We start from the raw sequence: 54,808 nt of genomic DNA, 5'->3' as shown, positions 1-54,808 counted from the left end.
GGTGTCCACCACCATCACGGAGGTCGTCGCCTACGACCGGCGCACCGAGCAGACGGTGACGATTCCGAACGCGGAGTGCGCGTTCTCGTACCGCCACAGTCGCTTCAAGGCCGAACCCGACCGCTTCGTTGTGCTGCGTGTCCGATTCGAGCTGGAAGAGGCCGCCGGGCTTTCCGCGCCCCTCAAGTACCCCGAAACGGCCAGGGCCATGGGCGTCGAGCAGGGCGACCGCGTACCGCTGGAGGCCGCTCGCGAGACCGTGCTGCGGCTGCGGGCCGGCAAGGGCATGGTGCTGGACCCGGAGGACCACGACACCTGGTCGGCGGGGTCCTTCTTCACCAACCCGATCCTCGAACCGGCCGCGTTCCAGGACTTCCTCGACCGGGTCCAGGAACACCTCGGCCCGGACGTGACGCCCCCCGCCTTCCCCGCCGAGGACGGCCGCACCAAGACCTCGGCGGCCTGGCTGATCGACCGGGCCGGATTCACCAAGGGCTACGGCAGCGGCCCCGCCCGGATCTCCACCAAGCACACCCTCGCCCTCACCAACCGGGGCGCGGCCACCACCGAGGACCTGCTCGCCCTGGCCCGCGAGGTCGTCGCCGGAGTGCACCGGGCCTTCGGCGTCACCCTGGTCAACGAGCCGGTGACGGTCGGCGTCAGCCTCTAGGACGTACGCGGTCAGCCTCTGGGAACGTACGTACGCGGTCAGTACGCGACGCCCACGCCCTGCCGCACGGCCGCCGGGTCGTCGATCAGCGCGAGCATCGCGTGCGCCACGTCCGCCCGGGAGATGGACCGGCCGCTGCGCGGCGTACCGCCCACGACCTTCCGGTAGACGCCCGTGCACGGCCCGTCCGTCAGCCTCGGCGGGCGCACCGAGGTCCAGTCCGTGGCGCTGCGGGCCAACGCCGCCTCCATCCGGGCGAGATCGGCGTACAGCTCCGCCAGGACCGCCCCGATCGCCCGGCGCATCAGCCGGTCCACCAGCGGATCGTCCGCCGGCTCCGGCCCGACCGGCGCCGCGCTCACCACCAGCAGCCGTCGGACGCCCTCCGCCTCCATCGCCGACACGATCCGGCCGGTCAGCCGCTCGGCGACGCCGTTCGCCTTCCGGCCGCGCGAGCCCAGCCCCGAGAGCACCGCGCCCCGTCCCGCCACCGCCGCCCGCACCGCCGCCGGATCGTCCAGCCGTACGACGGCATGGAGCGCCGCGCGATCCAGCGACGCGGGCAGCCGGTCCGGGTCGCGGACCACGGCCGTCACCTCGTGACCCGCCGGGAGTGCCTGCCCCACGGCCTCCCGACCGACACCGCCGGTCGCTCCGAACACGGTGATCCTCATAGTGCGCCCCCTGGTGGGTGAGTGTTCACTAACCTCTAGGGTGGGTGGCTTCCCACCCGGGCGTCAAGATCTCCGGGTCCCGGCCGGTTGGAGCACGCATGGACCAGAAGCCCGCCCGCGTCCGGATCGTCGACGCGGCACACGAGCTGATGCTCTCCATCGGCCTCGCCCGGACCACCACCAAGGAGATCGCCAAGGCCGCCGGCTGCTCGGAGGCTGCGCTCTACAAGTACTTCTCCGGCAAGGAGGAGCTGTTCGTCACCGTCCTCGCCGAGCGGCTGCCCCGGCTCGGGAATCTGCTCGGCGAACTGAGGGCCGGCGAGGGCAGCGTCGAGGGCAACCTCGCCGAGATCGCCCGGGTGGCTGCCCTGTTCTACGAGCAGACCTTCCCCATGGCCGCGTCCCTCTACGCCGAACCCCAGCTCAAACGCCGCCACGAGCAGGGCGTGGGCGGGCTGGAGGCCGGGCCCCACCTGCCGATCCAGCGACTCGACGCCTATCTGCGCGCCGAACAGGGGGCGGGCCGCATCCGGGCCGACGCGGACACCTACGCCGCCGCCTCCCTGCTGATGGGCGCCTGCGCCCAGCGGGCCTTCGCCTATGCCGCGCTCCCCGGCGGCGAGCCCCCGCAGCCCCTGGACGACTTCGCCGCCTCCGTCGCCCGCACCCTGCTGGGCGGAATCAGCTAGCCAGCCAGTCGTCGATCCCGGACAACAGCTTCTCCCGTACGTCCACGGGGGCCGCCGAGCCGCGCACCGACTGCCGGGCCAGCTCGGCCAGCTCCTCGTCGGTGAAGTCGTGGTGGCGGCGCACCAGCTCGTACTGGGCGGCCAGCCGCGAACCGAACAGCAGCGGGTCGTCCGCCCCCAGCGCCATCGGCACACCCGCGTCGAACAGAGTGCGCAGGGGGACGTCGGCGGGCTTCTCGTAGACGCCGAGCGCCACATTGGACGACGGGCAGACCTCGCAGGTGACCCCGCGCTCGGCGAGCTTGCGCAGCAGCCGGGGGTCCTCGGCGGCCCGGACGCCGTGGCCGATGCGCGAGGCGTCCAGGTCGTCGAGGCAGTCGCGCACGCTGGAGGGCCCCGACAGCTCGCCGCCGTGCGGAGCCGCCAGCAGACCGCCCTCGCGGGCGATGGCGAAGGCCCGGTCGAAGTCGCGCGCCATCCCGCGCCGCTCGTCGTTGGAGAGCCCGAAGCCGACGACGCCCCGGTCCGCGTACCGCACGGCGAGCCGGGCCAGGGTGCGGGCGTCCAGCGGGTGCTTCATCCGGTTGGCGGCGATCACCACCCGCATGCCCAGGCCGGTGTCCCGGGCGGCGCTGTCCACGGCGTCGAGGATGATCTCGATGGCCGGGATCAGCCCGCCGAGCAGCGGGGCGTACGAGGTGGGGTCGACCTGGATCTCCAGCCAGCCCGAGCCGTCCGCGACATCCTCCTGGGCGCTCTCGCGCACCAGGCGGTGGATGTCCTCCGGGGACCGCAGGCACGACCGGGCGATGTCGTAGAGGCGCTGGAAACGGAACCAGCCGCGCTCGTCGGTCGCCCGCAGCTTCGGCGGTTCACCACCGGTCAGGGCGTCCGGGAGGTGGACCCCGTACTTGTCGGCGAGTTCGAGCAGGGTGGTGGGCCGCATCGACCCGGTGAAATGCAGGTGCAGGTGGGCCTTGGGCAACAGACGTACATCACGCTCCATTGGAAGATCCTGCCGCACGGGCGGGCCGGAGCGGTAGCCGCTTTCCCCTACGGAGGGCGGCTCGAACAAAAAAGTGCCCCCGGCCGGTGGTGGATCCGGCGGCCGGGGGCACTTCCCGTGAGCGGCTGTGCGCGACCGGTCAGGCCTTGGCCTCGCCCAGCAGCTTCTGGATCCGCGAGACGCCCTCGATGAGGTCGTCGTCGCCCAGGGCGTAGGAAAGGCGCAGGTAGCCCGGGGTACCGAAGGCCTCGCCGGGCACGACGGCGACCTCGGCCTCGTCCAGGATCAGGGCGGCCAGCTCGACCGAGGTGGCCGGGCGCTTGCCGCGGATCTCCTTGCCGAGCAGGTCCTTCACCGTCGGGTAGGCGTAGAACGCGCCCTCGGGCTCCGGGCAGAACACGCCGTCGATCTCGTTGAGCATCCGCACGATGAGCTTGCGGCGGCGGTCGAAGGCGGTACGCATCTCGGCGACCGCGTCCAGCGGGCCGGAGACCGCGGCGAGCGCGGCCACCTGGGCGACGTTGGAGACGTTGGAGGTGGCGTGCGACTGGAGGTTGGTCGCGGCCTTCACGACGTCCTTCGGGCCGATGATCCAGCCCACCCGCCAGCCGGTCATCGCGTACGTCTTGGCGACGCCGTTGACGACGATGCACTTGTCGCGCAGCTCGGGGACGATCGCCGGCAGCGAGGTGAACGTGGCGTCGCCGTAGACGAGGTGCTCGTAGATCTCGTCGGTGAGCACCCACAGACCGTGCTCGACGGCCCAGCGGCCGATGGCTTCGGCGTCGGCCTTGCTGTAGACGGCGCCGGTCGGGTTGGACGGCGAGACGAAGAGAACGACCTTGGTCTTCTCGGTGCGCGCGGCCTCCAGCTGCTCGACGGAGACCCGGTAGCCGGTGGTCTCGTCGGCGACGACCTCGACCGGGACACCGCCCGCGAGCCGGATCGACTCGGGGTAGGTGGTCCAGTACGGGGCGGGGACGATGACCTCGTCTCCCGGGTCGAGGATCGCGGCGAAGGCCTCGTAGATGGCCTGCTTACCGCCGTTGGTGACCAGGATCTGGCTGGCGTCGACCTCGTAGCCGGAGTCGCGCAGCGTCTTCTCTGCGATGGCGGCCTTGAGCTCGGGGAGCCCGCCGGCCGGGGTGTAGCGGTGGTACTTCGGGTTGCGGCAGGCCTCGACCGCGGCGTCGACGATGTAGTCGGGCGTCGGGAAGTCGGGCTCGCCGGCCCCGAAGCCGATCACCGGACGCCCGGCGGCCTTGAGGGCCTTGGCCTTGGCGTCGACGGCGAGGGTCGCGGACTCGGAGATCGCACCGATGCGGGCGGAAACCCGGCGCTCGGACGGTGAAGTTGCAGCGCTCATGGCCCCATGCTCCCAGACCGTAAAAGCCGTCGGCACAGGGGTTTCAGGGACCGGACAGGACCCGGACAGCATCCGGACAGGACCGGTCGGTAGTTGTCTGTTCGACGCAGCGGCCCTGAACACGTACACTCACCTGTCGTTGGCCTTCACCAGCCGCACCGTTCCTGCACCCGGTCACCGGGAAAGATGCGGTAGGTTGGTGGAAACCACAAAGGGTCGTAGCTCAATTGGTAGAGCACTGGTCTCCAAAACCAGCGGTTGGGGGTTCAAGTCCCTCCGGCCCTGCTACACACTCCTTCGCCAGGATGTGTGCGCATGTACGTACTTCATTGCACAGCCGTGCGGCTCCACCGGGCGCGGCACGGCCACGACCCGGAATCAGGTGAGTAGCGTGACGGACGCCGTGGGCTCCATCGACATGCCTGATGCCGATGATGAAGCTCCTGAGTCGAAGAAGAAGACTCGGAAGGGCGGAAAGCGCGGCAAGAAGGGCCCTCTGGGCCGTCTCGCGCTGTTCTACCGCCAGATCGTCGCCGAACTTCGTAAGGTTGTCTGGCCGACGCGTAGCCAGCTGACGACGTACACCTCCGTGGTGATCGTGTTCGTCGTCGTCATGATCGGTCTTGTTACCGTTCTCGACATGGGCTTCGCCCGGGTCATCAAGTACGTCTTCGGCTGATCTCGCGGAAGGCGTCCGACCCGGCGCCCCTTTCGCACGTTCCACCCTTTGTATCCAGGAAGAAGCAGCCATCGTGTCTGACCCGAACCTGAACGACGCCGTCGAGCCCGAGGCCGGCGCCTCAGAGTCCGCCAAGGACGAGCTCGACATCGTTGAGGCTGCTGACTCCGTGGACCCGGACCAGGCCGAGGCCGCCGACCTCGCCGCGGGCGAGCCCGCCGAGCAGGCCGCCGTGAACGCCGAGGCGGAGGAGTCCGACGAGGACGTCGCCGCCGAGGCCGACGACGAGAGCGCCGACGAGGAAGAGGCCGAGCCGGCCGCCCCCGTCGACCCCGTCACCGCCCTGCGCGACGAGCTCCGCGGTCTCCCCGGCGAGTGGTACGTCATCCACACGTACGCCGGTTACGAGAAGCGCGTGAAGGCCAACCTGGAGCAGCGCGCCGTCTCGCTGAACGTGGAGGAGTTCATCTATCAGGCCGAGGTGCCTGAGGAGGAAATCGTCCAGATCAAGAACGGCGAGCGCAAGAACGTCCGGCAGAACAAGCTCCCCGGCTACGTGCTGGTGCGCATGGACCTGACGAACGAGTCCTGGGGCGTCGTGCGGAACACGCCGGGCGTCACCGGCTTCGTGGGCAACGCCTACGACCCGTACCCGCTGACCCTGGACGAGATCGTCAAGATGCTCGCCCCGGAGGCCGAGGAGAAGGCCGCCCGCGAGGCCGCCGAGGCCGAGGGCAAGCCGGCTCCGGCCCGCAAGGTCGAGGTCCAGGTGCTGGACTTCGAGGTCGGCGACTCGGTCACCGTCACCGACGGCCCGTTCGCCACGCTGCAGGCCACGATCAACGAGATCAACGCCGACTCGAAGAAGGTCAAGGGCCTCGTCGAGATCTTCGGCCGAGAGACCCCGGTCGAGCTCAGCTTCGACCAGATCCAGAAGAACTAGCGCTTCCCGCCGGTTTCTGGACACATGCCTACCCAGCAGGTCAGAGGGGCTTCGCGGCCGCTCTGACCTGCTTGGTTTTTGGTCGCACAGCTATACCCGTTATCGTTGTGCGGTATGCCTCCATCCGGATGACCGGAATCGGCGGCGAAACACTCTCACTAGGACCCGGAGAGAGCAATGCCTCCCAAGAAGAAGAAGGTCACGGGGCTTATCAAGCTCCAGATCAACGCCGGTGCGGCGAACCCGGCCCCGCCGGTCGGCCCCGCGCTCGGTCAGCACGGCGTCAACATCATGGAGTTCTGCAAGGCCTACAACGCCGCGACCGAGTCGCAGCGTGGCATGGTCGTGCCGGTGGAGATCACGGTCTACGAGGACCGCTCCTTCACCTTCATCACGAAGACTCCGCCGGCCGCCAAGCTGATCCTCAAGGCCGCGGGTGTGGACAAGGGCTCCGGCGAGCCGCACAAGACCAAGGTCGCCAAGCTGACGGCCGCCCAGGTCCGCGAGATCGCCACGACGAAGCTCCCCGACCTGAACGCCAATGACCTCGACGCCGCGTCGAAGATCATTGCCGGCACCGCCCGCTCCATGGGCATCACGGTCGAAGGCTGATTCAGCCCCGTAACCCCCAGTGGTAGGACCAAGCGCTGGTCCGCACCACGACTCCACACTCTGAAACCACAGGAGTAGAAGTGAAGCGCAGCAAGAACCTCCGCGCTGCGGACGCCAAGGTCGACCGGGAGCGCAACTACGCCCCGCTCGAGGCCGTCCGTCTCGCCAAGGAAACCTCCTCCACGAAGTTCGACGGCACCGTCGAGGTCGCCTTCGCGCTGGGTGTCGACCCGCGCAAGGCCGACCAGATGGTCCGCGGCACCGTGAACCTCCCGCACGGCACCGGCAAGACCGCCCGGGTCCTGGTCTTCGCGACCGGTGACCGTGCTGCGGCCGCGGAAGCCGCCGGAGCCGACATCGTCGGCGCCGACGAGCTCATCGACGAGGTGGCGAAGGGCCGTCTGGACTTCGACGCCGTCGTCGCGACCCCGGACCTCATGGGCAAGGTCGGCCGCCTGGGCCGCGTGCTCGGTCCGCGTGGTCTGATGCCGAACCCGAAGACCGGCACCGTCACCCCCGACGTCGTGAAGGCTGTCAACGACATCAAGGGCGGCAAGATCGAGTTCCGCGTCGACAAGCACTCGAACCTGCACTTCATCATCGGCAAGGTCTCCTTCGACGAGACCAAGCTGGTGGAGAACTACGCAGCGGCGCTGGAGGAGATCCTCCGTCTGAAGCCGTCCGCCGCCAAGGGCCGCTACATCAAGAAGGCCACCCTGGCCACCACGATGGGCCCCGGCATCCCGCTGGACGCCAACCGCACCCGCAACCTCCTCGTCGAGGAGGACCCGGCCGCCGTCTGAGCCACCGTGCTCACCCGGTAGCCGCGTCGCACGCGTGCACTGTGTGAACGGGCCCCGCAACCTTTCGAGGTGCGGGGCCCGTCCTCGTATCCGTAAGACCCCATGCCTGTCAGTGCCCTATGACACTGTTGTGCGGGGGACGAAGGACGATACGAGGGGTGGACGGGTACATGAGGACGAGCACGGCACGACGCGTGGGTACGGCTCTGGCCGCCGCGGCGGCACTGACGTCGATAGCGGCCTGCAGTGGCTCCGACAGCTCGGGCGGATCCGGTTCGGACAAGGCGGGCGCCGTCTCCAAGGCGAGCCCCGTGGCCGCGCTGAAGCAGGTGCAGCAGAAGACCGGCGGCGCCCAGTCGGCGAAGGTCGAGGGCACCACCGAGATGGGCGACACCATGTCCATGAAGCAGTCCGGGGCCATCGGCTGGTCCGACGGCCTCTCGGGCGCGCTGACCATCACGTACACCGGCGGCACCATGGGCGACGCCCTGAAGCAGGCCGGCGGCGACGGATCGGTGGAGGCTCGCTACTTCAAGGACGAGTACTACGCCAACATGGGCGACGCCATGGCGGCCAACCTCGGCGGGAAGCACTGGATCCGGTATTCCTACGAGGACCTCGCCGAGCTGGGCGGCGCCTCCGGCGACGTCATGAAGGACCAGATCCAGAACAGCACGCCCGAGCAGGGTGTGAAGGCGCTCCTGGCCTCCGGGGACGTCAAGAAGGTCGGCCAGGAGGACGTCCGCGGGGTCTCCGCGACGCACTACTCCGGCACGGTCGACGTGGCCGACCTGACCGCGAAGAACAGCGAGCTGGACGCGAAGCAGCTGGCCGCGTTCAAGGAGCAGCTCGCGCTGGCCGGGGTGACCACCCAGACCGTCGACATCTGGGTCGACAAGAACGACCTGCTCGTGAAGAAGACCGAGCGCGGCGAGATGAAGACCGGCACGTTCAACTCGACGCTGTTCTACAGCGACTACGGCACCGAGGTCCCCGCCGAGAAGCCGGCGGCCTCGGACACCGTGGACTTCAAGGAGATGCTGAAACAGGGCGGTACCCCGGGCGGCACCTCCTGACACCTCCCGCAAGGGACGAACAGGGACGGATTTGCTCGTCCCCCTTCCGGTCGCGTACTCTCACCAGGAAGCCAAAGACCGCTGGTCGTCACTGTGCCTCGTCAGAGGGACGGTGACCGAAGGTTCCGCTAGATCGGACGACCTGCGCAGGTGACTGTGGAACGCTCCCGGACTCTGTTCGGTCGAGCTGCGCCCTGGCACTTGTGCTGGGGCGTTTCGTCTTTCCCGGCCCCTTCTGAGCGGTCCTCATCACCCGGAAGGAGGCCGACGCTCATGGCAAGGCCCGACAAGGCTGCCGCGGTAGCCGAGCTGACGGACCAGTTCCGCAGCTCGAACGCCGCCGTGCTGACCGAGTACCGGGGTCTCACCGTGGCACAGCTCAAGGAGCTGCGCCGTTCGCTCGGTGAGAACGCCCAGTACGCCGTGGTGAAGAACACGCTGACCAAGATTGCGGCCAACGAGGCCGGGATCGACACGCTGGACGACCTGTTCTCGGGTCCGACGGCGGTTGCCTTCGTCACCGGTGACCCGGTGGAGTCGGCGAAGGGTCTTCGTGACTTCGCCAAGGACAACCCCAACCTCATCATCAAGGGCGGTGTCCTTGACGGTAAGGCGCTGTCCGCCGATGAGATCAAGAAGCTCGCGGACCTCGAGTCCCGCGAGGTTCTGCTCTCCAAGCTGGCCGGTGCTTTCAAGGGCAAGCAGACGCAGGCGGCGCAGGTCTTCCAGGCCCTGCCCTCCAAGTTCGTCCGCACCGCGGAAGCTCTTCGCGCCAAGAAGGAAGAGCAGGGCGGTGCCGGTACTCCGGCTCCCGCCGAGGCCGCCGAGTAATCACGCTCAGCGGTCCAGCGGGCTCCGTGTACGCCCGCCGACATATACATCCGGCACCTGCCGAATAGTGGAAGGACGCCTGTCATGGCGAAGCTGTCCCAGGACGACCTGCTCGCGCAGTTCGAAGAGATGACCCTCATCGAGCTCTCCGAGTTCGTGAAGGCCTTCGAGGAGAAGTTCGACGTCACCGCCGCTGCGGCCGTCGCCGTCGCCGGTCCCGCCCAGGGCGGCGCCCCGGCCGAGGCCGAGGCCGAGCAGGACGAGTTCGACGTCATCCTCACCGGCGCCGGCGAGAAGAAGATCCAGGTCATCAAGGTCGTGCGTGAGCTGACCTCGCTGGGTCTGAAGGAGGCCAAGGACCTCGTCGACGGCACCCCGAAGCCGGTCCTCGAGAAGGTCGCCAAGGAGGCCGCCGAGAAGGCTGCCGAGTCCCTCAAGGCCGCCGGCGCTTCCGTCGAGGTCAAGTAACACCTCGGGAGTCCTCCGGACTCCCTGGGCACGTCACGTGCCCGCACCAAGGGCGATCACCCATTCGGGTGGTCGCCCTTCGGCGTGCCCGGGGCGGGTGCCTTGCTCTTCCGCCGACGACGAGTAGGGTGATCTTCGCCGTGCGCCTCTCGCGGGGCCCTCAGGGGCGTCCTGCGGGTATCCCGGGGGTGGCCGGTGAAGGCTCCTGGAGGTCCGATCGGACCGGCGGGCCTTGACGAACCGGACGCGGCGCGCAATTCTCAGGACGCGTCCTCACTTCGATCCGTATCCGAGGCATGGATCGAGAGTGAAGAGGGCAGTAAAGAAGAGCGCACCCCGCGCGAGGGCTAGGGCTAGACATAGGTGTTGAGAACAGCTGTTGAGAGCAACGTGGGTCTCTGAGAACCCCGACTGGACATCAGTGTGCCGCTTGGCTACACTGACCCTTTGCGCTGCCTGTTAGCTGCCTCCTGCCCGTCACCAGAGGCATGCCCACGCTGAAGCACCGATGACCGACCCCCTCCGACCTGGTCGTTTGCGACCGATTCGGAACGGCCTGTCTTTGTGTCCAGAGTGGGACCGGTACGCGCGTAGTGAGTCCGAGCCCTCGGAAGGACCCCCTCTTGGCCGCCTCGCGCAACGCCTCGACCGCGAATACGAACAACGGTGCCAGCACCGCCCCGCTGCGCATCTCCTTTGCAAAAATCAAGGAGCCCCTCGAGGTTCCGAACCTCCTCGCGCTGCAGACCGAGAGCTTTGACTGGCTCCTGGGCAACGCCGCCTGGAAGGCTCGCGTCGAGGCTGCTCTGGACAGTGGACAAGACGTCCCCACCAAGTCCGGCCTGGAGGAGATCTTCGAGGAGATCTCACCGATCGAGGACTTCTCCGGGTCGATGTCGCTTACGTTCCGCGACCACCGCTTCGAGCCCCCGAAGAACTCGATCGACGAGTGCAAGGAGCGCGACTTCACGTTCGCCGCGCCGCTCTTCGTCACGGCCGAGTTCACCAACAACGAGACCGGCGAGATCAAGTCCCAGACGGTCTTCATGGGCGACTTCCCGCTCATGACCAACAAGGGCACCTTCGTCATCAACGGCACCGAGCGTGTCGTCGTGTCGCAGCTGGTCCGCTCGCCGGGTGTCTACTTCGACTCCTCCATCGACAAGACGTCCGACAAGGACATCTTCTCCGCCAAGATCATCCCGTCCCGGGGTGCCTGGCTGGAGATGGAGATCGACAAGCGCGACATGGTCGGTGTCCGCATCGACCGCAAGCGCAAGCAGTCCGTCACCGTCCTCCTGAAGGCTCTCGGCTGGAGCACCGAGCAGATCCTGGAGGAGTTCGGCGAGTACGAGTCGATGCGCGCCACCCTGGAGAAGGACCACACCCAGGGCCAGGACGACGCACTGCTCGACATCTACCGCAAGCTGCGTCCGGGCGAGCCGCCGACCCGCGAGGCCGCTCAGACGCTGCTCGAGAACCTCTACTTCAACCCGAAGCGCTACGACCTCGCGAAGGTCGGCCGCTACAAGGTGAACAAGAAGCTCGGCGCCGATGAGCCGCTGGACGCCGGGGTGCTCACCACCGACGACGTCATCGCGACCATCAAGTACCTGGTCAAGCTGCACGCCGGCGAGACCGAGACGACCGGCGAGTCGGGCCGGGAGATCGTCGTCGAGACCGACGACATCGACCACTTCGGCAACCGTCGTCTGCGCAACGTCGGCGAGCTCATCCAGAACCAGGTCCGTACGGGCCTGGCGCGGATGGAGCGCGTCGTGCGTGAGCGCATGACCACCCAGGACGTCGAGGCGATCACGCCGCAGACCCTGATCAACATCCGGCCGGTCGTCGCCTCCATCAAGGAGTTCTTCGGCACCAGCCAGCTGTCGCAGTTCATGGACCAGAACAACCCGCTGTCGGGTCTCACCCACAAGCGCCGTCTGTCGGCTCTTGGCCCGGGTGGTCTCTCCCGTGAGCGGGCCGGCTTCGAGGTCCGAGACGTGCACCCGTCCCACTACGGACGCATGTGCCCGATCGAGACCCCCGAAGGCCCGAACATCGGTCTGATCGGTTCGCTCGCCTCGTACGGCCGCGTCAACGCGTTCGGCTTCATCGAGACGCCGTACCGCAAGGTCGTCGACGGCCAGGTCACCGACGACGTCGACTACATCACGGCCGACGAGGAGGACCGCTTCGTCATCGCCCAGGCGAACGCGACGCTCTCCGACGAGCTGCGCTTCACCGAGCCCCGCGTCCTGGTCCGCCGTCGTGGCGGAGAGGTCGACTACGTGCCCGGCACGGACGTCGACTACATGGACGTCTCGCCGCGCCAGATGGTGTCCGTCGCCACCGCGATGATCCCCTTCCTGGAGCACGACGACGCCAACCGTGCCCTCATGGGCGCGAACATGATGCGTCAGGCGGTGCCGCTGATTAAGTCGGAGGCCCCGCTGGTCGGCACCGGCATGGAGTACCGCTGCGCCACCGACGCCGGTGACGTCCTCAAGGCCGAGAAGGACGGTGTGGTCCAGGAGGTCTCCGCGGACTACATCACCGTCACGAACGACGACGGCACGTACACCACGTACCGCATCGCCAAGTTCATGCGCTCCAACCAGGGCACCTCGGTCAACCAGAAGGTCGTCGTCGCCGAGGGCGACCGGATCATCGCCGACCAGGTGCTCGCCGACGGACCGGCCACCGAGAACGGTGAGATGGCCCTCGGCAAGAACCTGCTCGTGGCGTTCATGCCGTGGGAGGGTCACAACTACGAGGACGCGATCATCCTGTCGCAGCGCCTCGTGCAGGACGACGTCCTCTCCTCGATCCACATCGAGGAGCACGAGGTCGACGCCCGTGACACCAAGCTCGGCCCGGAGGAGATCACCCGGGACATCCCGAACGTCTCCGAAGAGGTCCTCGCCGACCTCGACGAGCGCGGCATCATCCGGATCGGTGCCGAGGTCGTCGCCGGCGACATCCTCGTCGGCAAGGTCACGCCCAAGGGCGAGACCGAGCTGACCCCCGAGGAGCGCCTGCTCCGCGCGATCTTCGGTGAGAAGGCGCGCGAGGTGCGCGACACCTCGCTGAAGGTGCCGCACGGTGAGATCGGCAAGGTCATCGGCGTCCGCGTCTTCGACCGCGAAGAGGGCGACGAGCTGCCGCCGGGCGTGAACCAGCTGGTCCGCGTCTACGTCGCGCAGAAGCGCAAGATCACCGATGGTGACAAGCTCGCCGGCCGTCACGGCAACAAGGGCGTCATCTCCAAGATCCTGCCGATCGAGGACATGCCGTTCCTGGAGGACGGCACCCCGGTCGACATCATCCTCAACCCGCTGGGTGTCCCGTCCCGAATGAACCCGGGACAGGTCCTGGAGATCCACCTCGGCTGGCTCGCCAGCCGCGGCTGGGACGTCTCCGGCCTCGGTGACGAGTGGGCCCAGCGCCTGCAGGCCATCGGCGCCGACCAGGTCGCCCCCGGCACCAACGTCGCCACGCCCGTCTTCGACGGTGCGCGCGAGGACGAGATCACCGGCCTCTTCCAGGCCACGATCCCCAACCGCGACGGCGACCGGCTGGTCCAGCCCTCCGGCAAGGCCCAGCTCTACGACGGCCGCTCCGGCGAGCCGTTCCCGGACCCGGTCTCGGTCGGGTTCATGTACATCCTCAAGCTGCACCACCTGGTCGACGACAAGCTCCACGCGCGTTCGACCGGCCCGTACTCCATGATCACCCAGCAGCCGCTGGGTGGTAAGGCGCAGTTCGGTGGTCAGCGCTTCGGTGAGATGGAGGTGTGGGCCCTTGAGGCATACGGCGCCGCATACGCCCTCCAGGAGCTCCTGACGATCAAGTCCGACGACGTGACCGGCCGCGTGAAGGTCTACGAGGCCATCGTCAAGGGCGAGAACATCCCCGAGCCCGGCATTCCCGAGTCCTTCAAGGTGCTCATCAAGGAAATGCAGTCGCTCTGCCTCAACGTGGAGGTGCTGTCCTCGGACGGCATGTCCATCGAGATGCGCGACACGGACGAGGACGTCTTCCGCGCGGCGGAGGAACTCGGTATCGACCTGTCCCGGCGCGAGCCGAGCAGCGTCGAAGAGGTCTGACGGGCCGGCCGGCCGCCTCATCCCGAGGCGGCCGGCCCTCCCCGGACCCGTTCAGACCATTGATTGAGACGAGACCCCGAAAGAGGGATTGACGACAAGTGCTCGACGTCAACTTCTTCGACGAGCTGCGGATCGGCCTTGCCACCGCGGACGACATCCGGACCTGGTCGCACGGCGAAGTCAAGAAGCCGGAGACCATCAACTACCGCACGCTCAAGCCCGAAAAGGACGGACTCTTCTGCGAGAAGATCTTCGGTCCGACCCGGGACTGGGAGTGCTACTGCGGCAAGTACAAGCGTGTCCGCTTCAAGGGCATCATCTGTGAGCGCTGCGGCGTCGAGGTCACTCGCGCCAAGGTGCGTCGTGAGCGGATGGGCCACATCGAGCTTGCCGCTCCCGTCACCCACATCTGGTACTTCAAGGGCGTTCCCTCGCGCCTCGGATACCTGCTGGACCTCGCGCCGAAGGACCTGGAAAAGGTCATCTACTTCGCCGCGTACATGATCACGTTCGTGGACGAGGAGCGTCGTACCCGCGACCTGCCGTCCCTGGAGGCCCACGTCTCCGTCGAGCGCCAGCAGACCGAGAACCGCCGCGACTCCGACCTGGAGGCCCGCGCCAAGAAGCTCGAGACCGACCTGGCCGAGCTGGAGGCCGAGGGCGCCAAGGCCGACGTGCGCCGCAAGGTGCGCGAAGGCGCCGAGCGTGAGATGAAGCAGCTGCGCGACCGTGCGCAGCGCGAGATCGACCGCCTCGACGAGGTGTGGAGCCGCTTCAAGAACCTCAAGGTCCAGGACCTGGAGGGCGACGAGCTGCTCTACCGCGAGCTGCGTGACCGCTTCGGCACGTACTTCGACGGCTGCATGGGCGCTGCCGCGCTGCAGAAGCGCCTGGAGTCCTTCGACCTCGACGAGGAGGCCGAGCGCCTCCGCGAGATCATCCGTACCGGCAAGGGCCAGAAGAAGACCCGTGCGCTCAAGCGCCTCAAGGTCGTCTCCGCGTTCCTGCAGACCAGCAACAAGCCCAAGGGCATGGTGCTCGACTGCGTGCCGGTCATCCCGCCGGACCTGCGTCCGATGGTGCAGCTGGACGGTGGCCGCTTCGCGACCTCCGACCTGAACGACCTGTACCGCCGTGTGATCAACCGCAACAACCGCCTCAAGCGTCTTCTCGACCTCGGCGCCCCCGAGATCATCGTGAACAACGAGAAGCGGATGCTGCAGGAGGCCGTCGACGCGCTGTTCGACAACGGCCGCCGCGGTCGCCCGGTCACCGGTCCCGGTAACCGCCCCCTGAAGTCCCTGAGCGACATGCTCAAGGGCAAGCAGGGTCGTTTCCGTCAGAACCTCCTCGGCAAGCGCGTGGACTACTCCGCGCGTTCCGTGATCGTCGTCGGTCCGCAGCTCAAGCTGCACCAGTGCGGTCTGCCGAAGGCGATGGCGCTGGAGCTCTTCAAGCCGTTCGTGATGAAGCGCCTGGTGGACCTGAACCACGCGCAGAACATCAAGTCGGCCAAGCGCATGGTCGAGCGTGGCCGCACCGTCGTGTACGACGTCCTCGAAGAGGTCATCGCCGAGCACCCGGTGCTGCTGAACCGTGCGCCCACCCTGCACCGCCTCGGCATCCAGGCCTTCGAGCCGCAGCTGGTCGAGGGCAAGGCCATCCAGATCCACCCGCTCGTCTGCACCGCGTTCAACGCGGACTTCGACGGTGACCAGATGGCCGTGCACCTGCCGCTCTCCGCGGAGGCGCAGGCCGAGGCCCGCATCCTGATGCTGTCCTCGAACAACATCCTGAAGCCGGCCGACGGTCGTCCCGTCACCATGCCGACCCAGGACATGGTGCTGGGCCTCTTCTTCCTCACCACGGACGAAGAGGGCCGCGACGTCAAGGGCACGGACCGCGCGTTCGGCTCCACGGCCGAGGCCACCATGGCCTTCGACGCCCGCGAGCTGTCGCTCCAGGCGAAGGTCGACATCCGCTTCCCGGTCGGCACCATGCCGCCGCGTGGCTGGGTGCCGCCGGTCGCCGAGGAGGGCGAGCCGGAGTACCAGCCCGGCGACACCTTCCGGCTGCGGACCAGCCTGGGCCGTGCGCTCTTCAACGAGCTGCTGCCCGAGGACTACCCGTTCGTCGACTACTCGGTGGGCAAGAAGCAGCTCTCCGAGATCGTCAACGACCTGGCCGAGCGCTACCCCAAGGTCATCGTGGCGGCGACGCTCGACAACCTGAAGGCGGCGGGCTTCCACTGGGCGACCCGTTCGGGCGTCACCGTGGCCATCTCCGACGTCGTCGTGCCCGAGGCCAAGAAGGCCATCGTCAAGGGCTACGAGGACCAGGACGAGAAGGTCCAGAAGCAGTACGAGCGCGGTCTGATCACCAAGGACGAGCGCACGCAGGAGCTCATCGCGATCTGGACCAAGGCGACCAACGAGGTTGCCGAGGCGATGAACGCGAACTTCCCGAAGACGAACCCCATCTTCATGATGGTCGACTCGGGTGCCCGAGGAAACATGATGCAGATGCGTCAGATCGCGGGTATGCGTGGTCTGGTGTCGAACGCCAAGAACGAGACGATTCCCCGTCCCATCAAGGCGTCCTTCCGCGAGGGCCTCACCGTTCTGGAGTACTTCATCTCCACGCACGGTGCCCGTAAGGGTCTGGCGGACACCGCCCTGCGTACCGCCGACTCGGGTTACCTGACCCGTCGTCTGGTGGACGTCTCGCAGGACGTGATCATCCGCGAGGAGGACTGCGGCACCGACCGCGGCCTCAAGCTGAAGATCGCGGTCAAGGGCGCCGACGGCGTGCTCCGCAAGACGGAGGACGTCGAGACCTCGGTCTACGCCCGCATGCTCGCCGAGGACGTCGTGGTGGACGGCAAGGTCATCGCGCCTGCCAACGTCGACCTCGGTGACGTCCTGATCGACGCCCTGGTGGGCGCCGGCGTCGAGGAGGTCAAGACCCGCTCGGTCCTGACCTGTGAGTCCGCGGTCGGCACCTGTGCCTTCTGCTACGGACGCTCGCTCGCCACCGGCAAGCTGGTCGACATCGGTGAGGCGGTCGGCATCATCGCCGCCCAGTCCATCGGTGAGCCCGGTACCCAGCTGACGATGCGTACCTTCCACACCGGTGGTGTGGCCGGTGACGACATCACCCAGGGTCTGCCCCGAGTCGTCGAGCTCTTCGAGGCCCGTACGCCCAAGGGTGTCGCCCCGATCTCCGAGGCCAAGGGCCGCGTGCGGATCGAGGAGACCGAGAAGACCAAGAAGCTCGTCGTCACCCCGGACGACGGCAGCGACGAGACGGCGTTCCCGATCTCGAAGCGTGCCCGTCTGCTCGTGGGCGAGGGCGACCCGGTCGAGGTGGGCCAGAAGCTCACCGTCGGTGCGACCAACCCGCACGACGTGCTGCGCATCCTCGGCCAGCGTGCGGTCCAGGTCCACCTGGTCGGCGAAGTCCAGAAGGTCTACAACTCGCAGGGCGTGTCGATCCACGACAAGCACATCGAGATCATCATCCGGCAGATGCTCCGCCGTGTGACGATCATCGAGTCCGGCGACGCGGAGCTGCTTCCGGGCGAGCTGGTCGAGCGGTCGAAGTTCGAGACCGAGAACCGTCGTGTGGTCACCGAGGGCGGTCACCCCGCCTCCGGCCGTCCGCAGCTGATGGGTATCACCAAGGCCTCGCTCGCCACCGAGTCGTGGCTGTCGGCGGCGTCCTTCCAGGAGACGACCAGGGTCCTGACCGACGCGGCGATCAACGCCAAGTCGGACTCCCTGATCGGCCTCAAGGAGAACGTCATCATCGGTAAGCTCATCCCGGCCGGTACGGGCCTGTCCCGCTACCGCAACATCCGGGTCGAGCCGACCGAGGAGGCCAAGGCCGCGATGTACTCGGCCGTCGGCTACGACGACATCGACTACTCGCCGTTCGGCACCGGCTCCGGCCAGGCCGTTCCGCTGGAGGACTACGACTACGGTCCGTACAACCAGTAAGCGAGCGGCTGTCGCTTGAACGACCGGAGGGCGGTCACCCCGTACGCAACGGGGTGGCCGCCCTCCGGCGTGTGGGCCGCCAGGGGCCTCTGGGCGCCCTCTACCGGCCGAGCAGGGCGTGGTGCACCCGGAGCAGGGCGCGGGTGCCCACGGCCAGAAGAGGGGGAACGTCGGGCAGCGGGACCCTGCGGGCGAGGGCCAGGACGTCGACGACGATCGCGTAGTCGTCGACGACGGACCGCGGCAGTCCGGGAGCGGTCATGGCCGGGGCGTAGGCGGAAGCGGCGTCACCGTATTCGATGACGGCCAGACTGACGTCGGTGTCGAGCGCGCTCGGTGCCTGGGATACGGGGTCACGGCGGTCGGCTGTCATGTGGACCTCCTTGGGCCGGTCCGGGGACCGGTCGGGCTGGTCGGCTGACCGCATTGTCCGGCATGATGGGATACGGCGGCAGGGCGCAAGTACGCTGTCTCCGCGCCGCTTGACTGCCGGGATCCGGCAAGTGCGTCTCCCGTCGGCCGTACGCCCCCGGGGCCCGTCCCGGGTGGTCGGCGGGCGGGGCCCGTCCGCGTGGACAGCATTTGTTTTGACCCAGCTCCGTGAGGTAGGTACGCTCAAGCCTTGTGCCTGGGGTGTGCCTGGGCTCGTGTGCGTGTCATCAACCGCATCGCGAGTCCGTCTGTAGCCACCGCAATCTGCGCCCCTTCTGTCCTTAGGGCGGAAGTCCGCAGTATTCGACACACCCGACCGCGTGGGTCGGCGATGTTCCAGGTTAGTTTCACGAACGGCACACAGAAACCGGAGAAGTAGTGCCTACGATCCAGCAGCTGGTCCGGAAGGGCCGGCAGGACAAGGTCGAGAAGAACAAGACGCCCGCGCTCGAGGGTTCGCCCCAGCGTCGTGGTGTCTGCACGCGTGTGTTCACGACCACCCCGAAGAAGCCGAACTCGGCGCTCCGTAAGGTCGCGCGTGTGCGTCTGACCTCCGGCATCGAGGTCACGGCCTACATCCCGGGTGAGGGACACAACCTGCAGGAGCACTCCATCGTGCTCGTGCGTGGTGGCCGTGTGAAGGACCTGCCGGGTGTTCGTTACAAGATCATCCGCGGCTCCCTTGACACCCAGGGTGTCAAGAACCGCAAGCAGGCCCGCAGCCGCTACGGCGCCAAGAAGGAGAAGTAAGAATGCCTCGTAAGGGCCCCGCCCCGAAGCGCCCGGTCATCATCGACCCGGTCTACAGCTCTCCTCTTGTCACCTCGCTGATCAACAAGATCCTCCTCGACGGCAAGCGTTCCACCGCCGAGCGGATCGTGTACGGCGCCATGGAAGGCCTCCGCGAGAAGACCGGCAACGACCCGGTCATCACGCTGAAGCGCGCGCTTGAGAACGTCAAGCCCTCGCTCGAGGTCAAGTCCCGCCGTGTCGGTGGCGCCACCTACCAGGTGCCGATCGAGGTCAAGCCCGGTCGCGCCTCCACCCTCGCTCTGCGCTGGCTCGTCGGTTACTCCCGCGCCCGCCGCGAGAAGACCATGACCGAGCGCCTCATGAACGAACTGCTCGACGCCTCCAACGGCCTCGGCGCTTCGGTCAAGAAGCGTGAGGACACCCACAAGATGGCCGAGTCCAACAAGGCCTTCGCGCACTACCGCTGGTAGTCGCTACCCCCATCGAGACCGAGAGAAGATTGAGCCTTATGGCCACCACTTCGCTTGACCTGGCCAAGGTCCGCAACATTGGGATCATGGCCCACATCGACGCGGGGAAGACGACCACCACTGAGCGGATCCTCTTCTACACCGGTGTGAGCTACAAGATCGGTGAAGTCCACGACGGCGCTGCCACGATGGACTGGATGGAGCAGGAGCAGGAGCGCGGCATCACGATCACGTCCGCCGCGACGACCTGTCACTGGCCGCTCAACGATGTTGACCACACCATCAACATCATCGACACCCCGGGTCACGTCGACTTCACCGTCGAGGTGGAGCGTTCGCTCCGCGTCCTCGACGGCGCTGTCACCGTGTTCGACGGCGTCGCCGGCGTCGAGCCGCAGTCCGAGACCGTCTGGCGTCAGGCGGACCGCTACGGCGTGCCGCGTATCTGCTTCGTCAACAAGCTCGACCGCACCGGCGCCGACTTCTTCCGTTGCGTCCAGATGATCGTCGACCGCCTCGGCGCGACCCCGATCGTCATGCAGCTCCCCATCGGCGCCGAAGCGGACTTCACGGGCGTCGTCGACCTCGTGTCGATGAAGGCCTTCGTGTACCCCGAAGAGGCCGCCAAGGGCGAGATGTACAACGTCATCGAGATCCCGGACAACCTCAAGGAGTCGGCCGCCGAGTGGCGCGGCAAGCTCCTGGAGGCCGTGGCCGAGAACGACGACGCCATGATGGAGCTGTACCTGGAGGGCAACGAGCCCACCCAGGAGCAGCTGCACGAGGCCATCCGTCGCATCACGCTGGCGTCGAAGGGCAGTGCCGACTCCGTCACCGTCACCCCGGTGTTCTGTGGCACCGCGTTCAAGAACAAGGGCGTCCAGCCCCTGCTCGACGCGGTCGTGCGCTACCTGCCTTCCCCCCTGGACGTCGAGGCCATCGAGGGCCACGACGTGAAGGACCCGGAGAAGGTCATCGCCCGCAAGCCCTCGGACGACGAGCCGTTCTCCGGCCTGGCGTTCAAGATCGCGAGCGACCCGCACCTGGGCAAGCTCACCTTCGTCCGGATCTACTCCGGTCGCCTGGAGGCCGGCACCGCGGTGCTGAACTCCGTCAAGGGCAAGAAGGAGCGCATCGGCAAGATCTACCGCATGCACGCGAACAAGCGTGAGGAGATCGCATCGGTGGGCGCCGGCGACATCATCGCCGTCATGGGTCTCAAGCAGACCACCACCGGTGAGACGCTGTGCGACGACAAGAACCCGGTCATCCTGGAGTCCATGGACTTCCCGGCGCCGGTCATTCAGGTCGCCATCGAGCCGAAGTCCAAGGGTGACCAGGAGAAGCTGGGTGTCGCCATCCAGCGCCTCTCGGAGGAGGACCCCTCCTTCCAGGTGCACTCCGACGAGGAGACCGGCCAGACCATCATCGGTGGTATGGGCGAGCTTCACCTCGAGGTGCTCGTCGACCGCATGAAGCGCGAGTTCCGCGTCGAGGCGAACGTCGGCAAGCCCCAGGTCGCCTACCGCGAGACGATCCGCAAGACCGTCGAGCGCATCGACTACACGCACAAGAAGCAGACTGGTGGTACCGGCCAGTTCGCGAAGGTGCAGATCGCCCTCGAGCCCATCGAGGGTGGCGACGCCTCCTACGAGTTCGTCAACAAGGTCACCGGTGGCCGCATCCCCCGTGAGTACATTCCCTCGGTGGACGCGGGTGCTCAGGAAGCCATGCAGTTCGGCATCCTGGCCGGTTACGAGATGGTCGGCGTCCGCGTCACCCTTCTCGACGGTGGTTACCACGAGGTCGACTCCTCGGAGCTCGCCTTCAAGATCGCCGGTTCGCAGGCGTTCAAGGAGGGTGCCCGCAAGGCGTCCCCCGTGCTCCTCGAGCCGATGATGGCCGTCGAGGTCACCACGCCCGAGGACTACATGGGCGATGTCATCGGCGACCTCAACTCCCGCCGTGGCCAGATCCAGGCCATGGAGGAGCGCAGCGGCGCTCGCGTCGTGAAGGGCCTCGTGCCCCTCTCGGAGATGTTCGGCTACGTCGGAGACCTCCGCAGCAAGACCTCGGGTCGCGCAAGCTACTCGATGCAGTTCGACTCCTACGCCGAGGTTCCGCGGAACGTCGCCGAGGAGATCATCGCGAAGGCCAAGGGCGAGTAACTCTCCCGAGCTCACGCTTTAGGCTTGTCACCGGAGCCGGGCGGGCATTTCGCACAGCGCGCGAGCACTGTGCGGAATGCCCCCGGCCCCGGCACCCCAGCAAAGATCACCTGGCGCCGATGAAGCAAGGCGTACAGAACCACTCAGGAGGACCCCAGTGGCGAAGGCAAAGTTCGAGCGGACTAAGCCCCACGTCAACATCGGCACCATCGGTCACATCGACCACGGTAAGACGACCCTCACGGCCGCCATTACCAAGGTGCTGCACGACGCGTACCCGGACCTGAACGAGGCCTCGGCCTTCGACCAGATCGACAAGGCTCCCGAAGAGCGCCAGCGCGGTATCACCATCTCCATCGCGCACGTCGAGTACCAGACGGAGTCGCGTCACTACGCGCACGTCGACTGCCCCGGTCACGCGGACTACATCAAGAACATGATCACGGGTGCCGCGCAGATGGACGGCGCCATCCTCGTGGTCGCCGCCACCGACGGCCCGATGCCGCAGACCAAGGAGCACGTCCTCCTGGCCCGCCAGGTCGGCGTCCCCTACATCGTCGTCGCCCTGAACAAGGCCGACATGGTGGACGACGAGGAGATCCTGGAGCTCGTCGAGCTCGAGGTCCGTGAGCTCCTCTCCGAGTACGAGTTCCCGGGCGACGACGTTCCGGTCGTCAAGGTCTCGGCGCTCAAGGCGCTCGAGGGCGACAAGGAGTGGGGTGAGTCCGTCCTCAACCTGATGAAGGCTGTCGACGAGGCCATCCCGCAGCCCGAGCGTGACGTCGAGAAGCCGTTCCTCATGCCCATCGAGGACGTCTTCACGATCACCGGTCGCGGTACGGTCGTCACCGGCCGCATCGAGCGTGGTGTCCTGAAGGTCAACGAGACCGTCGACATCGTCGGTATCAAGACCGAGAAGACCACCACCACGGTCACCGGCATCGAGATGTTCCGCAAGCTGCTCGACGAGGGCCAGGCCGGTGAGAACGTCGGTCTGCTCCTCCGTGGCATCAAGCGCGAGGACGTCGAGCGCGGCCAGGTCATCATCAAGCCCGGCTCGGTCACCCCGCACACCGAGTTCCAGGCGCAGTCCTACATCCTGTCGAAGGACGAGGGTGGCCGTCACACCCCGTTCTTCAACAACTACCGCCCGCAGTTCTACTTCCGTACCACGGACGTGACGGGCGTTGTGACCCTTCCCGAGGGCACCGAGATGGTCATGCCGGGTGACAACACCCTCATGGACGTCGCGCTGATCCAGCCGGTCGCCATGGAAGAGGGCCTGAAGTTCGCCATCCGTGAGGGTGGCCGGACCGTGGGCGCCGGCCAGGTCACCAAGATCATCAAGTAGTTTCTGCTTGGTCCTTGGACCTGGTGGCTCACTGAGCTGCAAGAAGGGCCCCGCACCTCGAAAGAGGTGCGGGGCCCTTCGGCGTGCCCGGGCGGCGGCCGCCGTCGTTGAGTGGGGGCGGTCACGAAGTCGCCGCGCCCGGCATGGTTGTAGGGCCCCGGTACCTCAGGGCGGAGAGGCAAGGGGGCCCTACGTTTCAGAGGGACGGCGGGTCGGTCAGGTGCCCGCCGCCCCAAGGGGTGACGGCAGGTCAGACGCCCGCGATCGACTGGATCCAGGACCGGTACGCGGTGACGTTGGTGTACGCGGTCGTGGTCTGCCGGTCGCTGGTGGAGGCGACGCCGACCTGGATGCCGTTCAACGTCATCGGGCCGCCGGAGTCGCCGCCGGCCGTGATGCCGTTGCCCCGGCGGGCGCAGATCGCCGAGCCGCCGTACGCGTCACCGCAGCCGCCGGTGACCGTCACGTTGGCCACCTTCAGGTAGCGGGACTGGCAGTTGGCCTCGGAGCCGCACCGGGAGGTGGCGCCCCAGCCCCAGACCTGCACGTTCTGTCCGACGCGGACCGTGCCGGGCTGGCCGAGGCGGGAGTAGGTCGTCTGCACGGAGCGGTCCAGGCGGACCAGGGAGATGTCCGCGCTGTGGTTGTACGTCTGGACGCCGTTGGCGACCACACCGCCGCTGTGCTGGTCGAGGCTGCCGATACGGAACGACAGGCCGCCGCCGGTGACGCAGTGCTTGGCGGTGAGGATCCAGGTCGGCGCGATGATCGTCGCCGAACAGGTCTCCCGGCCGTTCGAGAAGAGGCGCGCGGCCCACGGGGCGTTCTGTGCGTAGCCGCCGCCGATGATCTGGGTGGTCGGGGGCGGGGCGTCCTGCAGAGGGGCCTCGGGGGCGGCCGAGGCGGACGGTGCGAAGAGGGCGAGGACGCAGGCCGCTGCTGCGGCGGCAGCGGGCACGAGTCTGGATATACGCATGATTCCTCGTTTCGCGCGACACGCTGGGTGGGCGTGTCCGTGGGGGATGGTGGGCAACAGGGTGCCGGAGCGCGACGAGGCCGGGGTACTAACGTTTGGGCATAACACGGCGTTATGGGGCGGTAGTTGGGCCGGGCGTGGCCGCTTCTACGGCCGCCATGTCCAGGGCGCGCCGTCCGGCCCGAACCCCACGACGACGGGCCGCCCGCCCGCCCCGAGGTGGAGGGCCGCGCCGTCCAGGGCGACCGGGCCCCGCGACCGTACGGCGGTGCCCTCGGCGGTACGCAGCTGTATCCGGCCCTCCGCGGTCCGGCCGAGCAGGACCGGGCCGCCGCTCGGCGCGGCGGCGGCGGTCACCGGACCGTACCCGCCGAAGCGGGGCGCGGGGGCGGGGTCGGCCCGGACGGCGGTGAGCCGTTCCCGTGCGGCCGGGCGGTAGTACAGCTCCACGGACCCGTCGGGCGCCGGGAGTGCGCCGGGCGCGTGCGCGGGAACGGGGGAGTCGGTGAGCTGGGTACGGGCGGTGACATCGGTGCCCGGGGCGTCCTGGGTCCAGTGGTGCACGGCGTGGTGCCCGGCCGCGTACACGTGGACGCGCCCCGCCGCGTCCGCGACCGCGCTCAGCCCGTCCTGCACCTCGCCGCCGCCCATGTCGCGCCAGCCGCTCCAGCGGCCGGTGACCGCGTCGCGCACCCGCGTGCTGAGCCCCTTCTCCGCGTTGCGTACGAAGAGGTGGACGCGGCCGTCCGGTGCGGTGACGGCGACCGGTATCCCTATGCGGCGGCCGTGGTCGCGGCCCGCCGCGGGGTTGCCGAGCCCTTGCCAGGCCAGGAAGGGGCCGTCCGGTGAGCGCTGTTCCAGGAGCGCGATCTCGCGCTCGTTGGGCGTCCCCTGCCCGCCGGGCGCCGCGAACCGCAGCCCGAACAGCAGCTGCCGCCCGTCCGCCGTCGTCGCGGAGCCCAGCACCGGGGCGAGCGGACCGCCGCCGAGATCGTCCGGCGAGTCCCGGAGCCCGCTGCCGGGCGCGCTCTCGCTCCACCGCACGGCCCGCAGCCCCAGCACCCCGTAGACGGTGAGCCGCCCGTCCGGGGCGGCGGCGACGACGGCCCGGGGGCCCGGGTAGCGGTGCTGGGTGGAGCGGACCCAGCCCTTGCGGTTGGTCAGCGGCCGGTCGCCGCCGACGTTGTAGTCGCCGCAGCCGGACGGATTGCCGCACTCCCAGTCGGGTGCGCCGCCGTACGGGACGAGGTGGGAGGCCTTCCGCTCCAGCACCGCGGGCGGCAGGTTCTTGGGCCAGTGCCGGTTGTAGTACCCGCGGAACGAGGCGACGACGAACCCGGGCACCGGCTCGCCGCGGCCCGTCGTGGCCGCCACCCAGCGGATCAGGGCCGCCCAGGCGAAGCCGGCGGCGGCGGTGTGGTCGGCGTGGTCGGAGTACCCGTGCTGCTCGCTGTCCCGGCGGCGCTCGTACTCGCTGCTGAACTGGAGGTCGGGGTCCGGGTCGAGGGTGTGCACGAGCGTCGGCCGGTACTCCGCCAGCAGCCCGACGAGAACGTCGACGAGGGAGTCGTGCGTGTAGGAACCGGCCCGCTCCAGCGGCGAGTCGTCGGCGACGACGGTACGCAGCACGAGCCGGCGGTCCTGCCAGAGACTGGGCAGCCCGAGGCGGCCGCGCGCGGTGTGCATCGCGGTGTTCAGGAAGACCAGCTCGACCCGGCGCACCCCGTCGACCAGGATGTTCAGCTCGGCCCGGTGGCCGCCGCGCAGGGAGACCACGGACTTCTGCCAGGGCGTGAACCGGTCGAGCCCGAGCAGCTCGGCGTACGCCTGGCGCAGGCCCTGGTGCCGGGCGGAGGAGTACGCGGACCGGTCGGGGACCGGGCGCGGGGCCCCGGGAACCTTGTTCAGCCCGTCGGCCTCGCCCGCCGTGAGGTAGACGCATACCACGGGCGTCCCGGCGTCGAGGGCCTCCCGGGTGTCCGGGTTCATGAAGTACAGGTCGTCGTCGGGGTGGGCCAGCAGCTGCATCAGCAGCGCCCGCCGCGCCCTGCTGATCGCCAGCCCGGGCGCGGGATCGGGCACCGGACTCCGGCGGCGGGGCGCCGGCACGGAGCACCCGGCGAGCGCGGCCGCCGCGGCGGTGGCCCCGGCGGCGAGCAGAGCCGTGCGCCGCGGCGGGCCGGTACGTCGGGGCAGGTCTGTCCGGGGCAGGGCAGATCGATCCGTCACGCCGCGTACTCCGTCCGCTTCCCCCGCAGCGGGCGAACGGTCGCCCTGTCCTGCGTACTCCCTGGCTCTCTGCGCAGGTCAGCGGCTGGTCGGCGGCGCCTGCGGGGGGATAGACGGGGATCGCGGCACCGAGGTTGCCCGGTCAGGGAGTGGGCTTGCGCACCAGGAACACGTCGAACGGAGTCTCGCGCTCCGACGCGAAGCCGTGCCGCTCGTACAGCCGCAGGGAGGCGCTTCCCCGAAGGGCTTGCAGCCGCACCGGCACGCCCTCGGCGTCGGTGCGGGCGAGCAGGTCGCGCAGGATGGCCGAGCCGATGCCGCGGCCCTGGAGGGCGGGGGAGAGGCAGAAGTTCTCCAGCCACCGGCCGCCCTCGAAGGGGCGCGCGGTGACACAGCCCGCGAAGGTCCCCGCCGACTCGACGATCCGGGTGTGCTCGGGGGCGTAGTGGTTCCGCAGCCGCTGGCGGACCCCGTGGTCGTCGTACACGCCCAGGCGCTCCAGGTCGGGGCGGATGACCACGGCACGGAGCTCCGCCATGGCCTCGACGTCGTCCGGGGTGGCGGGGCGCAGCTCCCAGCTCGGCAGGGTGTTCGTCGGCATGGCCGGATTCTGGCAGGGGCCCCGGCACCGCCGGATGCGCGCCCGCGTTTGAGTACTCGCTCGGCCGGGGTAGGATTCCCGACTCGATTGGCCAGGCCCGCGCCCCGTATGGCACACTGACCAGGTTGCTCGGTTGAGTGTCAATGCTGCGCGCCTCCCGCCGGGAGGACCGGAAGCGAGTCCCACAGTACTCGTCGGCCCCCAGGGCCGGACGTACGGGAATCTTCCGGGAAGCAATGCAGGGCGCCGGCCAGGCACCCGGTGGGTGTTCCGCCCCCGGTTCCGCGGTCTTAGGGTCCGCACCCCCTTGGTTGGGATCTCCTTCGGGAGATTTTCGTAGAGGGGATGCGACACGCCCGACCGCGTGGGTCGGAGGAGGAGTCCAGAGAACCCCCGGGTTCCAGAGCGTTACGAGAGACAGGACTACTAGTAGCCATGGCGGGACAGAAGATCCGCATCCGGCTCAAGGCCTACGACCACGAGGTCATCGACTCCTCGGCGAAGAAGATCGTCGAGACGGTGACCCGCACTGGTGCGTCGGTCGCGGGCCCGGTGCCGCTGCCCACTGAGAAGAACGTGTACTGCGTCATCAAGTCGCCGCACAAGTACAAGGACTCTCGCGAGCACTTCGAGATGCGCACGCACAAGCGCCTCATCGACATTCTCGACCCCACGCCGAAGACGGTTGACTCGCTGATGCGCCTCGACCTGCCGGCTGGCGTCGACATCGAGATCAAGCTCTGAGGGGACGGGCCGAGATGAGCAAGAACATCAAGGGCGTCCTGGGCGAGAAGCTCGGCATGACCCAGGTCTGGGACGAGAACAACCGGGTTGTCCCGGTGACCGTCGTCAAGGCCGGTCCGTGCGTTGTGACGCAGGTCCGTACGAACGACAGCGACGGCTACGAAGCGGTGCAGATCGCCTTCGGCGAGATCGACCCGCGCAAGGTGAACAAGCCCCTCAAGGGTCACTTCGCCAAGGCCGACGTCACCCCGCGCCGCCACCTGGTGGAGCTCCGCACCCCTGACGCCAGCGAGTACACGCTGGGCCAGGAGGTCACTGCCGAGGTGTTCGAGTCCGGCGTCAAGGTCGACGTCACGGGCAAGAGCAAGGGCAAGGGCTTCGCCGGTGTCATGAAGCGTCACAACTTCAAGGGCCTCGGCGCCGGGCACGGCACCCAGCGCAAGCACCGTTCCCCCGGTTCCATCGGTGGCTGCGCCACCCCTGGGCGTGTCTTCAAGGGCATGCGCATGGCGGGCCGCATGGGTAACGAGCGCGTCACCACCCAGAACCTGACCATCCACGCGGTTGACGCGGAGAAGGGTCTGCTCCTCATCAAGGGCGCGGTCCCCGGTCCGAACGGCGGCCTCGTCCTGGTCCGTACCGCGGCCAAGGGGGCTTGAGGTAATGAGCACCATTGACATCCTTTCGCCGGCAGGCGACAAGGCCGGTACCGTCGACCTCCCCGCGGAGATCTTCGACGCGAAGACCAGCGTTCCGCTGATCCACCAGGTCGTTGTCGCTCAGCTGGCGGCTGCCCGTCAGGGCACGCACAAGACCAAGCGCCGCGGTGAAGTCCGCGGTGGTGGTAAGAAGCCTTACCGCCAGAAGGGCACCGGCCGCGCCCGTCAGGGTTCGACCCGCGCCCCGCAGTTCGCCGGTGGTGGCGTCGTCCACGGCCCGCAGCCGCGTGACTACTCGCAGCGGACCCCGAAGAAGATGAAGGCCGCCGCCCTGCGCGGTGCCCTCTCGGACCGGGCCCGTCACTCCCGTATCCACGTCGTCACCGGCGTGGTCGAGGGTGCCGCCTCCACGAAGGCCGCCAAGACGCTGCTCGGCAAGATCTCGGAGCGCCAGAACCTGCTCCTGGTCGTCGACCGCGCCGACGAGGCCGCGTGGCTGTCCGCGCGCAACCTGCCCCAGGTGCACATCCTGGAGCCGGGCCAGCTCAACACGTACGACGTGATCGTCTCTGACGACGTGGTCTTCACCCAGGCCGCTTTCGAGTCCTTCGTGTCTGGCCCCCAGACCGCTGAGACCGAAGGGAGCGACGCCTGATGAGCGAGGCGACCGTTACCAGCAAGACGTACTCGGACCCGCGTGACGTTCTCGTCAAGCCCGTGGTCTCCGAGAAGAGCTACGCGCTGCTCGACGAGAACAAGTACACGTTCATCGTCGCGCCCGGCTCCAACAAGACCCAGATCAAGCAGGCCGTGGAAGCGGTCTTCTCGGTCAAGGTCACCGGGGTCAACACGATCAACCGGCAGGGTAAGCGCAAGCGCACCAAGACCGGCTTCGGCAAGCGCTCCGACACGAAGCGCGCCATCGTGACCCTCGCCGAGGGCGACCGTATCGACATCTTCGGCGGCCCGACCTCTTAAGTGAGGTCGAGTCGTCCGGAATCGGACGAGGACTGAGAAATGGGTATCCGCAAGTACAAGCCGACGACCCCGGGCCGTCGTGGCTCCAGCGTCGCCGACTTTGTCGAGATCACGCGGTCCACGCCGGAGAAGTCGCTGGTCCGCCCTCTGCACAGCAAGGGCGGCCGTAACAACGCCGGTCGTGTGACCGTTCGCCACCAGGGTGGTGGCCACAAGCGCGCCTACCGCGTGATCGACTTCCGTCGTCACGACAAGGACGGCGTGCCGGCCAAGGTCGCGCACATCGAGTACGACCCGAACCGCACCGCGCGCATCGCGCTGCTGCACTACGCGGACGGCGAGAAGCGTTACATCGTCGCTCCCCGTGGCCTGTCGCAGGGTGACCGTGTCGAGAACGGTCCGACCGCCGACATCAAGCCCGGCAACAACCTGGCGCTGCGCAACATCCCGGTCGGTACGACCATCCACGCCATCGAGCTGCGGCCCGGCGGCGGCGCGAAGTTCGCCCGTTCCGCGGGTGCCTCCGTGCAGCTGCTGGCGAAGGAGGGCACCATGGCCCACCTTCGTATGCCGTCGGGTGAGATCCGCCTGGTCGACGCGCGCTGCCGCGCGACGATCGGTGAGGTCGGCAACGCCGAGCAGTCGAACATCAACTGGGGCAAGGCCGGCCGCATGCGCTGGAAGGGCGTTCGCCCGACCGTCCGCGGTGTCGCGATGAACCCGGTTGACCACCCGCACGGTGGTGGTGAAGGCAAGACCTCCGGTGGTCGTCACCCGGTCTCGCCGTGGGGTCAGAAGGAGGGTCGTACTCGTTCTCCCAAGAAGGCGAGCAACAAGTACATCGTCCGCCGCCGCAAGACGAACAAGAAGCGCTAGGAGCGGGTTTAGATGCCGCGCAGTCTCAAGAAGGGGCCCTTCGTCGACGGCCACCTCATCAAGAAGGTGGACGTACAGAACGACGCGGGGACCAAGAACGTCATCAAGACCTGGTCCCGTCGCTCGATGATCGTCCCGGCCATGCTGGGTCACACCATCGCGGTGCACAACGGCAAGATCCACGTCCCGGTGTTCGTCACCGAGTCGATGGTCGGCCACAAGCTCGGCGAGTTCTCGCCGACTCGCACCTTCCGCGGCCACGTCAAGGACGACCGGAAGTCGAAGCGCCGCTAGCGCGGGGTGGAAACGACTATGACTTACACCGAAGGGACAACCATGGAAGCCAGGGCCCAGGCGCGGTACATCCGCGTCACGCCCATGAAGGCCCGCCGAGTGGTGGACCTCATCCGTGGCATGGATGCCACGGAGGCTCAGGCGGTCCTGCGTTTCGCCCCGCAGGCCGCGAGCGTGCCGGTTGGCAAGGTGCTGGACAGCGCCATCGCCAACGCTGCACACAACTACGACCACACCGACGCCTCTTCGCTGGTCATCAGCGAGGCGTACGTGGACGAGGGCCCGACCCTGAAGCGGTTCCGTCCGCGTGCTCAGGGCCGTGCCTACCGGATCCGTAAGCGGACCAGCCACATCACCGTGGTCGTCAGCAGCAAGGAAGGAACCCGGTAATGGGCCAGAAGGTAAACCCGCACGGGTTCCGGCTCGGCATCACCACGGACTTCAAGTCCCGCTGGTACGCCGACAAGCTGTACAAGGACTACGTCAAGGAAGACGTCGCCATTCGTCGCATGATGACGAAGGGCATGGAGCGGGCCGGCATCTCGAAGGTCGAGATCGAGCGCACCCGCGACCGCGTCCGCGTTGACATCCACACCGCCCGCCCGGGCATCGTCATCGGTCGCCGTGGCGCCGAGGCCGATCGCATCCGCGGCGAGCTGGAGAAGCTGACCGGCAAGCAGGTCCAGCTGAACATCCTCGAGGTCAAGAACCCCGAGGTGGACGCTCAGCTGGTGGCCCAGGCCGTCGCCGAGCAGCTCTCCTCCCGCGTCTCCTTCCGTCGGGCCATGCGTAAGAGCATGCAGTCCTCGATGAAGGCCGGCGCCAAGGGCATCAAGATCCAGTGCGGCGGTCGCCTCGGCGGCGCCGAGATGTCCCGCTCGGAGTTCTACCGCGAGGGCCGCGTGCCCCTGCACACGCTCCGTGCGAACGTCGACTACGGCTTCTTCGAGGCCAAGACGACCTTCGGCCGCATCGGCGTGAAGGTCTGGATCTACAAGGGCGACGTCAAGAACATCGCCGAGGTTCGCGCCGAGAACGCCGCGGCCCGCGCCGGTAACCGTCCGGCTCGTGGCGGCGCTGACCGCCCGGCCGGCCGCGGTGGCCGTGGTGGCGAGCGTGGCGGTCGCGGCCGTAAGCCGCAGCAGTCGCCGGCAGCCGAGGCCCCCAAGGCCGACGCCGCCGCTGCTCCGGCTGCTGAGAGCACCGGAACGGAGGCCTGACCGAAATGCTGATCCCCCGTAGGGTCAAGCACCGCAAGCAGCACCACCCGAAGCGCAGCGGTATGTCCAAGGGTGGCACGCAGGTTGCGTTCGGCGAGTACGGCATCCAGGCGCTGACCCCGGCGTACGTGACGAACCGTCAGATCGAGTCCGCTCGTATCGCGATGACCCGTCACATCAAGCGTGGCGGCAAGGTCTGGATCAACATCTACCCGGACCGTCCCCTGACGAAGAAGCCGGCCGAGACCCGCATGGGTTCCGGTAAGGGTTCTCCCGAGTGGTGGATCGCGAACGTCAAGCCCGGTCGGGTGATGTTCGAGCTGTCCTACCCGAACGAGAAGATTGCTCGTGAGGCGCTCACCCGCGCTGCTCACAAGCTTCCGATGAAGTGCCGGATCGTTCGGCGCGAGGCAGGTGAGTCGTGATGTCGGCCGGTACCAAGGCGTCCGAGCTGCGCGAGCTGGGCGACGAGGAGCTCCTCAACAAGCTCCGCGAAGCCAAGGAAGAGCTGTTCAACCTCCGCTTTCAGGCGGCGACGGGCCAGCTCGAGAACCACGGCCGGCTCAAGTCCGTCCGTAAGGACATCGCCCGGATCTACACCCTGATGCGTGAGCGCGAGCTGGGCATCGAGACGGTGGAGAGCGCCTGATGAGCGAGAAGACTGTGACTGAGACGAACACCGACCGCGGTTTCCGCAAGACCCGTGAGGGTCTGGTCGTCAGCGACAAGATGGACAAGACCGTCGTCGTCGCTGTCGAGGACCGCGTCAAGCACGCCCTGTACGGCAAGGTCATCCGCCGTACCAACAAGCTCAAGGCCCACGACGAGCAGAACTCTGCGGGCGTCGGCGACCGCGTCATCATCATGGAGACGCGTCCGCTGTCGGCCTCGAAGCGCTGGCGCATCGTCGAGATCCTCGAGAAGGCCAAGTAATTCCTGAGGGATTCTCCCCTCAGGTCAGTTCCGCCAGGCTCGGTGGGGTGCCTCTCCGGTAACGGAGAGGCACCCGCCGGGAACCGGCAGACGATCAGGAGATAGACGTGATCCAGCAGGAGTCGCGACTGCGCGTCGCCGACAACACGGGTGCGAAGGAAATTCTCACCATTCGTGTTCTCGGTGGCTCGGGTCGCCGCTACGCGGGTATCGGTGACGTCATCGTCGCCACCGTCAAGGACGCGATCCCCGGTGGCAACGTGAAGAAGGGTGACGTCGTCAAGGCCGTCATCGTTCGCACCGTCAAGGAGCGTCGTCGTCAGGATGGCTCGTACATCCGCTTCGACGAGAACGCCGCCGTCATTCTGAAGAACGACGGCGACCCCCGCGGCACCCGCATCTTCGGCCCGGTGGGCCGGGAGCTGCGCGAGAAGAAGTTCATGAAGATCATCTCGCTCGCGCCGGAGGTGCTGTAAGCATGAAGATCAAGAAGGGCGACCTGGTTCAGGTCATCACCGGTAAGGACAAGGGCAAGCAGGGCAAGGTCATCGTGGCCTACCCCGCTCAGGACCGCGTCCTCGTCGAGGGTGTCAACCGGGTCAAGAAGCACACCAAGGCCGGTCAGACGGCTCGCGGTTCGCAGACGGGTGGCATTGTCACCACCGAGGCCCCGATCCACGTCAGCAACGTTCAGCTGGTTGTGGAGAAGGACGGCAACAAGGTTGTCACCCGCGTCGGCTACCGCTTTGACGACGAGGGCAACAAGATCCGCGTTGCCAAGCGGACCGGTGAGGACATCTGATGACTGCCACCACTGCGCCGCGTCTCAAGACGCGCTACCGCGAGGAAATCGCCGGCAAGCTGCGTGAGGAGTTCTCGTACGAGAACGTCATGCAGGTTCCCGGTCTGGTCAAGATCGTGGTCAACATGGGTGTGGGCGACGCCGCCCGCGACTCCAAGCTGATCGACGGTGCCGTCAAGGACCTCACCACGATCACCGGCCAGAAGCCGGCCGTCACGAAGGCCCGCAAGTCCATCGCGCAGTTCAAGCTGCGCGAGGGCCAGCCGATCGGCTGCCACGTCACCCTTCGTGGTGACCGGATGTGGGAGTTCCTGGACCGTACGCTGTCGCTCGCGCTTCCGCGTATCCGTGACTTCCGTGGCCTGTCGCCGAAGCAGTTCGACGGCCGTGGCAACTACACCTTCGGTCTCACGGAGCAGGTCATGTTCCACGAGATCGACCAGGACAAGATCGACCGGGTCCGGGGCATGGACATCACCGTGGTCACCACGGCGACCAACGACGACGAGGGTCGTGCCCTCCTTCGTCACCTCGGCTTCCCGTTCAAGGAGAACTGACCGTGGCGAAGAAGGCTCTGATCGCTAAGGCCGCCCGTAAGCCGAAGTTCGGCGTTCGCGGGTACACCCGCTGCCAGCGCTGCGGCCGGCCCCACTCCGTCTACCGCAAGTTCGGCCTGTGCCGCGTGTGCCTTCGTGAGATGGCTCACCGTGGCGAGCTGCCGGGCGTGACCAAGAGCTCCTGGTAACTCCCCTCTGCCCTCGGGCAAAGGGAAGTTCCGGAGACTCTCGGTAAGCATCTGGGTCGGCAGGAGCCCGTCCTTTCATGCCGTAGGCTTGAAGGGTTGGGCGCCTGCCGCCCAAGACCGACTTACTACGCCGTAGGTCCCCGCACCGCACCCGTCCCGCCACTGAGTGGGGAGAGGGATGGCGCATACAGGAAACCCCGGCGAGAGAGGCCGAAGGCCAACTCATGACCATGACTGATCCCATCGCAGACATGCTCACGCGTCTGCGTAACGCGAACTCGGCATATCACGACGATGTCTCGATGCCGCACAGCAAGATCAAGTCGCACATCGCGGAGATCCTCCAGCAGGAGGGCTTCATCACCGGCTGGAAGGTCGAGGACGCCGAGGTCGGCAAGAACCTCGTCCTCGAGCTGAAGTTCGGCCCGAACCGCGAGCGCTCGATCGCCGGCATCAAGCGGATTTCGAAGCCGGGTCTGCGTGTATACGCAAAGTCCACCAACCTGCCGAAGGTTCTCGGCGGCCTGGGCGTGGCGATCATCTCCACGTCCCACGGCCTCCTGACCGGCCAGCAGGCAGGCAAGAAGGGCGTAGGTGGGGAAGTCCTCGCCTACGTCTGGTAGTCGGGAAAGGAAGGAAAGCTCATGTCGCGAATCGGCAAGCTCCCCATCCAGGTTCCCGCCGGTGTGGACGTCACCATCGATGGCCGTACGGTCGCCGTGAAGGGCCCCAAGGGTTCCCTCACGCACACCGTTGCCGCGCCGATCGAGGTCTCCAAGGGTGAGGACGGCGTGCTCAACGTCTCCCGCCCGAACGACGAGCGTCAGAACAAGGCCCTCCACGGCCTGTCCCGCACGCTGGTGGCGAACATGATCACCGGTGTGACCACGGGTTACAGCAAGGCGCTCGAGATCAGCGGTGTCGGTTACCGCGTCCAGGCGAAGGGCTCCAACCTGGAGTTCGCCCTGGGCTACAGCCACCCGATCCTCATCGAGGCTCCGGAAGGCATCACCTTCAAGGTCGAGTCGCCCACGAAGCTCAGCGTCGAGGGCATCGACAAGCAGAAGGTCGGCGAGGTAGCCGCCAACATCCGCAAGCTGCGGAAGCCCGACCCGTACAAGGCCAAGGGCGTCAAGTACGCGGGCGAGGTCATCCGCCGCAAGGTCGGAAAGGCTGGTAAGTAGCCATGGCATACGGTGTGAAGATCGCCAAGGGCGACGCGTACAAGCGCGCTGCTCGCAAGCGGCGCCACATCCGCGTCCGCAAGCACCTGTCGGGTTCGCCGGAGCGTCCCCGTCTGGTCGTGACGCGTTCCAACCGCCACATCGTGGCCCAGGTCATCGACGACATCGCGGGCCACACGCTCGCGTCGGCGTCGACCCTGGACACCTCGATCCGTGGTGGCGAGGGTGACAAGAGCGCCCAGGCCCAGCAGGTCGGCGCCCTGGTCGCCGAGCGCGCCAAGGCCGCAGGCGTCGAGGCCGTCGTGTTTGACCGCGGTGGTAACCAGTACGCCGGGCGGATTGCCGCTCTGGCTGACGCCGCCCGTGAAGCCGGGCTGAAGTTCTAAGCCCCGGTTCCTACGCACAGCGGACGTAACAGAGAGAGGTAAATCCAATGGCTGGACCCCAGCGCCGCGGAAGCGGTGCCGGTGGCGGCGAGCGGCGGGACCGGAAGGGCCGTGACGGTGGCGCTGCCGCCGAGAAGACCGCGTACGTCGAGCGTGTCGTCGCGATCAACCGCGTCGCCAAGGTTGTGAAGGGTGGTCGTCGCTTCAGCTTCACCGCGCTGGTCGTGGTGGGCGATGGTGACGGCACCGTCGGTGTCGGATACGGCAAGGCCAAGGAAGTTCCCGCGGCCATCGCCAAGGGTGTCGAAGAGGCCAAGAAGAACTTCTTCAAGGTCCCGCGCATCCAGGGCACCATCCCTCACCCGATCACGGGCGAGAAGGCTGCGGGCGTCGTCCTGCTCAAGCCGGCTTCCCCCGGTACCGGTGTTATCGCCGGTGGCCCGGTGCGTGCCGTGCTCGAGTGCGCCGGCGTTCACGACATCCTGTCGAAGTCGCTTGGTTCGTCCAACGCGATCAACATCGTGCACGCGACCGTGGCGGCCCTCCAGGGCCTGCAGCGTCCCGAGGAGATCGCGGCCCGCCGTGGTCTGCCCCTCGAGGACGTCGCCCCCGCGGCTCTGCTTCGTGCACGTGCGGGAGCGGGTGCGTAATGGCTCGCCTCAAGATCACGCAGACGAAGTCGTACATCGGCAGCAAGCAGAACCACCGCGACACCCTGCGTTCGCTCGGGCTCAAGCGCCTGAACGACTCGGTTGTCAAGGAGGACCGCCCCGAGTTCCGCGGAATGGTGCACACCGTCCGCCACCTCGTGACGGTTGAGGAGGTTGACTGACATGGCGGAGAACAGCCCGCTGAAGGCCCACAACCTCCGGCCTGCCCCGGGCGCCAAGACCGCCAAGACCCGTGTGGGTCGTGGTGAGGCGTCCAAGGGTAAGACCGCAGGCCGTGGTACCAAGGGTACGAAGGCCCGTTACCAGGTTCCGGAGCGCTTCGAGGGTGGCCAGATGCCCCTCCACATGCGTCTCCCGAAGCTCAAGGGCTTCAAGAACCCGTTCCGCACGGAGTACCAGGTCGTGAACCTGGACAAGCTCGCGACGCTCTACCCCGAGGGTGGAGAGGTCACGGTGGCCGACCTGGTCGCCAAGGGCGCTGTGCGCAACAACCACCTCGTCAAGGTCCTCGGACAGGGCGAGATCTCCGTGGCACTGCAGGTTTCGGTTGACGCCGTCTCCGGCTCCGCCAAGGAGAAGATCACCGCCGCAGGCGGTACGGTCACCGAGCTCGTCTGAGCCGCGGGACAGAACTGGGCCTGGCCGGCCGCCTCTTCGGAGGCGGCCGGCCAGGCTTTTCCGTGTTTACGGCGCTGTACGGGAACCGTAAAGGCTCGGGAAAGGTTGAACGAGTGTCCACCGCACCGGCGGTGGGGGAGTCCGAGGTCGTTCACGTCCCAAATGGTGTGGCTTGGCCGGTCTTTCACGGCGCGGGCCGGGAGACGGGCGGTGCACCGGTGTGCGGTGCGTGTTTCCTGCTCAGTCCCGGGCCGGGTAGGGTGGCGCCGTTAATCTTTTGTGGCCTCCTTACGATGTAGGGCTGCCTTGTACCCGATCCCATCCAGACCCATCCAGACCCGTCGCCTCTGACGCATAGCGCGGGGGTCGCAGGAGGCACCGTGTTCACCGCGTTCGCCCGAGCGTTCAAGACGCCCGACCTGCGCAAGAAGCTGCTCTTCACGCTCGGCATCATCGTGATCTACCGGCTCGGGGCGCACATCCCGGCCCCGGGCGTCGACTACTCGAAGGTGCAGCAGTGCATCGACCAGGCCGACTCGGGTGGTCTCCTCGGTCTGATGCAGATGTTCAGCGGTGGCGCTCTTCTGCAGATCACCATCTTCGCGCTCGGCATCATGCCGTACATCACGGCCAGCATCATTCTCCAGCTGCTGACCGTCGTGATTCCGCGCCTGGAAGCCCTGAAGAAGGAGGGGCAGTCCGGCACGGCGAAGATCACGCAGTACACGCGTTATCTGACGGTCGCGCTCGCCGTCCTCCAGGGCACCGGCCTCGTCGCCACCGCCCGCAGCGGTGCGCTCTTCCAGAACTGCTCCGTGGGCGACCAGATCGTCGCGGACAAGTCGGTCTTCACCACGATCATCATGGTCCTCACCATGACCGCCGGTACGGCCGCCGTCATGTGGCTCGGTGAGCTCATCACCGACCGCGGCATCGGCAACGGCATGTCGATCCTCATGTTCATCTCGATCGCCGCAACGTTCCCCGGCGCCCTGTGGGCCATCAAGGAGAGCGGCAAGCTGGCCGACGGATGGATCGAGTTCGGCACCGTCATCCTCATCGGCTTCGTGATGGTCGGCCTCGTCGTCTTCGTCGAGCAGGCCCAGCGCCGTATCCCGGTGCAGTACGCGAAGCGCATGATCGGACGCCGGTCCTACGGCGGTACGTCCACGTACATCCCGCTGAAGGTGAACCAGGCCGGTGTGATTCCGGTCATCTTCGCCTCGTCGCTGCTCTACATCCCGGCGCTGATCGTCCAGTTCTCCAACTCCCAGGCAGGCTGGGCGACCTGGATCCAGGACAACTTCGTGACCGGTGACCACCCGTACTACATCGCGACGTACTTCGTACTCATCGTGTTCTTCGCCTTCTTCTACGTGGCCATTTCGTTCAACCCCGACGAAGTCGCCGACAACATGAAGAAGTATGGTGGCTTCATCCCGGGTATCCGGGCAGGTCGACCTACTGCCGAGTATCTGAGCTACGTGCTCAACAGGATCACTTGGCCGGGCTCGCTGTACCTGGGCCTGATCGCTCTGGTGCCGACGATGGCGTTGGCAGGCTTCGGCGGTGCGAACCAGAACTTCCCGTTCGGCGGGACGAGCATCCTGATCATCGTGGGTGTGGGTCTGGAAACCGTGAAGCAGATCGAGAGTCAGCTCCAGCAGCGCAATTACGAAGGGTTCCTCCGCTGATGCGAATCGTCCTCGTCGGGCCTCCGGGTGCCGGCAAGGGAACGCAGGCTGCGTACCTTGCTCAGAACCTCTCGATTCCGCACATCGCCACGGGCGACCTCTTCCGCGCCAACATCAGCCAGGGCACCGACCTTGGCAAGCAGGCCCGCGCCTACATGGACGCAGGGCAGCTGGTGCCGGACGAGGTCACCATCGGGATGGCGAAGGACCGCATGGGCCAGTCGGACGCCGTGGGCGGCTTCCTGCTGGACGGGTTCCCGCGGAACGTCGGCCAGGCCGAAGCCCTTGACGTGATGCTCAAGGACGAGGGCGTGAAGCTGGACGCGGTCCTCGATCTCGAGGTCCCCGAGGACGAGGTCGTGAAGCGGATCGCGGGTCGCCGTGTCTGCCGCAACAACAGCGCGCACGTCTTCCACCTGACGTACAACCCGCCGAAGACCGAGGGCGTCTGCGACGCCTGCGGCGGCGAGCTGTACCAGCGGGACGACGACAGCGAGGAGACGGTCCGCACGCGGCTGGAGGTCTACCACACGCAGACCGAGCCGATCATCGACTACTACCGGGCCCAGGGCCTCGTGGTGACGATCTCCGCGCTGGGCAAGGTCGCGGATGTGACCGCCCGCGCCATGGAGGCGCTCAAGGCCTCCGACAAGGCCTGAGCCCCACCCCCGTACCACACGCGTAGTGCAAGCCGGCCGCGGCGCCTCAGGGCGCCGCGGCCGACTGCTTGCGCCCGTATCGTTGAACACGCCGAGCCGTACCCGTCACCGTCGATGCAGAGAGGCGCCGAGCAATGGTGCAGATCAAGACCCCCGAGCAGATCGCGAAGATGCGCGAGGCGGGCCTGGTGGTCGCTGCCATTCACGCCGCCACCCGTGAGGCGGCCGTTCCCGGGGCCACCACGCGGGATCTGGACCAGGTCGCCCGGAAGGTGATCGCCGACCACGGGGCGAAGTCGAACTTCCTCGGGTACGGCGGGTTCCCCGCGACCATCTGCACCTCGGTCAACGAGGTCGTCGTCCACGGCATCCCGGACGAGAAGACGGTCCTGAAGGACGGCGACATCATCTCGATCGACGCCGGCGCGATCGTCGACGGCTGGCACGGTGACGCGGCCTACACGGCCTTCGTGGGTACCGGCCACGCTCCGGAGCTGATCGAGCTCTCCCGGGTGACCGAGGAGTCGATGTGGGCCGGGATCGCCGCGATGAAGGTGAACAACCGCCTGGTGGACATCTCCCGGGCCATCGAGACCTACATCCGCCGCCAGCCCCGGCCGGCGACCGGCAAGTACGGGATCATCGAGGACTTCGGCGGCCATGGCATCGGCACCGAGATGCACATGGACCCGCACCTGCTGAACTACGTCTCCCGCAAGCGTGGCAAGGGCATCAAGCTGGTCCCGGGCGTCTGCCTGGCGATCGAGCCGATGGTGTCGCTGGGCACGGCCCGCACGGAGACCCTGAGCGACGACTGGACGGTCATCACGACGGACGGCACCTGGTCCTCGCACTGGGAGCACTCCATCGCGCTGACCGAGCAGGGCCCTCTGGTCCTGACCTCGCCGGACTGCGGGAAGGCGAAGCTCGCGGAGTACGGGATCGAGGCCGCGCCCGACCCGCTGGGGTGACACAACCCTTCCGGACAGGTCTAAGGATCACCGGGAGTGGGCAAACTTGACGGATTCGTCTTTTGGAGTCCGCTGACGTAGACTGACTCGTCGGCTCTCGTGCATCAGTGTGCCCGTATGCGGCGCTCCGGTGAAACAGGAGCCGATCAAGGTAGCCGATTCGAAAGGCGAAGCGTGGCCAAGAAGCAAGGTGCCATCGAGATTGAGGGCACCGTGATCGAGTCCCTCCCGAACGCAATGTTCAAGGTGGAGCTCCAGAACGGTCACAAGGTCCTGGCGCACATCAGCGGCAAGATGCGGATGCACTACATCCGTATCCTCCCCGATGACCGGGTTGTGGTGGAGCTCTCTCCGTACGACCTGACGCGTGGCCGGATCGTCTACCGCTACAAGTAGATCTTGCCGGCACCCCGTTTCGGCGGGTGATGGCACTGACCCGGAGAACCTGACATCCCATGAAGGTCAAGCCGAGCGTCAAGAAGATCTGCGACAAGTGCAAGGTGATCCGCCGTCACGGTCGGGTCATGGTCATCTGCGACAACCTGCGCCACAAGCAGCGCCAGGGCTGACGCACGACCGCCTGCATCTCGCAGTTCTTCGCGCGACGCACGTAATCCGTACATACGCAGAGCCCGTCCAAGCCACGGCTGACGACACCTCCGGCGGGGGCCGGGGACCCGGACGTACCACTGCTCCTCAGGAGCGGTCGGCGGTCGGGAGTGGCACTGCGGAAGACCCCCGATCTAACAACTGGAGCCATTGAATGGCACGCGTTTCAGGTGTTGACATCCCGCGCGAAAAGCGCGTGGAGGTTGCCCTCACCTACGTCTTCGGTATCGGGCGCACCCGGTCCAAGGAGATCCTCGCCTCCACCGGCGTGAACCCGAACACCCGCGTTCGCGACCTGGCCGAGGAAGACCTCGTCAAGATCCGCGAGCACGTGGACGCCAACCTCCGCACCGAGGGTGACCTCCGCCGTGAGGTCCAGGCGAACATCCGTCGCAAGGTCGAGATCGGCTGCTACCAGGGCATCCGCCACCGTCGTGGCCTGCCCGTCCACGGTCAGCGCACCAGCACGAACGCGCGTACCCGCAAGGGCCCGCGTCGCGCCATCGCCGGTAAGAAGAAGCCGGGCAAGAAGTAGTCCTCAGCGGACGCACTGCGGACCTCCGGTTCCCCGGAACCCGCAGCAACCAGCGGTCTTCGCTGTAGGACCGATCACCTCCCCTCTCCATCTGGAGTCAAGACATGCCCCCCAAGGGTCGTCAGGGCGCAGCCAAGAAGGTGCGTCGCAAGGAAAAGAAGAACGTCGCTCACGGCCACGCGCACATCAAGAGCACGTTCAACAACACGATCGTCTCGATCACGGACCCCTCGGGCAACGTGATCTCCTGGGCCTCCGCCGGCCACGTCGGCTTCAAGGGCTCGCGCAAGTCCACCCCCTTCGCCGCGCAGATGGCCGCCGAGTCGGCCGCCCGCCGCGCGCAGGAGCACGGCATGCGCAAGGTCGACGTCTTCGTCAAGGGTCCCGGCTCCGGCCGTGAGACCGCGATCCGCTCGCTCCAGGCCACCGGCCTGGAGGTCGGTTCGATCCAGGACGTCACCCCGACGCCGCACAACGGCTGCCGTCCGCCGAAGCGCCGTCGCGTCTGACCCGCTACGGCCGGTGACGGCCGTGCGTCAGTAGCGCCGGGTCCGGGCGGTACACCTCTCACGGGGCGTACCGCCCGTACCCTTGTTACATCTGTCGGGCATCAAATAGTGGGTGCCCACGACTGAAGGATCACCGCATGCTTATCGCTCAGCGTCCGTCGCTGACCGAAGAGGTCGTCGACGAGTTCCGCTCCCGGTTCGTGATCGAGCCGCTGGAGCCGGGCTTCGGCTACACCCTCGGCAACTCCCTCCGCCGCACCCTCCTCTCCTCGATCCCCGGTGCCGCTGTCACCAGCATCCGGATCGACGGTGTCCTGCACGAGTTCACCACCGTGCCGGGCGTCAAGGAGGACGTGACCGACCTCATCCTCAACATCAAGCAGCTGGTCGTCTCCTCGGAGCACGACGAGCCGGTCGTGATGTACCTGCGCAAGCAGGGCCCGGGTCTGGTCACCGCCGCCGACATCGCGCCCCCGGCCGGTGTCGAGGTGCACAACCCCGACCTCGTTCTCGCCACGCTCAACGGCAAGGGCAAGCTGGAGATGGAGCTGACCGTCGAGCGCGGTCGCGGCTACGTCTCCGCCGTCCAGAACAAGCAGGTCGGCCAGGAGATCGGCCGTATCCCGGTCGACTCCATCTACTCGCCGGTGCTCAAGGTCACGTACAAGGTCGAGGCGACCCGTGTCGAGCAGCGCACCGACTTCGACAAGCTGATCGTCGACGTCGAGACCAAGCAGGCCATGCGTCCCCGTGACGCCATGGCGTCGGCCGGTAAGACCCTGGTCGAGCTGTTCGGTCTGGCGCGCGAGCTCAACATCGACGCCGAGGGCATCGACATGGGCCCGTCCCCGACGGACGCCGCTCTCGCCGCCGATCTGGCTCTGCCGATCGAGGAGCTGGAGCTCACGGTCCGTTCGTACAACTGCCTCAAGCGCGAGGGCATCCACTCCGTGGGTGAGCTCGTGGCGCGTTCCGAGGCGGACCTGCTCGACATCCGCAACTTCGGTGCGAAGTCGATCGACGAGGTCAAGGCGAAGCTGGCCGGTATGGGCCTCGCGCTGAAGGACTCGCCTCCCGGCTTCGACCCGACCGCCGCCGCCGACGCCTTCGGCGCCGACGACGACGCGGACGCCGGTTTCGTGGAGACCGAGCAGTACTGAGTCGCCTCCCGGCTGGGGGTGCCCGGTTTTTCGGGCGCCCCGGGCCGGGGCTGAGGCTTTGTCCTCAATCGCCGGACGGGCTTGAATTCGGCTGATGTCCGGCGAACGCCGGACGGGCTTGATCGTGCCCGGTCGGCAGCTATGACTTCCGTGAGGCGTCCGCCTCGCGGGAACTGACATCGGTACCTGATACGGCCGGTGCAGCACACAAGGAGAATCACCATGCCGCGTCCCGCCAAGGGTGCCCGTCTGGGCGGCAGCGCCGCGCACGAGAAGCTGCTCCTCGCCAACCTGGCGAAGTCGCTGTTCGAGCACGGCCGCATCACGACGACCGAGGCCAAGGCCCGCCGTCTGCGCCCCGTCGCCGAGCGCCTCGTCACCAAGGCGAAGAAGGGCGACATCCACAACCGTCGCCTGGTGCTCCAGACGATCACGGACAAGAGCGTCGTCCACACGCTCTTCACCGAGATCGCTCCCCGGTACGAGAACCGCCCCGGTGGTTACACCCGTATCACCAAGATCGGCAACCGTCGTGGCGACAACGCCCCGATGGCCGTCATCGAGCTGGTCGAGGCGCTGACCGTGGCCCAGCAGGCCACCGGTGAGGCCGAGGCCGCGACGAAGCGTGCGGTCAAGGAAGACGCCCTCAAGAAGGACGAGGCCCCCGCGGCCGAGGCCGTCGAGGACGCCAAGCCGGCCGACGACGCGGAGTCCAAGGACGCCTGAGCGTCCTAGCGACCACGGGACGGGCCCGCATCTCCCTTCGGGGCGGTGCGGGCCCGTTTCGCTGACCAGGGTGTGGAGAGGGAGACGCGGTGAGTGACGAGGCCGAGCCCGGTTTCGTACGGGTACGACTGGACCTGTCCTACGACGGCAAGGACTTCTCCGGCTGGGCGAAGCAGACCAGCCGGCGCACGGTGCAGGGCGAGATCGAGGACGCGCTGCGGACCGTGACCCGCTCGGCGGTGACGTACGACCTGACGGTGGCGGGGCGGACGGACGCCGGGGTGCACGCGCGCGGCCAGGTGGCCCATGTGGATCTGCCGGAGGCGGTCTGGGCGGAGCACGAGGAGAAGCTGCTGAGGCGGCTGGCGGGGCGGCTGCCGCTGGATGTACGGATCTGGCGCGCGGCTCCCGCCCCGGCCGGGTTCAACGCCCGCTTCTCCGCGCTGTGGCGGCGGTACGCGTACCGCGTCGGCGACCGGCCCGGTGGTGTCGATCCGCTGATGCGGGGTCATGTGCTGTGGCACGACCGGCCGTTGGACGTGGACGCGATGAACGAGGCGGCCGCGCTGATGGTGGGCGAGCACGACTTCGCCGCGTACTGCAAGAAGCGCGAGGGCGCGACGACCATCCGTACGCTCCAGAAGCTGAGCTGGGTACGGGACGAGGAGTCCGGGGTCCTCACGGCGACCGTGCAGGCGGACGCGTTCTGCCACAACATGGTGCGGGCCCTGATCGGGGCGGCGTTGTTCGTCGGCGACGGGCGGCGGCCGGCCTCCTGGCCCGCCGAGGTGCTGGCTGCGAAGGTGCGCGATCCCGGGGTGCATGTGGTGCGGCCGCACGGGCTGACGCTGGAGGAAGTGGCGTATCCGGCGGACGGCTTGCTGGCGGCCCGGGCCGAAGAGGCCCGGAACGTACGGACGTTGCCGGGGGCGGGCTGCTGCTGATCCGGAACGCAGGCCGGGGGCGGCCGGCCGCTGACCGTGAACTCCCGTGCTGGGCACGGGAGTTCGGCGTGTTCGTCAGCCGTTGGGTTCTGCTGCGGCCTGGGAGGCCTGGATCTGGCCGCGGCGGTGGATCTGGCGGAAGGCGAAGTTCGTGAGGTCCTTGCTGACCGCGTAGACGTCCTTGTCGGTGGTGGTGACCCGCTTGCCGTTCAGGAAGCCGCCGACGCTGAAGTAGGCGTAACGGCCGTAGGAGTTGGCGGTGCGCAGGCAGACCGTGCCGCCCCGGCAGAAGGTGTCGACGCCCCCGCCGCTGAGGGAGGCGAGGCCGCCCGAGGCCTGGTCGGCGGTCTTCTTCGCACGGGCCTCCGTCTCGAAGACGGCGATGCCGACCGTGACGGCCACCCCGTCCTTGCGGTAGGTGGCCCGGATGAGCTGGGTGCAGCCGTTGTTCGCGAGGATCGAGCCGAGGGCGCCCTGGGTGCCGGTCGCGCAGTTCGCGGCGCTGCTCGTCGCGCCCTTGAGGTGGACGCGGTCACCCATGGTGAGCTTCTTGCCGGGGAAGAACCCGTCGACGGTGATCGGCGCCTTGTCCTTCTCGGCGCTCGATATGAACTCCTTGGGGTCCGGCGGGGGCGGCGGTGCGACCGAGGAGAAGGAGGGCTCGGGCGCCGAGGTGTCCTCGGGGAGCTCGGCGGGTGCGGGCAGTTGGCTCGCGTTCTCGTCAGCCTTGCCCTTGCCGCCGTTCGATGTGACCACGGCCGTGGTCACGATCGCGCCGATCGCCACGGTGGCCAGCGCGCCGCCGCCGATCATCAGCAGTTTCTTCCGGCGGGCGCGCGCCGCGGATTCATCCGCCAGCGCCGCCCAGTCCGGAGTCCCGTCGCCCCCGGGCCCCCAGGAGGCCCCCCCTTGCCCAAAGCTCATGCGCGCAGTTTAGGGCTATCGGTAAACCGGTTGGGTCAGAGCTTCGCGGACCGTGACAATGCTCTGTATGGGACATCTCGAAGCAGGCCACCTGGAGTACTACCTACCGGACGGGCGGGTGCTGCTCGGCGATGCCTCGTTCCGGGTGGCCGACGGGGCCGTCGTCGCGCTCGTCGGGGCGAACGGGGCGGGCAAGACGACCCTGCTGCGCCTGCTGGCCGGTGAGCTCCAGCCGCACGGCGGCACGGTGTCGGTGAGCGGCGGCCTCGGCGTGATGCCGCAGTTCGTGGGCTCGGTGCGGGACGAGCGTACGGTGCGCGACCTCCTGGTCTCCGTGTCGCAGCCGCGGATCCGGGAGGCGGCGGAAGCGGTCGACGCGGCCGAGGAGAAGATCCTCACCGTCGACGACGAGGCCGCGCAGATGGCGTACGCGCAGGCGCTGAGCGACTGGGCGGAGGCACGCGGGTACGAGGCCGAGACGGTCTGGGACATGTGCACCATGGCCGCGCTGGGCGTCCCGTACGAGAAGGCGCAGTGGCGCGAGGTGCGCACGCTCAGCGGCGGTGAGCAGAAGCGGCTGGTGCTGGAGGCGCTGCTGCGCGGGCCCGACGAGGTCCTGCTGCTCGACGAGCCGGACAACTATCTGGACGTGCCGGGCAAGCGGTGGCTGGAGGAGAAGCTGAAGGAGACCCGTAAGACGGTCCTCTTCGTCTCCCACGACCGGGAGCTGTTGTCCCGGGCCGCCGAGAAGATCGTCAGCGTCGAGCCGAGCCCGGCGGGCAGTGACGTCTGGGTGCACGGTGGCGGCTTCGCCACGTACCACGACGCGCGCAAGGAGCGGTTCGCGCGCTTCGAGGAGCTGCTGCGGCGCTGGCAGGAGGAGCACGCCCGGCTGAAGGCGCTGGTCCTGCGGATGCGGCAGCAGGCGGCGAACAGCCCCGACATGGCCAACCGCTACCACGCGATGCAGACCCGCTTCAAGAAGTTCGAGGAGGCCGGGCCGCCGCCGGAGCCGCCGCGCGAGCAGGACATCAAGATGCGGCTGCGCGGCGGGCGGACCGGGGTGCGGGCGGTGACCTGCAAGGGCCTGGAGCTGACCGGGCTGATGAAGCCGTTCGACCTGGAGATCTATTACGGGGAGCGGGTCGCGGTCCTCGGCTCCAACGGGTCGGGCAAGTCGCACTTCCTGCGGCTGCTGGCGGGGGAGCCGGTGGCGCACACGGGGGAGTGGAAGCTCGGGGCGCGGGTGGTGCCGGGGCACTTCGCCCAGACGCACGCGCATCCGGAACTGCTCGGCAAGACGCTGGTGGAGATCCTCTGGTCGGAGCACGCCAAGGACCGGGGCGGGGCGATGGGGGTGCTGCGGCGGTACGAGCTGGAGCGGCAGGGGGACCAGGACTTCGAGCGGCTGTCGGGCGGGCAGCAGGCGCGGTTCCAGATCCTGCTGCTGGAGCTGGCGGGCACGACGGCGCTGCTGCTGGACGAGCCGACGGACAACCTGGACCTGGAGTCGGCGGAGGCGTTGCAGGACGGCCTGGAGGTGTACGACGGCACGGTGATGGCCGTCACGCACGACCGGTGGTTCGCGAAGAGCTTCGACCGGTATCTGGTGTTCGGGTCGGACGGGGTCGTACGGGAGACTTCGGAGCCGGTGTGGGACGAGCGGAGGGTTGAGCGGGTGCGGTGACCTTGGCGGTCGGCGGGGCGGGGCGGGTGCGGGTGCGAGGGTGCGGGGTGCCGTGCGGCGCCGTTGCGGGGGCGCTGCCCCCGGGTCCCCGCGCCTCAAACGCCGGCGGGGCTGGAAAGATTGCCTCAAACGCCGGCGGGGCTGAAAAAGCCGCCTCAAGCGCCGGCGGGGCTGGAAAGATCGCCTCAAGCGCCGGCGGGGCTGGGTGGTACGGCGGGGCTGGAAGGACCGCCTCAAACGCCGGCGGGGCTGAAAAAGCCGCCTCAAGCGCCGGCGTGGCTGGAAAGATCGCCTCAAGCGCCGGCGGGGCTGGGTGGTGCGGCGGGGCTGGAAGGACCGCCTCAAGCGTCGGCGAGGCTGAGATGAGGGGGCGTTTTGACCTGCGTGGGGGGTCCCCGGTAGGGTTCAGGTTTGTTATACGTATTGGCTTCGTCGTTCTCACGCGAAGGGCCTTACGTAGGTTCCCTGGAGCAGTTACCAGTGGCTCGCATACGGGCAGCGTCCCCGGCATTGTGAGCCTCAGCTGCATGATCGCTTCAGAGGTGCCGTGTGTCTGGATCCCATCCACTGAAGAAGCGAAGGCTGCGAAGTGCGTACGTACAGCCCCAAGCCCGGCGATGTCACGCGCCAGTGGCACATCATTGACGCTCAGGACATCGTCCTGGGCCGTCTGGCCACCACGGCTGCGAACCTCCTCCGAGGCAAGCACAAGGCGATCTACGCCCCCCACATGGACATGGGCGACTTCGTCATCATCATCAACGCCGACAAGGTTCACCTGTCCGGCAACAAGAAGACCCAGAAGATGGCGTACCGCCACTCCGGCTTCCCGGGCGGTCTCCGTTCGGTGCGCTACGACGAGCTTCTCGCGAAGAACCCCGAGAAGGCCGTCGAGAAGGCCATCAAGGGCATGATCCCCAAGAACACCCTGGGCCGTCAGATGCTCTCGAAGCTCAAGGTCTACGCGGGCGACCAGCACCCGCACGCTGCTCAGCAGCCGGTCCCGTTCGAGATCACCCAGGTCGCGCAGTAGTTCCGGCCACCCCCTAAGACGTACAGAAAGATCTGAGGAGAATCGTGGCCGAGACCACTGTTGAGACCCCCGTCGAGGGCACCGAGGGCGAGGAGACCTTCGCCGAGGTGACCACCTTCGAGTCCGAGGTCCCCGTCGAGGGTGAGTACACCTCCGAGTCGCTCGCCGGCCGCTTCGGCGACCCGCAGCCGGCGGCCGGCCTTGGCCGTCGCAAGAACGCCATCGCCCGCGTCCGGATCGTTCCGGGCACCGGCAAGTGGAAGATCAACGGTCGCACCCTTGAGGACTACTTCCCCAACAAGGTGCACCAGCAGGAAGTCAACGAGCCCTTCAAGGTGCTCGAGCTCGACGGCCGCTACGACGTCATCGCCCGCATCTCGGGTGGCGGCGTCTCCGGTCAGGCCGGCGCCCTGCGCCTCGGCGTGGCCCGCGCGCTGAACGAGGCGGACGTGGACAACAACCGCGCCACGCTGAAGAAGGCCGGCTTCCTCTCCCGCGACGACCGTGCGGTCGAGCGCAAGAAGGCCGGTCTCAAGAAGGCCCGTAAGGCCCCGCAGTACAGCAAGCGCTAAATATCGCCTGCTCGACTGTCACGTTCGCCCCGGCGGCACGCTCTGTGCTGCTGGGGCGTTCGTTTATCAGCCCCCGCAGGCGTATAACGGCATAAGACGTTCATCGGCCCGCACGGGACCGCGAACCGGTGAGCGCTGTCGCGCATCTCGCAGGTCGGTCGCGCCATGCCGTCCGACGTGCCCTTTTGCGTTTTCGCGTTGCTTTCGTTGCATGTGTTGTTTGGTTGCCAGTTCGTTTGCTGTGCAGTGGTTTGTGGTTTCGGAGCACTTCGGAGGACACCAGTGGGACGACTCTTCGGTACGGATGGAGTACGCGGTGTCGCCAACGCCGATCTGACGGCCGAGCTCGCGCTCGGACTCTCGGTCGCGGCGGCGCACGTCATCGCCGAGGCGGGCACCTCCGCGGGCCATCGCCCGACCGCCGTGGTCGGACGTGATCCACGGGCATCCGGAGAGTTCCTGGAGGCCGCCGTCGTGGCGGGCCTGGCCAGCGCCGGTGTGGACGTGCTGCGCGTCGGCGTGCTGCCGACGCCCGCGGTGGCGTATCTGACCGGCTCGCTCGGCGCGGACATCGGCGTGATGCTCTCCGCCAGTCACAACGCGATGCCCGACAACGGCGTCAAGTTCTTCGCGCGCGGCGGCCACAAGCTCGCCGACGAGCTGGAGGACCGGATCGAGACGGTCTACGAGCAGCACCGCACCGGCGCGCCGTGGAACCGCCCGACCGGCGCCGGCGTGGGCCGGGTCACCGACTACACGGAGGGCTTCGACCGTTACGTCGCCCACCTCATCGGCGTCCTGCCCAACCGGCTCGACGGCCTCAAGGTCGTCCTGGACGAGGCGCACGGCGCCGCCGCCCGCGTCTCGCCCGAGGCGTTCGCGCGGGCCGGGGCCGAGGTCGTCACCATCGGGGCCGACCCGGACGGCCTGAACATCAACGACGGCTGCGGCTCCACCCACCTGGAGCTGCTGCGCGCCGCCGTCGTCGAGCACGGGGCCGACCTCGGCATCGCGCACGACGGTGACGCCGACCGCTGCCTCGCCGTGGACGCGGCGGGCGAGGAGGTCGACGGCGACCAGATCCTCGCGGTGCTGGCTCTCGCGATGCGGGACGCCGGTCAGCTGCGCAAGGAGACCGTCGTCGGCACCGTGATGTCGAACCTCGGCTTCAAGCTGGCCATGGAGCGCGAGGGCATCCGGCTCGTCCAGACGGCGGTCGGCGACCGGTACGTCCTGGAGTCGATGAAGGCCGAGGGCTTCGCGCTCGGCGGCGAGCAGTCCGGGCACGTCATCGTCCTGGACCACGCCACGACCGGCGACGGCACGCTGACCGGCCTGATGCTGGCGGCCCGCGTCGCCGCCACCGGCCGGAGCCTCTCCGAGCTGGCCGGGGTCATGCAGCGCCTGCCGCAGGTCCTCATCAACGTCCCCGACGTCGACAAGACCCGGGTGAACACCTCGGCCGAGCTGGCCGCCGCCGTCGTCGAGGCGGAGCGCGAGCTCGGCGAGACGGGGCGCGTCCTGCTGCGCCAGTCGGGTACGGAGCCGCTGGTGCGGGTCATGGTCGAGGCCGCCGACATCGAGCAGGCCCGGGCGGTCGCCGGCCGGCTGGCCGATGTGGTGAAGTCCGCGCTGGGCTGAGCCCCCGGCTCATCCGTATACCGAGGCCGTCGTTCATCCGCGCAGAGAAGCCCCCGGCGTCGTCGCCGGGGGCCTCGTGCCCGGCCTTCCGGTTCTCGCAGCGGGTCAGAGCTTGCGCAGGGACAGCCTCTGGACCTTGTGGTCCGGACCCTTGCGGAGCACAAGGGTGGCACGGCCGCGCGTCGGAGCCACGTTTTCCAGCAGGTTCGGCTTGTTGATGGTCCGCCACATGGTGCGCGCGTAGTCCAGCGCCTCCTCCTCGGAGACCTGGGTGTACCTGCGGAAGTACGAGGACGGGTCCTGGAACGCCGTGGCGCGCAGCTTGCGGAAGCGGTTCAGATACCAGGTCTCGATGTCCTCGGCGCGGGCGTCCACATACACGCTGAAGTCGAAGTAGTCGGCGAGCCCGACCCTGGTGCGGCCGTCGCTGCCGGGCAGTGCGGGCTGGAGGACGTTGAGGCCCTCGACGATGAGGATGTCCGGGCGGCGCACGGTGAGCCGCTCGCCGGGGACGATGTCGTAGATCAGGTGCGAGTAGACGGGCGCGGTCACCTCGTCCTTGCCCGCCTTGATGTCGGCGACGAAGCGGGTCAGGGCGCGCCGGTCGTAGGACTCCGGAAACCCTTTGCGGGAGGTCAGCCCGCGCGCCTTGAGCTCCTTCATCGGCAGCAGGAACCCGTCCGTGGTCACCAGCTCGACGCTCGGGTGCTCGGGCCAGCGGGCCAGCAGCGCCTGGAGGATACGGGCGCTGGTGGACTTGCCGACGGCGACACTGCCCGCGACCCCTATGACGAACGGGGTGCCGCGCTGCGCCCCGTGCCCGTTCCCGGCGTCCCCGAGGAAGGTGTTCAGCGCGCCGCGCAGCCCGGAGGTGGCCTGGACGTACAGGTTGAGCAGCCGGGAGAGCGGCAGATAGACGTCCCGCACCTCGTCCAGGTCGATGACGTCCCCGAGCCCCCGCAGCCGCTCCACCTCGTCGGCGGTCAGCGGCAGCGGGGTCTTGTCCCGCAGAGCGCTCCACTCGTCGCGCGAGAGGTCGACGTAGGGGGTCGGCGCATGCTCGGTGCGACGGTGGGGGCTCCGTGCGGGTGAGGTGATCACCTGTTCATTGTTGCGGGAGTTTTAACGGAGTGGGGGGTGGGGTCGGTCACGTGGGTGTCGGGGCGGTGCCGGCAAGGGCGGACGGACGCTCCCTTCCGTGCTGCCCCGGTTCGGTTGGTTGCTTGCTCTACGGCTGAGGCTCTTCGCCCCGGGCGTCGACCACGCTCGCGGCGGTGCGCGCGCGATCGAGGGTGATATCGCCCGCCGTCATCCGAGTGACGAAGCCCAGCTCCTTCAGTTCGTGGTCCTCGGTCACCACGTGGCGGGTGCCGGCATAGGAGTAGTCGGACGGGGACAGGAGGAGTTCCTGGCGCTCGTGGCTGCCCGGTTCCTCAAAGGTGACGGCGATGGCCTTGCGGCCCGCGGCGTCACGTACGAGGTGATCGGTGACGCGCACCCCGGGCACGGTGCCGAGTGCCCGGTAGATGCGGGCGCGGGCGGCGGGGGACAGCGGAAAGGACTCGATGAGCGTGCTCAGCCCGCGGAACGTGCGGGCGGTGGCGTTCTCTTCGCGTCCCCGATCGGTGTCGAACGCCGGGTAGAGGGCGCGGACCTCTGCCAGCAGAGCCGCGGGGTCGTCCGGAAGGCTCTCGGCCGCTCGGTAGGTCTCGCGGGCCGACCAGGCGTCGTCCGCCGGGTCCTTCTCCATCTCGGGGTCCGCGTAAGGGGTCCAGGACGGGGCGGGGCTGCTGTCGGGTTCGGCGATGTTCTCCACCGTCGCCAGCTTCGGCTTCCTGAACATGTCCACGGTGTAGATCCACTGGCCGGCCCGCGGCTCCGGAGGAACCTTCTGCTCCTCCAGGAAGTCGGCCGCCCGGTTCAGTGTCACCGTGGGGCCGGACAGGTCCAGATTGTCCGCGAGTGTGTCCGGGTTCGAGGACGTGTCCACGACCTGGGTGATGATCAGGGCGGCCGCGGTGATCGCGGCCGCCGCGCCCAGAGAGGCGACCCGCCAGTCGGACCACAGCCTGCGGGCACGGCGGTTCCTGCCCGTGATGGCATCGGTCAGGCGTTCTCGGCCGGGGGCGAGGGCGGCGCGGTCGGCGATGGGGGCGTCGGCGCGCAGCTCCCGCAGCTGGGTCATTTCGTCCATGACGGATTCAGCTCCTGCTCTGCGAGGACGGGCCGGGCGGGGGTGCGGGCGATGTGTCGAGCGCCGAGACGAACGCGGGATCGGTGCTCAGCGCCTCGCGGACCTTGCGGCGGGCCCGGTTCAGCCGGGACCTGACCGTGCCGAGCGGTATCCGGAGCGCCTCGGCCACCTCCTGGTAGCCGAGGTCCGCCCAGGCGACGAGCAGCAGGACGTGCCGGTCGCCGGGCGAGAGCGCGGCCAGCGCCCCCGCGAGGGGGGCCTGTACGGCGATCCGGTCGTCGGAGCGGTCGCTCCAGGACGCGGCGACCGGGTCGTGGCCCGTCCGGGCCAGCGCCTTCAGCGCGCGGACCTCGGAACGCCGGTGCTTGCCGATCAGATTGGCCGCGATGCCGTACAGCCAGGGCCGGGCCAGCCGGTGCGCGGTGTCGTAGCGGTCCCGGGTGCGGAACGCGATGAGGAACGTCTCCGCCGTGATGTCGTCCGCCGGGCCCTCCCCGAGCCGGCGGGCGGCGTAGCGGTGGATGTCCGGGGCGTGCCGGTCGTACAGCCCGGCGAACAGCTCGGGCTCGTCGAGCGACTGCGTGATGACGTCGGCGTCGTCGCGTTCGGTGCCTGGGCGGGCCGGAGGTGGTCCGGTCACTGCGCCTCCAGGGTGCGTCGGTCGGTGTGGCTGTCACCCCTGTTGCCCGCGGCGGGCGGAAAGGTTCACGGGCGGATTCCCCGATGGTGTGACCGCGACCCGGTGAAGCAGGGCCCGACCGCCCGTCCCTCTCCGCCCATGCGCCCCGCGCCCCCCTGTCGGCCCGTCAGCCGCGGCCCGGTCGCAGGGAACGCAGCACCCCCAGCGCCCGGTTCTTCAGCCCGCCGCGCCGCGCGACGGGCTGCGGGATCTCGTCCGGGGAGCGCTCCGGCATGGGGACGACGGCCCCGGCCGGGACGCCCGCGTCGATGGCCGCGATCCGGCCCGGCGTGAGCTTGGCGTACAGCGTCGGCTCCACCTCCACGACGAACGCGTCGAAGCCGATGAGGTGCCGGGCCCCGTCCGGGAACAGGCGCATCGCGGCGCACGCGTCGTACCGCACGGTGATCTGCCCGTCGGGCGTGGACAGCGTGACGGCCTCCGGTCCGACGGTCAGGCTCACGGCATCGTGGCTCCGGGACCGGTGCACGGTGCCCGCCGGGTCGGGGTCCGGGGCCGACCACTGGGGGGCCTCGGTGAAGCCCGCCCAGTCCACGGCCCGTCCGGGTGCCTGGATCAGTGCGGAGGCGCGCAGTTCGCGGGCCACGTCGCGCAGGTCCTCGACGGTGACGGCGGCCAGTTCGGCGCGGTGCTCGTCGGGAGAGAGGTCGGCGTGGCCCGTCAGGACGTTCAGGGCGTGCCCGGGCAGTGCGGCCGCACCGAGGTCCGGGGTCTCGTACTGCTTGAGGCGTTTCGCCCGGGCGGAGTCGAGCTCGGCCTGCTCGATGGTTCCGGCGCACAGCCGTGCCAGTACGTCGATGAAGCCGCCCACCACCGCGTCCTGCTTCTGGGGGAGCGCGTCCGCGAAGGCGGTGATCGTCGCGTGCTCGTTGTCGCGCGGTTCGTAGCCGCAGTCGGCGGTGTAGGAGTAGCCGCCCTTCTGCCGCAGGTCCGTGAAGAGCGCCCGGCCCAGCACCTCCGCGAACAGGGACGCCGCCGAACTGCGCCGCACGATGCCGTCCAGGACCACTCCGCCACTGCCGCCCGTGATGTAGGCGGGGGTGACGGGCAGGGCCGAGGTCGGCGCGGGCGGAGGCTGCCGCTGCCCGGCCGGCAGGGTCAGGTCCAGCCCCTCGGGCACGGTGTCGGCGGTGATCCACAGAACCGCGTTCTCCCGGGTGAAATAGGTCCTCGCCCAGTCGCGCACCGCGTCGGCCGTCAGATGCAGCGTGCCGTACTCCGGGTAGCTGACGAGCC

Annotated in this window: 62 protein-coding genes, 1 tRNA gene and 1 pseudogene (2 of these 64 cut by a window edge); 51 read left to right on the top strand and 13 right to left on the bottom strand. The window is 68.1% G+C overall.

Translation table 11 applies throughout. The features are described from left to right. Positions 1 to 670, top strand: the 3' portion of a protein-coding gene (locus tag AC0VY3_RS31245; RefSeq protein WP_103511064.1) for a UDP-N-acetylmuramate dehydrogenase. The gene continues 386 nt to the left of window position 1, outside the view; the window shows 670 of its 1,056 coding nt (coding positions 387-1,056); the start codon falls outside the window, past its left edge; its stop codon occupies positions 668 to 670. A gap of 38 nt (positions 671 to 708) precedes the next feature. On the opposite strand, the gene AC0VY3_RS31240 is transcribed toward AC0VY3_RS31245, so the two are convergent. Further along, complete coding sequence (locus AC0VY3_RS31240) at positions 709 to 1,344, bottom strand: NAD(P)-dependent oxidoreductase (protein ID WP_475551109.1); 636 nt, start codon at positions 1,342 to 1,344, stop codon at positions 709 to 711. A gap of 98 nt (positions 1,345 to 1,442) precedes the next feature. On the opposite strand from AC0VY3_RS31240, the gene AC0VY3_RS31235 reads away from it, so the two are divergent. Next, complete coding sequence (locus AC0VY3_RS31235) at positions 1,443 to 2,033, top strand: TetR/AcrR family transcriptional regulator (RefSeq protein ID WP_242741514.1); 591 nt, start codon at positions 1,443 to 1,445, stop codon at positions 2,031 to 2,033. Here AC0VY3_RS31235 and AC0VY3_RS31230 read toward each other — a convergent pair. Together AC0VY3_RS31230 and AC0VY3_RS31225 are read right to left on the bottom strand one after the other, a co-directional pair. Beyond that, positions 2,026 to 3,039 carry an adenosine deaminase gene (locus AC0VY3_RS31230; protein WP_103511067.1) on the bottom strand — a complete coding sequence of 338 codons (1,014 nt, stop codon included), beginning with the start codon at positions 3,037 to 3,039 and terminating at the stop codon, positions 2,026 to 2,028. The two genes, AC0VY3_RS31235 and AC0VY3_RS31230, sit on opposite strands and share 8 nt — an antisense overlap. A 139-nt stretch (positions 3,040 to 3,178) precedes the next feature. Next, positions 3,179 to 4,405, bottom strand: a complete 1,227-nt coding sequence (locus tag AC0VY3_RS31225) for a pyridoxal phosphate-dependent aminotransferase (protein WP_103511068.1) — start codon at positions 4,403 to 4,405, stop codon at positions 3,179 to 3,181. A 212-nt stretch (positions 4,406 to 4,617) separates the two neighbouring features. On the opposite strand from AC0VY3_RS31225, the gene AC0VY3_RS31220 reads away from it, so the two are divergent. The 10 genes from AC0VY3_RS31220 (at position 4,618) to AC0VY3_RS31175 (ending at position 17,924) form a co-directional block, all read left to right on the top strand. Continuing rightward, positions 4,618 to 4,690: transfer RNA gene (locus AC0VY3_RS31220), tRNA-Trp, on the top strand. A 106-nt stretch (positions 4,691 to 4,796) separates the two neighbouring features. Beyond that, positions 4,797 to 5,084, top strand: coding sequence for a preprotein translocase subunit SecE (secE, locus tag AC0VY3_RS31215; protein WP_030084301.1), 288 nt, complete (start codon positions 4,797 to 4,799; stop codon positions 5,082 to 5,084). Between the two features lie 73 nt (positions 5,085 to 5,157). Next, on the top strand, positions 5,158 to 6,027 hold the full coding sequence (nusG, locus tag AC0VY3_RS31210) for a transcription termination/antitermination protein NusG (protein ID WP_103511069.1): 870 nt from the start codon (positions 5,158 to 5,160) through the stop codon (positions 6,025 to 6,027). Positions 6,028 to 6,204: 177 nt separating this feature from the next. Next, positions 6,205 to 6,639, top strand: a complete 435-nt coding sequence (rplK, locus tag AC0VY3_RS31205) for a 50S ribosomal protein L11 (RefSeq protein WP_010058817.1) — start codon at positions 6,205 to 6,207, stop codon at positions 6,637 to 6,639. Positions 6,640 to 6,719: 80 nt separating this feature from the next. Further along, a complete protein-coding gene (gene rplA, locus AC0VY3_RS31200) occupies positions 6,720 to 7,442 on the top strand; it encodes a 50S ribosomal protein L1 (RefSeq protein ID WP_047178274.1) in 723 nt (240 codons plus the stop codon). 170 nt (positions 7,443 to 7,612) lie between these two features. Beyond that, complete coding sequence (locus AC0VY3_RS31195) at positions 7,613 to 8,518, top strand: SCO4651 family lipoprotein (protein ID WP_103511079.1); 906 nt, start codon at positions 7,613 to 7,615, stop codon at positions 8,516 to 8,518. Between the two features lie 273 nt (positions 8,519 to 8,791). Further along, positions 8,792 to 9,349, top strand: coding sequence for a 50S ribosomal protein L10 (gene rplJ, locus AC0VY3_RS31190; RefSeq protein WP_003966997.1), 558 nt, complete (start codon positions 8,792 to 8,794; stop codon positions 9,347 to 9,349). Positions 9,350 to 9,433: 84 nt separating this feature from the next. Continuing rightward, positions 9,434 to 9,817, top strand: coding sequence for a 50S ribosomal protein L7/L12 (rplL, locus tag AC0VY3_RS31185; RefSeq protein WP_030798896.1), 384 nt, complete (start codon positions 9,434 to 9,436; stop codon positions 9,815 to 9,817). Between the two features lie 623 nt (positions 9,818 to 10,440). Continuing rightward, a complete protein-coding gene (gene rpoB / locus AC0VY3_RS31180; protein WP_475551108.1) occupies positions 10,441 to 13,926 on the top strand; it encodes a DNA-directed RNA polymerase subunit beta in 3,486 nt (1,161 codons plus the stop codon). A gap of 98 nt (positions 13,927 to 14,024) precedes the next feature. Beyond that, complete coding sequence (locus AC0VY3_RS31175; protein ID WP_242741511.1) at positions 14,025 to 17,924, top strand: DNA-directed RNA polymerase subunit beta'; 3,900 nt, start codon at positions 14,025 to 14,027, stop codon at positions 17,922 to 17,924. 100 nt (positions 17,925 to 18,024) lie between these two features. On the opposite strand, the gene AC0VY3_RS31170 is transcribed toward AC0VY3_RS31175, so the two are convergent. Then, positions 18,025 to 18,297 carry a hypothetical protein gene (locus tag AC0VY3_RS31170; RefSeq protein WP_103511072.1) on the bottom strand — a complete coding sequence of 91 codons (273 nt, stop codon included), beginning with the start codon at positions 18,295 to 18,297 and terminating at the stop codon, positions 18,025 to 18,027. A gap of 437 nt (positions 18,298 to 18,734) precedes the next feature. Here AC0VY3_RS31170 and rpsL point away from each other — a divergent pair, with 437 nt between their 5' ends. From rpsL to tuf, 4 genes are all read left to right on the top strand, one after another. Continuing rightward, positions 18,735 to 19,106, top strand: coding sequence for a 30S ribosomal protein S12 (gene rpsL, locus AC0VY3_RS31165; protein WP_003948652.1), 372 nt, complete (start codon positions 18,735 to 18,737; stop codon positions 19,104 to 19,106). A gap of 2 nt (positions 19,107 to 19,108) precedes the next feature. After that, entirely contained in the window at positions 19,109 to 19,579 is a 471-nt protein-coding gene (gene rpsG / locus AC0VY3_RS31160) for a 30S ribosomal protein S7 (protein ID WP_003966970.1), read from the top strand. Positions 19,580 to 19,617: 38 nt separating this feature from the next. Continuing rightward, complete coding sequence (gene fusA / locus AC0VY3_RS31155; protein WP_103511073.1) at positions 19,618 to 21,747, top strand: elongation factor G; 2,130 nt, start codon at positions 19,618 to 19,620, stop codon at positions 21,745 to 21,747. Between the two features lie 157 nt (positions 21,748 to 21,904). Next, a complete protein-coding gene (gene tuf / locus AC0VY3_RS31150) occupies positions 21,905 to 23,098 on the top strand; it encodes an elongation factor Tu (RefSeq protein WP_003966968.1) in 1,194 nt (397 codons plus the stop codon). A gap of 250 nt (positions 23,099 to 23,348) precedes the next feature. On the opposite strand, the gene AC0VY3_RS31145 is transcribed toward tuf, so the two are convergent. From AC0VY3_RS31145 to AC0VY3_RS31135, 3 genes are all read right to left on the bottom strand, one after another. After that, a complete protein-coding gene (locus AC0VY3_RS31145) occupies positions 23,349 to 24,074 on the bottom strand; it encodes a S1 family peptidase (protein WP_103511074.1) in 726 nt (241 codons plus the stop codon). Positions 24,075 to 24,221: 147 nt separating this feature from the next. Next, entirely contained in the window at positions 24,222 to 26,303 is a 2,082-nt protein-coding gene (locus AC0VY3_RS31140) for a PIG-L family deacetylase (protein WP_475551107.1), read from the bottom strand. Positions 26,304 to 26,445: 142 nt separating this feature from the next. Then, the gene (locus tag AC0VY3_RS31135; RefSeq protein ID WP_475551106.1) at positions 26,446 to 26,904 is read right to left on the bottom strand and encodes an N-acetyltransferase family protein; all 459 of its coding nucleotides are present in this window, start codon (positions 26,902 to 26,904) and stop codon (positions 26,446 to 26,448) included. 435 nt (positions 26,905 to 27,339) lie between these two features. On the opposite strand from AC0VY3_RS31135, the gene rpsJ reads away from it, so the two are divergent. The 31 genes from rpsJ to truA all read left to right on the top strand — a co-directional run bounded on the left by rpsJ (position 27,340) and on the right by truA (position 44,821). Then, positions 27,340 to 27,648 carry a 30S ribosomal protein S10 gene (gene rpsJ / locus AC0VY3_RS31130; protein WP_003948644.1) on the top strand — a complete coding sequence of 103 codons (309 nt, stop codon included), beginning with the start codon at positions 27,340 to 27,342 and terminating at the stop codon, positions 27,646 to 27,648. A 14-nt stretch (positions 27,649 to 27,662) separates the two neighbouring features. Beyond that, positions 27,663 to 28,307, top strand: coding sequence for a 50S ribosomal protein L3 (rplC, locus tag AC0VY3_RS31125; RefSeq protein ID WP_003966960.1), 645 nt, complete (start codon positions 27,663 to 27,665; stop codon positions 28,305 to 28,307). A gap of 4 nt (positions 28,308 to 28,311) precedes the next feature. Further along, positions 28,312 to 28,962, top strand: a complete 651-nt coding sequence (rplD, locus tag AC0VY3_RS31120; protein WP_003966959.1) for a 50S ribosomal protein L4 — start codon at positions 28,312 to 28,314, stop codon at positions 28,960 to 28,962. Next, complete coding sequence (gene rplW / locus AC0VY3_RS31115; protein WP_007446738.1) at positions 28,962 to 29,285, top strand: 50S ribosomal protein L23; 324 nt, start codon at positions 28,962 to 28,964, stop codon at positions 29,283 to 29,285. The genes rplD and rplW overlap by 1 nt, the downstream gene beginning before the upstream one ends. A gap of 39 nt (positions 29,286 to 29,324) precedes the next feature. Next, a complete protein-coding gene (rplB, locus tag AC0VY3_RS31110) occupies positions 29,325 to 30,161 on the top strand; it encodes a 50S ribosomal protein L2 (RefSeq protein WP_003966957.1) in 837 nt (278 codons plus the stop codon). Positions 30,162 to 30,173: 12 nt separating this feature from the next. After that, positions 30,174 to 30,455, top strand: coding sequence for a 30S ribosomal protein S19 (gene rpsS / locus AC0VY3_RS31105; RefSeq protein WP_103509564.1), 282 nt, complete (start codon positions 30,174 to 30,176; stop codon positions 30,453 to 30,455). 42 nt (positions 30,456 to 30,497) lie between these two features. Then, positions 30,498 to 30,845 carry a 50S ribosomal protein L22 gene (gene rplV, locus AC0VY3_RS31100; RefSeq protein ID WP_004571827.1) on the top strand — a complete coding sequence of 116 codons (348 nt, stop codon included), beginning with the start codon at positions 30,498 to 30,500 and terminating at the stop codon, positions 30,843 to 30,845. Then, complete coding sequence (gene rpsC / locus AC0VY3_RS31095) at positions 30,845 to 31,675, top strand: 30S ribosomal protein S3 (RefSeq protein WP_003966954.1); 831 nt, start codon at positions 30,845 to 30,847, stop codon at positions 31,673 to 31,675. Before rplV ends, rpsC begins: the two co-directional genes overlap by 1 nt. A 5-nt stretch (positions 31,676 to 31,680) precedes the next feature. Next, positions 31,681 to 32,100 carry a 50S ribosomal protein L16 gene (rplP, locus tag AC0VY3_RS31090; protein ID WP_003966953.1) on the top strand — a complete coding sequence of 140 codons (420 nt, stop codon included), beginning with the start codon at positions 31,681 to 31,683 and terminating at the stop codon, positions 32,098 to 32,100. After that, complete coding sequence (rpmC, locus tag AC0VY3_RS31085) at positions 32,100 to 32,324, top strand: 50S ribosomal protein L29 (RefSeq protein WP_003966952.1); 225 nt, start codon at positions 32,100 to 32,102, stop codon at positions 32,322 to 32,324. Before rplP ends, rpmC begins: the two co-directional genes overlap by 1 nt. Beyond that, positions 32,324 to 32,608, top strand: a complete 285-nt coding sequence (gene rpsQ, locus AC0VY3_RS31080; RefSeq protein ID WP_018960204.1) for a 30S ribosomal protein S17 — start codon at positions 32,324 to 32,326, stop codon at positions 32,606 to 32,608. The genes rpmC and rpsQ overlap by 1 nt, the downstream gene beginning before the upstream one ends. Positions 32,609 to 32,715: 107 nt before the next feature. Then, positions 32,716 to 33,084: a 50S ribosomal protein L14 gene (rplN, locus tag AC0VY3_RS31075; protein ID WP_003966950.1), complete on the top strand. Its 369-nt coding sequence runs from the start codon at positions 32,716 to 32,718 to the stop codon at positions 33,082 to 33,084. Positions 33,085 to 33,086: 2 nt separating this feature from the next. Beyond that, entirely contained in the window at positions 33,087 to 33,410 is a 324-nt protein-coding gene (rplX, locus tag AC0VY3_RS31070) for a 50S ribosomal protein L24 (RefSeq protein ID WP_003966949.1), read from the top strand. Next, on the top strand, positions 33,410 to 33,967 hold the full coding sequence (gene rplE / locus AC0VY3_RS31065; RefSeq protein WP_003966948.1) for a 50S ribosomal protein L5: 558 nt from the start codon (positions 33,410 to 33,412) through the stop codon (positions 33,965 to 33,967). The genes rplX and rplE overlap by 1 nt, the downstream gene beginning before the upstream one ends. A gap of 2 nt (positions 33,968 to 33,969) precedes the next feature. Then, a complete protein-coding gene (locus tag AC0VY3_RS31060; RefSeq protein WP_003948630.1) occupies positions 33,970 to 34,155 on the top strand; it encodes a type Z 30S ribosomal protein S14 in 186 nt (61 codons plus the stop codon). A 224-nt stretch (positions 34,156 to 34,379) separates the two neighbouring features. Beyond that, positions 34,380 to 34,778 (top strand): 30S ribosomal protein S8, encoded by a 399-nt coding sequence (gene rpsH / locus AC0VY3_RS31055; RefSeq protein WP_007446728.1) that lies wholly within the window; start codon positions 34,380 to 34,382, stop codon positions 34,776 to 34,778. Positions 34,779 to 34,799: 21 nt separating this feature from the next. Further along, positions 34,800 to 35,339, top strand: coding sequence for a 50S ribosomal protein L6 (gene rplF, locus AC0VY3_RS31050; RefSeq protein WP_093693506.1), 540 nt, complete (start codon positions 34,800 to 34,802; stop codon positions 35,337 to 35,339). 2 nt (positions 35,340 to 35,341) lie between these two features. Continuing rightward, positions 35,342 to 35,725, top strand: a complete 384-nt coding sequence (gene rplR / locus AC0VY3_RS31045; protein ID WP_003966945.1) for a 50S ribosomal protein L18 — start codon at positions 35,342 to 35,344, stop codon at positions 35,723 to 35,725. Between the two features lie 47 nt (positions 35,726 to 35,772). After that, positions 35,773 to 36,375, top strand: a complete 603-nt coding sequence (gene rpsE, locus AC0VY3_RS31040) for a 30S ribosomal protein S5 (protein ID WP_030084329.1) — start codon at positions 35,773 to 35,775, stop codon at positions 36,373 to 36,375. Then, positions 36,375 to 36,557 carry a 50S ribosomal protein L30 gene (gene rpmD / locus AC0VY3_RS31035; RefSeq protein ID WP_003966943.1) on the top strand — a complete coding sequence of 61 codons (183 nt, stop codon included), beginning with the start codon at positions 36,375 to 36,377 and terminating at the stop codon, positions 36,555 to 36,557. Before rpsE ends, rpmD begins: the two co-directional genes overlap by 1 nt. Position 36,558: 1 nt before the next feature. Next, positions 36,559 to 37,014: a 50S ribosomal protein L15 gene (gene rplO / locus AC0VY3_RS31030; protein ID WP_003966942.1), complete on the top strand. Its 456-nt coding sequence runs from the start codon at positions 36,559 to 36,561 to the stop codon at positions 37,012 to 37,014. Positions 37,015 to 37,394: 380 nt separating this feature from the next. Then, positions 37,395 to 38,708, top strand: coding sequence for a preprotein translocase subunit SecY (secY, locus tag AC0VY3_RS31025; RefSeq protein WP_103509562.1), 1,314 nt, complete (start codon positions 37,395 to 37,397; stop codon positions 38,706 to 38,708). Beyond that, on the top strand, positions 38,708 to 39,367 hold the full coding sequence (locus tag AC0VY3_RS31020) for an adenylate kinase (protein WP_103509561.1): 660 nt from the start codon (positions 38,708 to 38,710) through the stop codon (positions 39,365 to 39,367). The genes secY and AC0VY3_RS31020 overlap by 1 nt, the downstream gene beginning before the upstream one ends. Positions 39,368 to 39,501: 134 nt before the next feature. Further along, positions 39,502 to 40,338 carry a type I methionyl aminopeptidase gene (gene map, locus AC0VY3_RS31015; protein WP_242741507.1) on the top strand — a complete coding sequence of 279 codons (837 nt, stop codon included), beginning with the start codon at positions 39,502 to 39,504 and terminating at the stop codon, positions 40,336 to 40,338. Positions 40,339 to 40,512: 174 nt separating this feature from the next. Continuing rightward, positions 40,513 to 40,734: a translation initiation factor IF-1 gene (gene infA, locus AC0VY3_RS31010; RefSeq protein WP_003956442.1), complete on the top strand. Its 222-nt coding sequence runs from the start codon at positions 40,513 to 40,515 to the stop codon at positions 40,732 to 40,734. Between the two features lie 59 nt (positions 40,735 to 40,793). Next, on the top strand, positions 40,794 to 40,907 hold the full coding sequence (gene rpmJ, locus AC0VY3_RS31005) for a 50S ribosomal protein L36 (RefSeq protein ID WP_003956441.1): 114 nt from the start codon (positions 40,794 to 40,796) through the stop codon (positions 40,905 to 40,907). 194 nt (positions 40,908 to 41,101) lie between these two features. Next, entirely contained in the window at positions 41,102 to 41,482 is a 381-nt protein-coding gene (gene rpsM, locus AC0VY3_RS31000; RefSeq protein ID WP_003966938.1) for a 30S ribosomal protein S13, read from the top strand. 104 nt (positions 41,483 to 41,586) lie between these two features. Further along, complete coding sequence (rpsK, locus tag AC0VY3_RS30995; RefSeq protein WP_003956432.1) at positions 41,587 to 41,991, top strand: 30S ribosomal protein S11; 405 nt, start codon at positions 41,587 to 41,589, stop codon at positions 41,989 to 41,991. 137 nt (positions 41,992 to 42,128) lie between these two features. Further along, entirely contained in the window at positions 42,129 to 43,151 is a 1,023-nt protein-coding gene (locus AC0VY3_RS30990; RefSeq protein WP_003966937.1) for a DNA-directed RNA polymerase subunit alpha, read from the top strand. 222 nt (positions 43,152 to 43,373) lie between these two features. Further along, entirely contained in the window at positions 43,374 to 43,877 is a 504-nt protein-coding gene (gene rplQ / locus AC0VY3_RS30985; protein WP_030628623.1) for a 50S ribosomal protein L17, read from the top strand. Positions 43,878 to 43,966: 89 nt separating this feature from the next. Beyond that, a complete protein-coding gene (truA, locus tag AC0VY3_RS30980) occupies positions 43,967 to 44,821 on the top strand; it encodes a tRNA pseudouridine(38-40) synthase TruA (RefSeq protein ID WP_103509558.1) in 855 nt (284 codons plus the stop codon). A 75-nt stretch (positions 44,822 to 44,896) separates the two neighbouring features. Here the strand turns inward: truA and AC0VY3_RS30975 are convergent, their stop codons facing one another. Beyond that, positions 44,897 to 45,745 carry a hypothetical protein gene (locus tag AC0VY3_RS30975; RefSeq protein ID WP_103509556.1) on the bottom strand — a complete coding sequence of 283 codons (849 nt, stop codon included), beginning with the start codon at positions 45,743 to 45,745 and terminating at the stop codon, positions 44,897 to 44,899. Between the two features lie 67 nt (positions 45,746 to 45,812). Between AC0VY3_RS30975 and AC0VY3_RS30970 the strand changes: the two genes are divergently transcribed. From AC0VY3_RS30970 to glmM, 4 genes are all read left to right on the top strand, one after another. Then, the gene (locus tag AC0VY3_RS30970; protein ID WP_103509554.1) at positions 45,813 to 47,432 is read left to right on the top strand and encodes an ABC-F family ATP-binding cassette domain-containing protein; all 1,620 of its coding nucleotides are present in this window, start codon (positions 45,813 to 45,815) and stop codon (positions 47,430 to 47,432) included. Positions 47,433 to 48,021: 589 nt separating this feature from the next. Next, complete coding sequence (gene rplM / locus AC0VY3_RS30965) at positions 48,022 to 48,465, top strand: 50S ribosomal protein L13 (RefSeq protein ID WP_003966932.1); 444 nt, start codon at positions 48,022 to 48,024, stop codon at positions 48,463 to 48,465. Positions 48,466 to 48,509: 44 nt separating this feature from the next. After that, positions 48,510 to 49,037 (top strand): 30S ribosomal protein S9, encoded by a 528-nt coding sequence (gene rpsI / locus AC0VY3_RS30960; RefSeq protein ID WP_014154572.1) that lies wholly within the window; start codon positions 48,510 to 48,512, stop codon positions 49,035 to 49,037. A 282-nt stretch (positions 49,038 to 49,319) separates the two neighbouring features. Further along, on the top strand, positions 49,320 to 50,678 hold the full coding sequence (gene glmM / locus AC0VY3_RS30955) for a phosphoglucosamine mutase (protein ID WP_103509553.1): 1,359 nt from the start codon (positions 49,320 to 49,322) through the stop codon (positions 50,676 to 50,678). Between the two features lie 105 nt (positions 50,679 to 50,783). Here glmM and coaA read toward each other — a convergent pair whose 3' ends face one another. From coaA to AC0VY3_RS30930, 5 genes and pseudogenes are all read right to left on the bottom strand, one after another. Beyond that, complete coding sequence (coaA, locus tag AC0VY3_RS30950) at positions 50,784 to 51,779, bottom strand: type I pantothenate kinase (RefSeq protein ID WP_103509552.1); 996 nt, start codon at positions 51,777 to 51,779, stop codon at positions 50,784 to 50,786. A gap of 127 nt (positions 51,780 to 51,906) precedes the next feature. Beyond that, the gene (locus tag AC0VY3_RS30945) at positions 51,907 to 52,872 is read right to left on the bottom strand and encodes a CU044_5270 family protein (RefSeq protein WP_103509551.1); all 966 of its coding nucleotides are present in this window, start codon (positions 52,870 to 52,872) and stop codon (positions 51,907 to 51,909) included. Continuing rightward, positions 52,860 to 53,512: pseudogene (locus tag AC0VY3_RS30940) on the bottom strand (RNA polymerase sigma factor). Before AC0VY3_RS30940 ends, AC0VY3_RS30945 begins: the two are co-directional and overlap by 13 nt. 166 nt (positions 53,513 to 53,678) lie before the next feature. Beyond that, the gene (locus AC0VY3_RS30935; RefSeq protein WP_475551105.1) at positions 53,679 to 54,758 is read right to left on the bottom strand and encodes an insulinase family protein; all 1,080 of its coding nucleotides are present in this window, start codon (positions 54,756 to 54,758) and stop codon (positions 53,679 to 53,681) included. 11 nt (positions 54,759 to 54,769) lie between these two features. Then, a protein-coding gene (locus tag AC0VY3_RS30930) for a hypothetical protein (protein ID WP_475551104.1) crosses the window boundary here: on the bottom strand, positions 54,770 to 54,808 show its final stretch. Its footprint extends 888 nt past the window's final position; 39 of the gene's 927 nt are visible here — the last part of the coding sequence; the start codon falls outside the window, past its right edge — the gene reads right to left on this strand; its stop codon occupies positions 54,770 to 54,772.

It is taken from the genome of Streptomyces sp. iso_384, assembly GCF_056172905.1.
The sequence above is the reverse complement of the archived record's forward strand: the minus strand, read 5'-3'. Positions and strand labels throughout refer to the sequence as shown.

Bases quoted from the DNA above. Each gene is read 5' to 3' on its own strand.
- AC0VY3_RS31240 (WP_475551109.1), bottom strand. From the start codon at position 1,344: ATGAGGATCACCGTGTTCGGAGCGACCGGCGGTGTCGGTCGGGAGGCC.
- AC0VY3_RS31235 (WP_242741514.1), top strand. From the start codon at position 1,443: ATGGACCAGAAGCCCGCCCGCGTCCGGATCGTCGACGCGGCACACGAG.
- AC0VY3_RS31230 (WP_103511067.1), bottom strand. From the start codon at position 3,039: ATGGAGCGTGATGTACGTCTGTTGCCCAAGGCCCACCTGCACCTGCAT.
- AC0VY3_RS31225 (WP_103511068.1), bottom strand. From the start codon at position 4,405: ATGAGCGCTGCAACTTCACCGTCCGAGCGCCGGGTTTCCGCCCGCATC.
- rplK (WP_010058817.1), top strand. From the start codon at position 6,205: ATGCCTCCCAAGAAGAAGAAGGTCACGGGGCTTATCAAGCTCCAGATC.
- AC0VY3_RS31195 (WP_103511079.1), top strand. From the start codon at position 7,613: ATGAGGACGAGCACGGCACGACGCGTGGGTACGGCTCTGGCCGCCGCG.
- rplJ (WP_003966997.1), top strand. From the start codon at position 8,792: ATGGCAAGGCCCGACAAGGCTGCCGCGGTAGCCGAGCTGACGGACCAG.
- rplL (WP_030798896.1), top strand. From the start codon at position 9,434: ATGGCGAAGCTGTCCCAGGACGACCTGCTCGCGCAGTTCGAAGAGATG.
- AC0VY3_RS31170 (WP_103511072.1), bottom strand. From the start codon at position 18,297: ATGACAGCCGACCGCCGTGACCCCGTATCCCAGGCACCGAGCGCGCTC.
- rpsG (WP_003966970.1), top strand. From the start codon at position 19,109: ATGCCTCGTAAGGGCCCCGCCCCGAAGCGCCCGGTCATCATCGACCCG.
- fusA (WP_103511073.1), top strand. From the start codon at position 19,618: ATGGCCACCACTTCGCTTGACCTGGCCAAGGTCCGCAACATTGGGATC.
- AC0VY3_RS31145 (WP_103511074.1), bottom strand. From the start codon at position 24,074: ATGCGTATATCCAGACTCGTGCCCGCTGCCGCCGCAGCAGCGGCCTGC.
- AC0VY3_RS31135 (WP_475551106.1), bottom strand. From the start codon at position 26,904: ATGCCGACGAACACCCTGCCGAGCTGGGAGCTGCGCCCCGCCACCCCG.
- rpsJ (WP_003948644.1), top strand. From the start codon at position 27,340: ATGGCGGGACAGAAGATCCGCATCCGGCTCAAGGCCTACGACCACGAG.
- rplC (WP_003966960.1), top strand. From the start codon at position 27,663: ATGAGCAAGAACATCAAGGGCGTCCTGGGCGAGAAGCTCGGCATGACC.
- rplD (WP_003966959.1), top strand. From the start codon at position 28,312: ATGAGCACCATTGACATCCTTTCGCCGGCAGGCGACAAGGCCGGTACC.
- rplW (WP_007446738.1), top strand. From the start codon at position 28,962: ATGAGCGAGGCGACCGTTACCAGCAAGACGTACTCGGACCCGCGTGAC.
- rplB (WP_003966957.1), top strand. From the start codon at position 29,325: ATGGGTATCCGCAAGTACAAGCCGACGACCCCGGGCCGTCGTGGCTCC.
- rpsS (WP_103509564.1), top strand. From the start codon at position 30,174: ATGCCGCGCAGTCTCAAGAAGGGGCCCTTCGTCGACGGCCACCTCATC.
- rplV (WP_004571827.1), top strand. From the start codon at position 30,498: ATGGAAGCCAGGGCCCAGGCGCGGTACATCCGCGTCACGCCCATGAAG.
- rpsC (WP_003966954.1), top strand. From the start codon at position 30,845: ATGGGCCAGAAGGTAAACCCGCACGGGTTCCGGCTCGGCATCACCACG.
- rplP (WP_003966953.1), top strand. From the start codon at position 31,681: ATGCTGATCCCCCGTAGGGTCAAGCACCGCAAGCAGCACCACCCGAAG.
- rpmC (WP_003966952.1), top strand. From the start codon at position 32,100: ATGTCGGCCGGTACCAAGGCGTCCGAGCTGCGCGAGCTGGGCGACGAG.
- rpsQ (WP_018960204.1), top strand. From the start codon at position 32,324: ATGAGCGAGAAGACTGTGACTGAGACGAACACCGACCGCGGTTTCCGC.
- rplX (WP_003966949.1), top strand. From the start codon at position 33,087: ATGAAGATCAAGAAGGGCGACCTGGTTCAGGTCATCACCGGTAAGGAC.
- rplE (WP_003966948.1), top strand. From the start codon at position 33,410: ATGACTGCCACCACTGCGCCGCGTCTCAAGACGCGCTACCGCGAGGAA.
- rpsH (WP_007446728.1), top strand. From the start codon at position 34,380: ATGACCATGACTGATCCCATCGCAGACATGCTCACGCGTCTGCGTAAC.
- rplF (WP_093693506.1), top strand. From the start codon at position 34,800: ATGTCGCGAATCGGCAAGCTCCCCATCCAGGTTCCCGCCGGTGTGGAC.
- rplR (WP_003966945.1), top strand. From the start codon at position 35,342: ATGGCATACGGTGTGAAGATCGCCAAGGGCGACGCGTACAAGCGCGCT.
- rpsE (WP_030084329.1), top strand. From the start codon at position 35,773: ATGGCTGGACCCCAGCGCCGCGGAAGCGGTGCCGGTGGCGGCGAGCGG.
- rpmD (WP_003966943.1), top strand. From the start codon at position 36,375: ATGGCTCGCCTCAAGATCACGCAGACGAAGTCGTACATCGGCAGCAAG.
- rplO (WP_003966942.1), top strand. From the start codon at position 36,559: ATGGCGGAGAACAGCCCGCTGAAGGCCCACAACCTCCGGCCTGCCCCG.
- AC0VY3_RS31020 (WP_103509561.1), top strand. From the start codon at position 38,708: ATGCGAATCGTCCTCGTCGGGCCTCCGGGTGCCGGCAAGGGAACGCAG.
- map (WP_242741507.1), top strand. From the start codon at position 39,502: ATGGTGCAGATCAAGACCCCCGAGCAGATCGCGAAGATGCGCGAGGCG.
- rpmJ (WP_003956441.1), top strand. From the start codon at position 40,794: ATGAAGGTCAAGCCGAGCGTCAAGAAGATCTGCGACAAGTGCAAGGTG.
- rpsM (WP_003966938.1), top strand. From the start codon at position 41,102: ATGGCACGCGTTTCAGGTGTTGACATCCCGCGCGAAAAGCGCGTGGAG.
- rpsK (WP_003956432.1), top strand. From the start codon at position 41,587: ATGCCCCCCAAGGGTCGTCAGGGCGCAGCCAAGAAGGTGCGTCGCAAG.
- AC0VY3_RS30990 (WP_003966937.1), top strand. From the start codon at position 42,129: ATGCTTATCGCTCAGCGTCCGTCGCTGACCGAAGAGGTCGTCGACGAG.
- rplQ (WP_030628623.1), top strand. From the start codon at position 43,374: ATGCCGCGTCCCGCCAAGGGTGCCCGTCTGGGCGGCAGCGCCGCGCAC.
- AC0VY3_RS30975 (WP_103509556.1), bottom strand. From the start codon at position 45,745: ATGAGCTTTGGGCAAGGGGGGGCCTCCTGGGGGCCCGGGGGCGACGGG.
- AC0VY3_RS30970 (WP_103509554.1), top strand. From the start codon at position 45,813: ATGGGACATCTCGAAGCAGGCCACCTGGAGTACTACCTACCGGACGGG.
- AC0VY3_RS30945 (WP_103509551.1), bottom strand. From the start codon at position 52,872: ATGGACGAAATGACCCAGCTGCGGGAGCTGCGCGCCGACGCCCCCATC.